This window comes from Halodesulfurarchaeum formicicum (genome assembly GCF_001886955.1).
In the GTDB taxonomy this organism is placed as follows: Archaea; Halobacteriota; Halobacteria; order Halobacteriales; family Halobacteriaceae; genus Halodesulfurarchaeum; species Halodesulfurarchaeum formicicum.
The window spans coordinates 387754-442726 of sequence record NZ_CP016804.1 but is presented as its reverse complement, the minus strand read 5'-3'; the positions used below and the strand labels follow the sequence as shown (position 1 = coordinate 442726).

Annotated in this window: 60 protein-coding genes and 1 tRNA gene (1 of these 61 cut by a window edge); 26 read left to right on the top strand and 35 right to left on the bottom strand. The window is 63.5% G+C overall.

All coding sequences use genetic code 11. The features are described 5' to 3' along the window. Positions 1 to 158: 158 nt before the first annotated feature. The gene (locus tag HSR6_RS02255) at positions 159 to 1892 is read left to right on the top strand and encodes a histidine kinase N-terminal 7TM domain-containing protein (protein ID WP_071932678.1); all 1734 of its coding nucleotides are present in this window, start codon (positions 159 to 161) and stop codon (positions 1890 to 1892) included. On the opposite strand, the gene HSR6_RS02250 is transcribed toward HSR6_RS02255, so the two are convergent. From HSR6_RS02250 to HSR6_RS02240, 3 genes are all read right to left on the bottom strand, one after another. Further along, positions 1889 to 2332: a chemotaxis protein CheW gene (locus HSR6_RS02250; protein ID WP_070364421.1), complete on the bottom strand. Its 444-nt coding sequence runs from the start codon at positions 2330 to 2332 to the stop codon at positions 1889 to 1891. The genes HSR6_RS02255 and HSR6_RS02250 overlap by 4 nt on opposite strands. Next, the gene (locus HSR6_RS02245) at positions 2332 to 3609 is read right to left on the bottom strand and encodes a methyl-accepting chemotaxis protein (RefSeq protein WP_158514130.1); all 1278 of its coding nucleotides are present in this window, start codon (positions 3607 to 3609) and stop codon (positions 2332 to 2334) included. The genes HSR6_RS02250 and HSR6_RS02245 overlap by 1 nt, the downstream gene beginning before the upstream one ends. Positions 3610 to 3792: 183 nt before the next feature. Continuing rightward, positions 3793 to 6360 (bottom strand): bacterio-opsin activator domain-containing protein, encoded by a 2568-nt coding sequence (locus tag HSR6_RS02240; protein WP_070364420.1) that lies wholly within the window; start codon positions 6358 to 6360, stop codon positions 3793 to 3795. A 257-nt stretch (positions 6361 to 6617) separates the two neighbouring features. On the opposite strand from HSR6_RS02240, the gene HSR6_RS02235 reads away from it, so the two are divergent. Then, positions 6618 to 8516, top strand: coding sequence for a PAS domain S-box protein (locus HSR6_RS02235; protein WP_071932677.1), 1899 nt, complete (start codon positions 6618 to 6620; stop codon positions 8514 to 8516). On the opposite strand, the gene HSR6_RS11190 is transcribed toward HSR6_RS02235, so the two are convergent. The 3 genes from HSR6_RS11190 to HSR6_RS02220 all read right to left on the bottom strand — a co-directional run bounded on the left by HSR6_RS11190 (position 8517) and on the right by HSR6_RS02220 (position 9823). After that, complete coding sequence (locus HSR6_RS11190; protein ID WP_233488547.1) at positions 8517 to 8966, bottom strand: hypothetical protein; 450 nt, start codon at positions 8964 to 8966, stop codon at positions 8517 to 8519. Continuing rightward, positions 8953 to 9246 carry an ArsR/SmtB family transcription factor gene (locus tag HSR6_RS02225; RefSeq protein ID WP_070364418.1) on the bottom strand — a complete coding sequence of 98 codons (294 nt, stop codon included), beginning with the start codon at positions 9244 to 9246 and terminating at the stop codon, positions 8953 to 8955. Before HSR6_RS02225 ends, HSR6_RS11190 begins: the two co-directional genes overlap by 14 nt. Before the next feature lie 73 nt (positions 9247 to 9319). Beyond that, positions 9320 to 9823, bottom strand: coding sequence for a hypothetical protein (locus tag HSR6_RS02220; protein ID WP_148661792.1), 504 nt, complete (start codon positions 9821 to 9823; stop codon positions 9320 to 9322). A 234-nt stretch (positions 9824 to 10057) separates the two neighbouring features. On the opposite strand from HSR6_RS02220, the gene HSR6_RS02215 reads away from it, so the two are divergent. Beyond that, entirely contained in the window at positions 10058 to 10336 is a 279-nt protein-coding gene (locus HSR6_RS02215; RefSeq protein WP_148661791.1) for a zinc ribbon domain-containing protein, read from the top strand. A gap of 53 nt (positions 10337 to 10389) precedes the next feature. Here HSR6_RS02215 and HSR6_RS10960 read toward each other — a convergent pair whose 3' ends face one another. Beyond that, entirely contained in the window at positions 10390 to 10554 is a 165-nt protein-coding gene (locus HSR6_RS10960) for a hypothetical protein (protein ID WP_158514129.1), read from the bottom strand. Positions 10555 to 10640: 86 nt separating this feature from the next. Here HSR6_RS10960 and trkA point away from each other — a divergent pair, with 86 nt between their 5' ends. Together trkA and HSR6_RS02205 are read left to right on the top strand one after the other, a co-directional pair. Further along, complete coding sequence (gene trkA / locus HSR6_RS02210) at positions 10641 to 11975, top strand: Trk system potassium transporter TrkA (RefSeq protein WP_071932674.1); 1335 nt, start codon at positions 10641 to 10643, stop codon at positions 11973 to 11975. Between the two features lie 124 nt (positions 11976 to 12099). Next, positions 12100 to 13620 carry a TrkH family potassium uptake protein gene (locus HSR6_RS02205; RefSeq protein WP_394327141.1) on the top strand — a complete coding sequence of 507 codons (1521 nt, stop codon included), beginning with the start codon at positions 12100 to 12102 and terminating at the stop codon, positions 13618 to 13620. Here HSR6_RS02205 and HSR6_RS02200 read toward each other — a convergent pair whose 3' ends face one another. Beyond that, a complete protein-coding gene (locus HSR6_RS02200) occupies positions 13621 to 14016 on the bottom strand; it encodes a hypothetical protein (protein ID WP_070364411.1) in 396 nt (131 codons plus the stop codon). Between the two features lie 89 nt (positions 14017 to 14105). On the opposite strand from HSR6_RS02200, the gene HSR6_RS02195 reads away from it, so the two are divergent. The 6 genes from HSR6_RS02195 (at position 14106) to HSR6_RS02170 (ending at position 18796) form a co-directional block, all read left to right on the top strand. After that, positions 14106 to 14747, top strand: coding sequence for an adenylate kinase (locus HSR6_RS02195; protein ID WP_070364410.1), 642 nt, complete (start codon positions 14106 to 14108; stop codon positions 14745 to 14747). Between the two features lie 35 nt (positions 14748 to 14782). Continuing rightward, entirely contained in the window at positions 14783 to 15673 is an 891-nt protein-coding gene (locus HSR6_RS02190; protein ID WP_070364409.1) for a DUF106 domain-containing protein, read from the top strand. A 52-nt stretch (positions 15674 to 15725) separates the two neighbouring features. Then, positions 15726 to 16304: a (d)CMP kinase gene (cmk, locus tag HSR6_RS02185; protein WP_070364408.1), complete on the top strand. Its 579-nt coding sequence runs from the start codon at positions 15726 to 15728 to the stop codon at positions 16302 to 16304. Continuing rightward, positions 16294 to 17181: an RNA-guided pseudouridylation complex pseudouridine synthase subunit Cbf5 gene (locus tag HSR6_RS02180; protein WP_071932672.1), complete on the top strand. Its 888-nt coding sequence runs from the start codon at positions 16294 to 16296 to the stop codon at positions 17179 to 17181. The genes cmk and HSR6_RS02180 overlap by 11 nt, the downstream gene beginning before the upstream one ends. A 47-nt stretch (positions 17182 to 17228) precedes the next feature. Continuing rightward, positions 17229 to 17301, top strand: a tRNA-Pro gene (locus HSR6_RS02175). Between the two features lie 286 nt (positions 17302 to 17587). Further along, a complete protein-coding gene (locus HSR6_RS02170; protein WP_071932671.1) occupies positions 17588 to 18796 on the top strand; it encodes an inorganic phosphate transporter in 1209 nt (402 codons plus the stop codon). On the opposite strand, the gene HSR6_RS02165 is transcribed toward HSR6_RS02170, so the two are convergent. Continuing rightward, complete coding sequence (locus tag HSR6_RS02165; RefSeq protein WP_070364406.1) at positions 18797 to 19126, bottom strand: hypothetical protein; 330 nt, start codon at positions 19124 to 19126, stop codon at positions 18797 to 18799. A 167-nt stretch (positions 19127 to 19293) separates the two neighbouring features. Here HSR6_RS02165 and HSR6_RS02160 point away from each other — a divergent pair, with 167 nt between their 5' ends. The 5 genes from HSR6_RS02160 to cobT all read left to right on the top strand — a co-directional run bounded on the left by HSR6_RS02160 (position 19294) and on the right by cobT (position 24890). Next, a complete protein-coding gene (locus HSR6_RS02160) occupies positions 19294 to 20733 on the top strand; it encodes a sensor histidine kinase (RefSeq protein ID WP_070364405.1) in 1440 nt (479 codons plus the stop codon). A gap of 114 nt (positions 20734 to 20847) precedes the next feature. Continuing rightward, positions 20848 to 21771 carry a methyl-accepting chemotaxis protein gene (locus HSR6_RS02155; protein ID WP_070364404.1) on the top strand — a complete coding sequence of 308 codons (924 nt, stop codon included), beginning with the start codon at positions 20848 to 20850 and terminating at the stop codon, positions 21769 to 21771. Beyond that, positions 21771 to 22196, top strand: a complete 426-nt coding sequence (locus tag HSR6_RS02150) for a chemotaxis protein CheW (RefSeq protein WP_070364403.1) — start codon at positions 21771 to 21773, stop codon at positions 22194 to 22196. Before HSR6_RS02155 ends, HSR6_RS02150 begins: the two co-directional genes overlap by 1 nt. A gap of 73 nt (positions 22197 to 22269) precedes the next feature. Continuing rightward, positions 22270 to 23802 (top strand): globin-coupled sensor protein, encoded by a 1533-nt coding sequence (locus tag HSR6_RS02145; protein ID WP_071932670.1) that lies wholly within the window; start codon positions 22270 to 22272, stop codon positions 23800 to 23802. A 56-nt stretch (positions 23803 to 23858) separates the two neighbouring features. Continuing rightward, a complete protein-coding gene (gene cobT, locus HSR6_RS02140; RefSeq protein WP_071932669.1) occupies positions 23859 to 24890 on the top strand; it encodes a nicotinate-nucleotide--dimethylbenzimidazole phosphoribosyltransferase in 1032 nt (343 codons plus the stop codon). Between the two features lie 2 nt (positions 24891 to 24892). On the opposite strand, the gene HSR6_RS02135 is transcribed toward cobT, so the two are convergent. From HSR6_RS02135 to HSR6_RS02120, 4 genes are all read right to left on the bottom strand, one after another. Continuing rightward, the gene (locus HSR6_RS02135) at positions 24893 to 25651 is read right to left on the bottom strand and encodes an SDR family NAD(P)-dependent oxidoreductase (RefSeq protein ID WP_071932668.1); all 759 of its coding nucleotides are present in this window, start codon (positions 25649 to 25651) and stop codon (positions 24893 to 24895) included. Between the two features lie 86 nt (positions 25652 to 25737). Beyond that, complete coding sequence (locus HSR6_RS02130) at positions 25738 to 27567, bottom strand: formate/nitrite transporter family protein (protein WP_071932667.1); 1830 nt, start codon at positions 27565 to 27567, stop codon at positions 25738 to 25740. A 50-nt stretch (positions 27568 to 27617) separates the two neighbouring features. Next, positions 27618 to 27908, bottom strand: coding sequence for a helix-turn-helix domain-containing protein (locus HSR6_RS02125; protein WP_070364398.1), 291 nt, complete (start codon positions 27906 to 27908; stop codon positions 27618 to 27620). A 203-nt stretch (positions 27909 to 28111) separates the two neighbouring features. Next, entirely contained in the window at positions 28112 to 28402 is a 291-nt protein-coding gene (locus HSR6_RS02120; protein ID WP_071932666.1) for a GYD domain-containing protein, read from the bottom strand. Between the two features lie 127 nt (positions 28403 to 28529). On the opposite strand from HSR6_RS02120, the gene HSR6_RS02115 reads away from it, so the two are divergent. The 5 genes from HSR6_RS02115 (at position 28530) to HSR6_RS02095 (ending at position 31729) form a co-directional block, all read left to right on the top strand. Beyond that, complete coding sequence (locus HSR6_RS02115; protein WP_071932665.1) at positions 28530 to 29366, top strand: RAD55 family ATPase; 837 nt, start codon at positions 28530 to 28532, stop codon at positions 29364 to 29366. Positions 29367 to 29487: 121 nt separating this feature from the next. Further along, entirely contained in the window at positions 29488 to 30180 is a 693-nt protein-coding gene (locus HSR6_RS02110; RefSeq protein WP_070364395.1) for a hypothetical protein, read from the top strand. Next, positions 30177 to 30665, top strand: a complete 489-nt coding sequence (locus tag HSR6_RS02105; protein ID WP_083426079.1) for a hypothetical protein — start codon at positions 30177 to 30179, stop codon at positions 30663 to 30665. Before HSR6_RS02110 ends, HSR6_RS02105 begins: the two co-directional genes overlap by 4 nt. A 34-nt stretch (positions 30666 to 30699) precedes the next feature. Continuing rightward, on the top strand, positions 30700 to 31020 hold the full coding sequence (locus HSR6_RS02100) for a transcription factor S (protein WP_070364394.1): 321 nt from the start codon (positions 30700 to 30702) through the stop codon (positions 31018 to 31020). A 43-nt stretch (positions 31021 to 31063) separates the two neighbouring features. Then, positions 31064 to 31729, top strand: a complete 666-nt coding sequence (locus HSR6_RS02095) for an HAD family hydrolase (protein WP_070364393.1) — start codon at positions 31064 to 31066, stop codon at positions 31727 to 31729. On the opposite strand, the gene HSR6_RS02090 is transcribed toward HSR6_RS02095, so the two are convergent. Next, on the bottom strand, positions 31730 to 32833 hold the full coding sequence (locus HSR6_RS02090) for an NAD(P)/FAD-dependent oxidoreductase (RefSeq protein WP_071932664.1): 1104 nt from the start codon (positions 32831 to 32833) through the stop codon (positions 31730 to 31732). It abuts the gene before it with no gap. 96 nt (positions 32834 to 32929) lie between these two features. Between HSR6_RS02090 and HSR6_RS02085 the strand changes: the two genes are divergently transcribed. Beyond that, complete coding sequence (locus HSR6_RS02085) at positions 32930 to 33214, top strand: translation initiation factor eIF-1A (RefSeq protein WP_070364391.1); 285 nt, start codon at positions 32930 to 32932, stop codon at positions 33212 to 33214. Between the two features lie 66 nt (positions 33215 to 33280). Next, positions 33281 to 33670: a pyridoxamine 5'-phosphate oxidase family protein gene (locus HSR6_RS02080; RefSeq protein ID WP_071932663.1), complete on the top strand. Its 390-nt coding sequence runs from the start codon at positions 33281 to 33283 to the stop codon at positions 33668 to 33670. On the opposite strand, the gene HSR6_RS02075 is transcribed toward HSR6_RS02080, so the two are convergent. The 4 genes from HSR6_RS02075 to HSR6_RS02060 form a co-directional block, all read right to left on the bottom strand. After that, entirely contained in the window at positions 33667 to 35094 is a 1428-nt protein-coding gene (locus HSR6_RS02075) for an MATE family efflux transporter (RefSeq protein WP_071933611.1), read from the bottom strand. The genes HSR6_RS02080 and HSR6_RS02075 overlap by 4 nt on opposite strands. Positions 35095 to 35181: 87 nt before the next feature. Beyond that, on the bottom strand, positions 35182 to 36522 hold the full coding sequence (locus HSR6_RS02070; RefSeq protein ID WP_071932662.1) for an FAD-dependent oxidoreductase: 1341 nt from the start codon (positions 36520 to 36522) through the stop codon (positions 35182 to 35184). A gap of 52 nt (positions 36523 to 36574) precedes the next feature. Further along, entirely contained in the window at positions 36575 to 37318 is a 744-nt protein-coding gene (locus tag HSR6_RS02065; RefSeq protein ID WP_070364388.1) for a universal stress protein, read from the bottom strand. Then, complete coding sequence (locus HSR6_RS02060; protein ID WP_233488546.1) at positions 37318 to 38727, bottom strand: APC family permease; 1410 nt, start codon at positions 38725 to 38727, stop codon at positions 37318 to 37320. Before HSR6_RS02060 ends, HSR6_RS02065 begins: the two co-directional genes overlap by 1 nt. A gap of 98 nt (positions 38728 to 38825) precedes the next feature. Between HSR6_RS02060 and HSR6_RS10955 the strand changes: the two genes are divergently transcribed. Together HSR6_RS10955 and HSR6_RS02055 are read left to right on the top strand one after the other, a co-directional pair. After that, on the top strand, positions 38826 to 38999 hold the full coding sequence (locus HSR6_RS10955) for a hypothetical protein (protein WP_158514128.1): 174 nt from the start codon (positions 38826 to 38828) through the stop codon (positions 38997 to 38999). 41 nt (positions 39000 to 39040) lie between these two features. Then, a complete protein-coding gene (locus HSR6_RS02055) occupies positions 39041 to 39655 on the top strand; it encodes a class I SAM-dependent methyltransferase (protein WP_071932661.1) in 615 nt (204 codons plus the stop codon). A gap of 4 nt (positions 39656 to 39659) precedes the next feature. On the opposite strand, the gene HSR6_RS02050 is transcribed toward HSR6_RS02055, so the two are convergent. The 10 genes from HSR6_RS02050 to HSR6_RS02005 all read right to left on the bottom strand — a co-directional run bounded on the left by HSR6_RS02050 (position 39660) and on the right by HSR6_RS02005 (position 49312). Beyond that, positions 39660 to 41000, bottom strand: coding sequence for a hemolysin family protein (locus HSR6_RS02050; protein ID WP_071932660.1), 1341 nt, complete (start codon positions 40998 to 41000; stop codon positions 39660 to 39662). An 84-nt stretch (positions 41001 to 41084) separates the two neighbouring features. Then, positions 41085 to 41810 (bottom strand): ZIP family metal transporter, encoded by a 726-nt coding sequence (locus HSR6_RS02045; RefSeq protein ID WP_071932659.1) that lies wholly within the window; start codon positions 41808 to 41810, stop codon positions 41085 to 41087. Between the two features lie 74 nt (positions 41811 to 41884). Then, positions 41885 to 42724 carry an ion transporter gene (locus HSR6_RS02040; protein ID WP_071932658.1) on the bottom strand — a complete coding sequence of 280 codons (840 nt, stop codon included), beginning with the start codon at positions 42722 to 42724 and terminating at the stop codon, positions 41885 to 41887. A gap of 115 nt (positions 42725 to 42839) precedes the next feature. Beyond that, positions 42840 to 43367 (bottom strand): TorD/DmsD family molecular chaperone, encoded by a 528-nt coding sequence (locus HSR6_RS02035; RefSeq protein ID WP_070364382.1) that lies wholly within the window; start codon positions 43365 to 43367, stop codon positions 42840 to 42842. Beyond that, positions 43367 to 44716, bottom strand: coding sequence for an NrfD/PsrC family molybdoenzyme membrane anchor subunit (gene nrfD / locus HSR6_RS02030; RefSeq protein ID WP_070364381.1), 1350 nt, complete (start codon positions 44714 to 44716; stop codon positions 43367 to 43369). The genes HSR6_RS02035 and nrfD overlap by 1 nt, the downstream gene beginning before the upstream one ends. Continuing rightward, positions 44716 to 45471: a sulfate reduction electron transfer complex DsrMKJOP subunit DsrO gene (gene dsrO, locus HSR6_RS02025; protein WP_070364380.1), complete on the bottom strand. Its 756-nt coding sequence runs from the start codon at positions 45469 to 45471 to the stop codon at positions 44716 to 44718. The genes nrfD and dsrO overlap by 1 nt, the downstream gene beginning before the upstream one ends. Next, positions 45471 to 47969: a molybdopterin-dependent oxidoreductase gene (locus HSR6_RS02020; protein ID WP_071932657.1), complete on the bottom strand. Its 2499-nt coding sequence runs from the start codon at positions 47967 to 47969 to the stop codon at positions 45471 to 45473. Before HSR6_RS02020 ends, dsrO begins: the two co-directional genes overlap by 1 nt. Further along, complete coding sequence (locus HSR6_RS02015) at positions 47962 to 48213, bottom strand: 4Fe-4S ferredoxin N-terminal domain-containing protein (protein WP_071932656.1); 252 nt, start codon at positions 48211 to 48213, stop codon at positions 47962 to 47964. Before HSR6_RS02015 ends, HSR6_RS02020 begins: the two co-directional genes overlap by 8 nt. A 139-nt stretch (positions 48214 to 48352) precedes the next feature. After that, a complete protein-coding gene (locus tag HSR6_RS02010) occupies positions 48353 to 48916 on the bottom strand; it encodes a helix-turn-helix domain-containing protein (RefSeq protein WP_070364377.1) in 564 nt (187 codons plus the stop codon). Positions 48917 to 49072: 156 nt separating this feature from the next. Beyond that, on the bottom strand, positions 49073 to 49312 hold the full coding sequence (locus HSR6_RS02005) for a hypothetical protein (protein ID WP_070364376.1): 240 nt from the start codon (positions 49310 to 49312) through the stop codon (positions 49073 to 49075). 350 nt (positions 49313 to 49662) lie between these two features. On the opposite strand from HSR6_RS02005, the gene HSR6_RS02000 reads away from it, so the two are divergent. Beyond that, positions 49663 to 50637 (top strand): deoxyhypusine synthase, encoded by a 975-nt coding sequence (locus HSR6_RS02000; RefSeq protein ID WP_070364375.1) that lies wholly within the window; start codon positions 49663 to 49665, stop codon positions 50635 to 50637. 5 nt (positions 50638 to 50642) lie between these two features. Here the strand turns inward: HSR6_RS02000 and HSR6_RS11340 are convergent, their stop codons facing one another. The 7 genes from HSR6_RS11340 to HSR6_RS01970 all read right to left on the bottom strand — a co-directional run. Continuing rightward, on the bottom strand, positions 50643 to 50768 hold the full coding sequence (locus tag HSR6_RS11340; protein ID WP_335587017.1) for an HVO_2523 family zinc finger protein: 126 nt from the start codon (positions 50766 to 50768) through the stop codon (positions 50643 to 50645). Positions 50769 to 50820: 52 nt separating this feature from the next. Further along, on the bottom strand, positions 50821 to 51147 hold the full coding sequence (locus tag HSR6_RS01995; RefSeq protein WP_070364374.1) for a carboxymuconolactone decarboxylase family protein: 327 nt from the start codon (positions 51145 to 51147) through the stop codon (positions 50821 to 50823). 87 nt (positions 51148 to 51234) lie between these two features. After that, entirely contained in the window at positions 51235 to 52002 is a 768-nt protein-coding gene (locus HSR6_RS01990) for a Nif3-like dinuclear metal center hexameric protein (protein WP_071932655.1), read from the bottom strand. A gap of 60 nt (positions 52003 to 52062) precedes the next feature. Then, positions 52063 to 52863: an agmatinase gene (gene speB / locus HSR6_RS01985; protein WP_070364372.1), complete on the bottom strand. Its 801-nt coding sequence runs from the start codon at positions 52861 to 52863 to the stop codon at positions 52063 to 52065. Continuing rightward, positions 52864 to 53241, bottom strand: a complete 378-nt coding sequence (locus HSR6_RS01980; RefSeq protein ID WP_070364371.1) for a translation initiation factor IF-5A — start codon at positions 53239 to 53241, stop codon at positions 52864 to 52866. Between the two features lie 45 nt (positions 53242 to 53286). Then, complete coding sequence (locus tag HSR6_RS01975; protein WP_070364370.1) at positions 53287 to 54354, bottom strand: aminotransferase class I/II-fold pyridoxal phosphate-dependent enzyme; 1068 nt, start codon at positions 54352 to 54354, stop codon at positions 53287 to 53289. 24 nt (positions 54355 to 54378) lie between these two features. Then, a protein-coding gene (locus HSR6_RS01970; protein WP_199399068.1) for an ABC1 kinase family protein crosses the window boundary here: on the bottom strand, positions 54379 to 54973 show its 3' end. It continues 1091 nt past the right edge of the window; only the last 595 of its 1686 coding nucleotides appear in the window; its start codon lies beyond the right edge, outside the window — the gene reads right to left on this strand; its stop codon occupies positions 54379 to 54381.

Genomic DNA, 54973 nt, shown 5'->3' with positions numbered 1-54973 from the left:
GCCGTGGTTTGGTTCTCAGTTGTCGGCTTCATCCCACCACTAAAGTGGTGGGCTTTCGCCTTGCTACTGCTGTAAGCCACGGAGGTGTCCCGGCCGAGTTGTGAAATAGCGAACCGACAACGATTACTGACCGGTGTTCGATTCGGAAGCATCAAGCGATGCAGGTCACGCCGTGGCTCGTCCTCGACGTGGTGGTCCTGGCGCTCATCGCGCCGCTCTCAGCCTACGCCTTCGAGCGATACCACCGCCGGGACCGTCGACGAGAACTGCTCGCGTTCGGGACGCTGACACTCGGGATCGTGACCTGGGAACTGACTTCCATCGCAATCGAGGCCGCGACGACCGCAGGTGGAAAGCTTCTCTGGTACAACCTCGGAAACACCCTCACCGCGCCGTTCCTGCTCTACGCGTTCCTCTGGTTCGCGGTCGCGTACTCGCAGTTCGAGGTGGTGGACCCCCGATGGATCAGGCTCGTCGGCCTCGGGCACGTGCTCCTCGTCGGCAGCCTGTTGCTCCGCTGGCCGGAGTTCATGTACCAGTCCGCCGGCCTCCTGACACACGGTCCGACCACAGTCCTCGGGATCACCTTCGAGGAGTGGATCGTCCTCGATCGGGTGCTCGGGCTTCCGTTCAAGCTCTACCAGCTGTACATCTACGGACTGACGGTCCTGGGCGGGGCCGTCCTCGCCCGGTACCTGGGCCGCAATCGCTCGCGGCTCTCGACCCGCCAGACAGTCGCGATCGCCGTCGGCGTCGCGTCGCCGATCCTCGTCAACGCCCTGGTATTCTCCGGGCTCGTGCCACCCGAGTACAACCTCACCGACGCGGCCTTCGGCGTGACTGGCATAGCCTTTGCCGTCGCGACGTTCCGGTACCGTCTCTTTCGCCTGGTGCCGATCGGTCGCGAACAACTCGTGGAGACGATGGCCGATCCGGTGATCATGATCGACAGCCAGAACCGGGTCGTCGACAGTAATCCCGCCGCCCGCGAACTCGTTGGCGCGCCGGACAGCTGGCGAGGGATGGACGCCGTCGCGTTCCTGGGGCCGCTCTCGGAGCTCCAAGAGGACGAGAACGAGCCAGGCCCGACCGAGTTCGAGGTCGATGACGGGGGCAGGACCCGGCACTTCGACCTCGACCGGTCGAGGATTGCAGACACACACGGGCAGCGCGGCCAGTTGCTGGTCCTCCGGGAGATCACCGAACGGAAGGCCCGAGAGGAGGTCCTCCAGACCCAGCGGGACGACCTGGAGGTCCTGAACACGATGATGCGCCACGACATTCGAAACGACCTCCAGTTGGCGACTGCCTACGCCGACCTCCTCGAAGACGACGTGGCCGAGGACAATCAGGCCTACCTCGACCAGATCCAGTCCGCGGCGACAGAAGCGATCGACATCACCAAATCCGCACGGGACGTCACGGAAGTCCTCCTGAGCGCCGGTGGGGAGACCAATCCAGTCCGGCTCGACACCGTACTCGAAGCAGAGGTCGCGGAAGTCTCCGAGGCGTACGACAGCGGCACGATCGAGCTGAGAGAAGCGGTCGATCCAGTCCAGATCGAGGCCGACGACATGCTCGAATCGGTCTTCCGGAACCTGCTCACGAACGCCGTCGAGCACAACGACACGGACCGGCCCGAGGTCGAGGTCGCCACCGAAATCGGGGCCGACACCGTTCGGATTTCGGTCGCGGACGACGGCCCCGGAATTCCACCGGAAGAGCGCGAGTCGATCTTCGCCAAAGGGGAGACCGGGCTGGAGAGCGACGGAACTGGGCTGGGGTTGTATCTGGTCCAGACACTCGTTGATCGATACGACGGCAGGGTCTGGATCGAGGATAACGAGCCGCGGGGCGCGGTTTTCGTCGTCGAACTCCCCCGAGTGAGTTAATTCGCTCCGGTCGTGTCCTCGACGACGGTCGGATCGACCAGGATGATGAAGCCGTCGTCCCGTCGAAGGACGCCCTCTACCGCCCCGTTCTCGACCTGTGTCTCGACGTGCTCACTCGCAAACGTGATGACCCGATCCACGCCGTCAACCACCCAGCCCACGTTCGCGTCGGCCTGATCCAGGATCAAGATGCGATCGCCGCCGTCCCCATCACGCTCGACGTCGAAGTAACTCCGGGGGTTGAAGATCGTGGTCGTCTCGCCCCGGAGGTCCATCACGCCCTCGAAGTGCGGCGCGGAGTTCGGGAGCGGGGTCAGTTCGCCGCGCTCGACGATCTCGTCCACGTGGCCGATGTCGATGCAGTACTCGCTGTCCCCCAGCCGGAAGACCACGCCCTCGCGGTCCTCCACGGCAGTCTGCTCGTCGGTCGTGACCGCCATTATTTCCCCTGGTTGAGCCGCTCGACGGCGTTTTTGATGTCCTCGACTTTGGCCGTCTGTTCTTCGTTTGCCGCTGCGATGTTCTGGATCTCGGCGGAGACATCTTCGGCCTGGGCCCGGGACTCGTCGATCATCGCGGCGACCTCTTCGGTGCTTGCAGCCTGGTCGTCAGTCGCATCGGCCACCTCGTCGACCCCCGCTGCGGCCTCCTGAACCGCATCAACGATCTCAGCGAGATTCTGCATCGTCTCGTCGACCATCTCGATCCCGTCCTCGATCTGCTCGTTTGTCTCGTCCAGACTCTCGACCGTGTCCCGAGTGTCCGCCTGAATCGCCTCGATGACGTCCTCGATGGTCTCGGCGTGTTCCTGGGCCTCCTCGGCCAGGTTTTTGACCTCGTTTGCAACGACCGCGAATCCGTCGCCCTCCTCACCAGCCCGTGCGGCCTCGATGTTGGCATTGAGCGCGAGCAGGTTGGTCTGGTCCGCGACATCGTTGATCAAATCCACGATCTCGTCGATCTCGTCCATACGACCCTGCAGGTCATCGACGTCCGCGGAGACATCTGCGGACGCCTCGTCGATGTCCTCCATCGTATCGATGGCTTTCTCGGCCGTATCGTACCCGTGTTCGGCGAGATCTCGAGCCTGGCCCGTGGTCGCGGCGACCTCCTCGGCGCTGGACGCAACCTCCTCGATCGTCGCGCTCACGTTCGAGACCTCCCCGGAGACCTCGTCCATGCTGTCGGCCAGCGTCTCCGCGGTACTGGTGATCGCTTCCGAACTCTCCGCCACGCCCTGTGAGGCCTCCTGCAGTTCGGCAACCGAGGCGTCGACGTCCCGCTGAGCTTCCTTGATATCCGAGACGTCCTTGAAAGACTCGCTGATCCCGACTTTGTTGCCCTGTTCGTCGTAGATCGGCTCGGAAACGAGGAGGGTCTGTTTGGTCTCGCCGTTGGCGAGGTCCTTCTCGATTTCGACCTCGATGTGGTCCTTGCCCTGCTCCAGAAGCTGTTTTTTCGTGCAGTCCTCGGTGCCACAGACCGAACTGTTGGCCTGATTCATGCACTTGACCTGGCCGGCCTCGTCGGGGTCGACGCCAGTCCACTCGGTCATCACCTGGTTCTGCTTGACGACGTTGAAGTCCTCGTCGATAATCCGCTGGGCACTCCCGGAGGTGTCGTACATCTGGTCCGGGTCCTGCTCTACAGCGATCAGCGCGCTGGGCTTCTGTGTTTCCTGTGCGGCGTCGGCCGATTCTGGGGGCTCCTGTCCCACCGTGCCGCCATCGCTGCGGGTCCGCGTTGCAGGCCCGTCTTGCTTGGTCGGTGGACGATTGGTGCCCGACCCGGTGGACCGGTCATTCGGAGACATCAGCAAATACTACCGGTTCCGCGCCAATCAGCCGTGGGGCTGCCTGACCAACCGACCAGCAGTCACGACAGGTTCGGTATGCAACCCCTAATTATCAGACGCTGAAACGAGGAGTTGTTCGAGAAGCGTTCGGAGCGACGAACGAATGTGTTTGTGAACCGCCGAGTCCGAGATATCGAAGCTCTCGCCGAGCTCCTGTCCCGTGATCGTTCGTGGACTGGCGAAATACCCGCCGTAATACGCCGCCGTGAGAATCTCGAGCTGACGGTCGGTAAGGATGTTTTCGAGGTGGTGACCTGCGGGATCGTGGGTCACATCGGTCTCACGACGCGCCAGCAGCTCGATGTCCGGATAGGTCTGTTGGAGCCACTCGATGAGTGGGCGTGCCGGCCGATCACCCGAGAGTGACACGACGATCACGCTCCGATCCGGCTCCGTGATCGCGGAGACGAGCCGGCCACCGTGCTTCCGGACCCCCGTCGCCAGCATCGGCCCTTCGATCTCCAGAACCAGCTGTTCGTGGGCCGGGCCGCCGAACCAGGCTGCATCCGTGATGGCCGTGACTTCGAGAGCCTCCTCGGGCAACCCCTCGTGCCCGGAATCGACGGTGACGAGGATGCGCGCCCCCGTATTGGTCGTCTCGAGCACAGTATCGAACTGGAGCATCACCCCCGTTCGTGCTGCCACGGCCGTCACAGGGTCCGTCGAGTCCCCGATAGAGAACTCGAGTTCGACTCCTCTGGTCCCGACGTCCGAGGAGCGGGCGTTCTGGATCGCGTAGACGGTGGTCAGAAGCGACCCCACGTCCGAGATGAGCTCTCGACAATCCGATCCGAATCCGTCCGGTTCGGTGGCATACACAGTCAGGACCCCATACAGGACCTCGTCGCTCAGGAGCGGTTCGGCCAGTACCGAACCGTAACCCAGCGAGAGCGCCTCTTTGGCCCAGGTGCCGGAGCCAACTTGCTCGGGGATCCGGTCGATGACGGTCTGGGATCGACGCCGGCCAGCCAGCTGGGCGGGACTCGGGTCGGTCCCGTCGGTCGGATCGATCGCGTCCAGATAGCCTGCGCCCATCCCGGCCCAGGCCGTCGGATCGAGTTCACCGTCAGTCCTCACCGGGCGTCCGATCCACGCGAAGTCCACCGTGTCCGTCGTGACGAGTTCGGAGACGACACGGTCCTCCATGTCACCCCGGGTCGACTCCGGGACGTCCTGAAGGATCGATTGTGTCGCATCCAGCAGGCCACGAACCTTCTCGACGTGGGTCTGCTGCCCGTTGAGATCCTCCGCCAGGGCGTCTCGCTCCCCCTCGCGTTGGATGCGTGTTAGCACTGCATCAGCTGTCGAGACACAGAGTTCGATCATCTCGATGTCGACCGGTTCGAGTGTGGTACTTCGCGCGAGAAGCACTCCAAAGTCACCGATCGGCACGCCGACGGCCTTCGTCTCGTCCGTCTCAGCCCACTCGAGGTGTCGTGTTTCGCCGGTTCGGAAGATCTCCCAGATAGGCCCCTCACCCGGCGAGACGGGTCGGCGCTGACCGGCGACGCGACCGGCACTTGCTGTCGCTTCAAGCCGACCCGAAACAGCATCGAACGCGAAGATCGAAACTTCGAGCAGCGAGAGCGAGGCGAGCGTGCTCTTTGCGACGTGATCGAAAACCTCGGTCTCGGAGTTGGCCGACAGACAGCGCTGGGAACTTCGATAAAGATCACGAAAGAGCCGTTCACGTTTCTTGAGGCGCCGTTCCCGGGACTCACGTGCACTGATGTCGATCGTGGACACCCGGACCCGTTCGTAGGCATCGTCCCCCGAAGTGACCGACCAGTGCAGGATGATCGAGACCGGTTCGCCGTCGAGCCGCCGGTCGGTCTTCTCGGTCCGAAAGCTCCGCTCGCCCGCCGCAATTGCCCCGACGACCTCCCGGAACGGCGCCATCGACTCGGGGCCAAAAATCTCACCGAGGCCCTGCTTGAAATCCGTGACTGACTCGGCCCCGTACATCTCCAGAACGGCCTCGTTTACCGAAACGACCTCGACGGATCGGGCCAGGGCAGCCGTTTTTTCGGGGTGGGACTCGAGATATGCCTCGATGTCCTCGACCCCCTCGGCCTGAAGCTGTTCCACCGCTCGCCGAACGGCCGAGAAGTCCTCGATCCAGCGGCCGACCGGGGACCGCTCGAAGCGCTCCCGATTGTCCCGACGGGCCACTTCGAGATCCCGCTCGGCACGGATCCGAGCGACCGCGTTCTGGAGGCGGGTTGCCAGTCGGGCGATGGGTTGTGGCCCCGTTTTGTACAGGTAATCTGTCACCCCAGCCGACAATGCCTCGCTGGCAACTTGCTCGTCGTCTCGGTCAGTGAAGATAATGAACGGAAGGCCGGGCTGTTCGGCCTCGACCTGGCGAAAGAACTCGAGGGGCTCCGTCTCGGGCATCCGGTCGCCCGAAACGACGGCGTCGATCCGGTTGGCTTCGAGAACCGATAGCGCGGCCTGGGCCCCCGTGGCCGTCGTTACCTCGACGGCAGCCGCTTCATCGGTGAGCCCGGCCGCCACGGTAGTCACGAACTCCGTCTCACCATCGACCACGAGAACGTGGACCGGGCCGTCCCGACTTGCACTCCACTGGCCGCGAGAAGGGTCCCCCTCCATTTCAATCTCGTCTGCAATAGAGACCCTGTAGCTATAAACTCCAATCGGACTCCTCGCTTCGGTGCGAGAAATCGGAGAAACGGCCTGCGCTTCATCCCCGGGAGAATATCCGCCAGGTTCGACTCACCAATCGGGTGTCCAGTTGGGGCCGCCCGAAGCCACGGTTTGACTGTGTCGGTGCCCACAATTGGAACCAACGCCTCCCGGGAAACACGGGGATTCTTAACACGGCCCGACATACAGAACATACTGATAGAGTGAGAGACAACTGTGGCGAGGAGGGGGACCGAGCCACGAATCGGAAGCCGAGCGGGAGCGATCTGGCGTCGATCCCGCTCCCGTACCAGATACTTTCAAAAACCGGCACCATCCAGCAGGTGAACCGCGCCTGGCTGGATAGACTGGGGTACGAGCGCGAGGCAGTGATCGGTCGGCCGTTCGTGGAGTTTCTGATGCCGGACTCGGTCGAGACGTTCCGGGACGCCTTCTCGACCCTCGCCGATCGGGACCAGGTGGCAGACGTGGAGTTGACGCTCAGACACGCGGGTGGGAAAGGATTTACCGTCAGATTCGAGGGGCGAGCCAAATACGTTAATGGTGAACACACCGACACGCACTGCCAGTTTCACGAGATCCAAGCCGAACGCGACCGGCGACTCCAAAACCACCAATCGAAAATCGAGGTACTCCACGAGGTGGCAATGGACATGCAGGCCGCAGCTTCCGAGGCGGAGGTTTTTCGGGCGCTGGTCGAGGCGGCCGAGGATATCCTCCAATTCGACATCGCGATCGCCGACGTTGCCGAGGACGGATACCTGCTCACCCAGGCCGTCTCGTCTGACGTGCCGGTCGACGCCTACTTCGACCGGGTCCCGATCGACGACGAGTCGAAACTCGGGACACGGACTTACCGGTCCGGCGAGTCCTCGTTGGTTCGGGACCTCGATCAAAGCGACGCGACAGAGGTCGAAAACGAGTTCCGCTCGGCACTGACCGTCCCGATCGGCGAGTACGGCGTCTTTCAGGCCGTCGACAGGGAGCCCGGCGCCTTCGACGAGACCGACCTGGATCTGGCCGAACTCCTCGTTTCACACGTCCGAAACGCACTCGCACGCCTGGAGCACGTCGAGACGCTCCGCCACCGAACTGCCTCCCTGAGCCGCGAACGAAACCGCCTGGCCGCGGTCTTCGAGGCCATCCCAGAACCGGTCGCACACGTCGAGTACGAAACGGAGAGCCCGACCGTCGTCGCCGTCAACTCGGCGTTCGAGCGGACCTTCGGCTACGAGTCGGCCGGGATCGAGGGGCGCTCGCTCAACGAGTTGATCGTTCCGCCGGATCACCGAGAATCCGCTCGGAAGATCGACGGGACCGCCGCGACGGAGCGAACCGTCGAGCGGGAGGTGGTCCGCCGAACCACGGAGGGAGACCGGACGTTCAGACTCCGTTCGTCGCTGCTGGATGCCGGGGTAAACACGGAGGCGCTGGCCATCTACGTCGACCTCACGGAACAGAAAGAGCGCGAACAGAAACTAAAGCGGGAGAACGAACGACTCGAACGGTTCGCCAGCATCGTCGCCCACGATCTCAGGTCCCCGCTCACGGTGGCCAGCGGCCGACTCGATCTGGCGGCCGAAACGTGTGAGAGCGAGCACCTCGGGGCCGTCGAGGAGGCGATCGAGCGGACGGACGCCATCATCGACGACGTGCTCACGCTCACACGCGAGGGGCGGACAGTTGAACCCGAGGAGCGAGAACCGATCGAGCTAGCCGATCTGGTTCCGATATGCTGGGAGACCGTCGACGCCCCTGCTGCCACCCTCGACGTGAAGACGACCGCCACTCTCGCGGCTGACCGAGGTCGGCTCCGGCGGGCCCTGGAAAACCTCTTCTGGAACGCCGTCGAACACGCCGGCTCGGAAGTGACAGTGACCGTCGGTGACCTCGACGACGGCTTTTACGTCGAGGACGACGGGCCCGGGATTCCCGCGGAAGACCGAGAGACAGTCTTCGAGTCCGGCTATACGACCTCGCGGGACGGGACCGGCCTGGGACTGGATATCGTCGCCGACATCGTTGAAGCCCACGGCTGGACCGTCGAGCTGGAGACCGCAACGAACGGCGGGGCCCGCTTCGAGATTCGAACCGGCGACTGACTACTGAAAACTCTGATAGAGCAGGACCGTCACCGCGAAAGCGGCAAAGAGGTCCGGCAGGAAGGCAAACGGACCCAGTTCGGGCCCGCCGCGGAACCCGAAGAGGACGTGGATCGCCGGGTTGGAGGCCATCGCGTAGAGCAACAGTGCGACTGCAAAGAGGAGCAAACTTCCCGTGAACCGGTTGGGCAGGTCGCGATAGACCACGAGGTACGACCACGTCAGTGCCAGAAGGAGAATGACGTTGTACGTCGAGAGAAACATTCGGAGGTCGGTCTCCCAGCCCGTGTGCTGGGGCGGACGCATCATCCCAGATCCCATCATCATCCCGCCGCCGGACTGCGGTTCGACCAGGAGAGCGACGAGGGCACTGATAATGGCAGCACCGACGACGATGAGGCCCACGCGCCCGAGGACCCCAGCCGGGCCGGCCCGCTCAGACATCGACATCACCCAGGTCGGCCTGTTCGGCGATCGTATCGAGGACATCCATGTTCGATTCCATCCGCTCGGTCAGGAAGTACACGTCACCGTACCCGTCCCCCACCGGTTCGAGAACGTCGTTCTCGGTCAACAGATCGAGGTGGTGGCGGATAGTCTTGTAGTCCAGGTCGAGTTCGGAGGCGAGTTGATTCGCGTTCATCGGTTCACGCTCCAGAGTTCTGATGATTCGAAACCGGTTGCTGCCACCGCGGGCTCCACCGATCAACCACCAGAGTACCTTCCGCATCGAGTCACGTCTCGGATTCGGGTAAGACGGCTAAATAACTGCCCTTCTCTACGGCGCACGTTTAAATTCGATCTCAGGCGAGACAGTGGCCGTTACCGTAGCCACCCTGGTTCCCGAAACTACCGTGGCCACCGAATCCGGATCCGTCCTGCGCGGCGTCAGTCCCGAATCCGTGCCCCTGGCCATACTGGCCGTCACCCTGGAAGCCGTCCGCAGACGGACCAAGAGTAGGGTTCTCGACGCCGTAGTCCGCCAACATCGTCCGCACGGTGTCACGAATCTCGGTGGGCGAGGCGTCGGTCTCGATCATCGACTGCACCTCGCTCTGGATCGTCGCTACCTGCTCGTCAGTCAGATCAAAACGCTCCTGGAACAGTTCCAGACGCTCGTCGCCGGTGACCCAGGGGCTGTTCGAGCCATCCTGGGCCTGCTCAATTGTCACATTCGCGTTCGGCGATTCGACGGGAGTCTGATCGGCGGTGCCTGCAGCGAAGCCACCGGCGCCAGCCGCGGCAAAGCCCGTGAACACCACGAGGGCCACGAGTGCCACGCCCAGCAGTTTGGTTGTCGTCTTCATTGTGTTTCGACCACGAATCATCCAAGGTGCAGGTAGTTCATATACGTATTCCGAACTATCTCCTGAGTCCGACCCACCTCTCACCCAAATTCATCCCCAGACCAGCCCAAAAACACCCAACAATGGCGTTGATTTGGCCGCAACGATTGCGTCGGCGCGGCGAACCATCCGGGGTGTATGACGGCCGCAAGCGTTAAACTATCTGAATAATTAGGTATGAATTGGGTGAGACGTGTGCTCGACCAGCACTGGCAGATCGGGCTCCTGCTCGTCATCGGGGTGCTCCATCTGCTGGTGTATCTCCAGTTCCGTCGGCTGTCCCGGGAGGACTCCAGAGATACAACAGAGTCATCGAATGGGCGACCGGACGATGCCCGGGAAACCGTGGTCTGTCCTGAGTGCGGGGCCGCGAACGAGCCGGGCTTCCGGTACTGCCGTGTTTGCGCCACCGAATTGCCAAAAATGGGCGAGAACGGACGTGAAAAGGGCCATCCGTTCGGCATGGAGCGGTAACCGGGACCGAGATCCCGATCGAATCCTAACACAACCGAATTTTTTCGCGTCGGCTATTCGGATTCGTCGTCCAGACGGTCGGTGACTTCAGATTCGACCTGGTCCTTGACTTCGTCGCTGACCTGCTGTTCGACTGCCGATTCGAGGTGGATCTCGACCTCGTCAGCCACCCGATCCTCGACGGCCTCGACACGATCTTCCACCCCGGATGCGGTCATTCCGTCGGTTCGCTGCGTTCGTGTGCGTGGATTTTTATAGGGCGGCCGGCCAATCCCGCAACTATGATCGCAGGGAGGGGTCGCTCATGCGCATTTTGATCGTCGGGGCCGGGGAGGTCGGCTCCTCGATCGCGGCCAACCTCGCGGCCACACACGAGGTCGTGGTCATCGAGCAGGACCCCGTGCTCGTCGAGAAGTTGAACTACTCGCTGGACGTGCTGGCCGTCCAGGGGGACGGGACGGATCTCGAAGTCCTCCGGGACGCGGACATCGATCGCGCCGACATGGTGATCGCGGCGACGGACAGCGACGAAACGAACATCGTCATCAGCGGGACGGCCAAGACGGTGACGGACACGTTTACGATTGCCAGGGTCAAGCGCCGGCAACTGCTCACGACCTGGGAGCAATCACACGGGGCTTTCGGGGTCGACTTCATGGTGTGTTCGGACCTCGTAACCGCGGAGGCCATCTACCGAATCTCGGCGGTGCCACATGCCCACGACGTTGATGAGTTCTCGAACGGGCTGGTCCAGATGGTCGAGCTCAAGGTCGATGCAGGGAGCCCGGTCGTGGGCAAATCAGTCCGTGAGGCCGACCAGTACGATTCGATGACCTTCGCGGCGATCTTCCGCGACGGGGAGTTGATCGTGGTGACCGGCGAGACGACGATTCAGGCGGGGGACAGCATCGTGGTCATCGGCAGTCCGTCGTCGGTTCGATCGTTCGCCAACGAGAGTGCGACCGAGGTCGACGAGGAGATCGAGGACGTGGTGGTCATCGGCGGCAGCAAAACCGGCCATCAAACGGCCCGGGTCTTCGAAGAGCACGGCTATCGGCCACGTCTGATCGAGAAGGACCGGGATCGGGCCCGCTACCTCGCCGAGGAGTTGCAGCAGACGACGGTCCTGGAGAGTGACGCCACGGACGTCGAGTTCCTCGCCAGAGAGCACGTCGGGGAGGCCGACGTGGTGGTCGTCTGTCTGGAGAGCGACGAGAAGAACCTCCTCGTTTCCTTGCTCGCCCGGAAGCTGGGCGCCAAGCGGACGGTCGCCATCGTCGAGACCGCGGACTACTCGGATCTCTTCGAAGCGGTGGGGGTCAATATCGCCGTCGACCCGCGCATGGAGACCGCCGAGGAGATCGTCCGGTTCACGAGAGAGGGCCACACCGAGAAGGTCGCGATGCTCCAGCACGACCGGGCCGAAGTCCTGGAAGTCGAACTCGACGAGACGAGCCCAGTCGCCGGGCGAAAGCTGGTCGATGTCGTCAGCGACCTTCCGGACGGTGTCGTGATCGGCGCGATTTCCCGTGACGGGACGCTTCTCGCACCACGGGGCGAGACGGTCTTCCAGACCGGCGACCACGTCATCATCTTCGTCGACGCCGAGGTCCTGAACGACGTCGTGCCACAGTTCTGATGGCAGCGGACCGATTCGGGCCTTTCTTTAGCGACCGGGGACCACACCCGTTCATGACCGGGCCGAGGGGATCGCCGTGAGCTTCACCATCCAGTGGCGGGCGAGTCTCGCCAGCCTCGGCACCATGGTGAAGTTCCTCTCGATCTCGATGCTGGTGCCGATCTTCGTCGGTGTGGTCTACGGGGAGGACATCTGGGTATTTCTCGTCTCGATGGCGCTGACCGCCGCTGCCGGCTTCGCCCTCGAACGGCTCGATCCCGAACCGGACCTCGGGCCACGAGAGGCCCTGTTGCTGGTCTCGCTGGCCTGGACCACCGCGTCGATCTTCGGCGCGATTCCGTTTCTTCTCGCGGGAATCGGCACCGAGTCGACCATCGGACTCTCACTCGCCTCACCGGGTGCGGCCTTCAGTTCGATCGTCAACGCGCTGTTCGAATCGACAAGCGGGTTCACAACGACTGGCGCGACCGTGCTCGGAGAGATCAGTCTGGAGCGTCACTCCCATGCGATCCTGATCTGGCGACAGCTCATCCAGTGGCTGGGCGGGATGGGGATCATCGTGTTGATGATCGCCATCCTGCCGGAACTCGCGGTCAACGGGGCGCAGTTGATGCAGTCGGAAGCACCGGGCCCGGACCTCCAGAAGCTCACCCCACGGATCGCCGAGACGGCCCGCGCACTCTGGATCCTCTACTTCGGGTTCACCGTCGTCCTCGTCGCCCTACTCTTCGGTCTCCATCTGGCCGGGTACGCGCCGAAGATGAACCTCTACAACGCCGTCGCCCACGGGTTCACCACGCTCCCAACCGGCGGCTTCTCCCCGCAGGCCGACAGCATCGCCGCGTTCTCCGCGGCCGTCCAGTGGGCCATCATCCCCTTCATGGTCGTGGCCGGAACGAACTTCGCCCTGTTCTGGCACGTGCTGAAAGGGGAGGCCGAACAGCTGTACCGAAACTCGGAGTTCCGGGCCTACACGGGAATGATCGCGGTAATCACTGCGATCCTGGCCGTCGTGTTGTTCCGGGGGGCCGCTCCCGTGCTCGAAATCGGCGGGGCGACCGAGGGCCTCACGGAGCCCTCACTTCGACACGCCGCGTTCCAGATCGGCTCGCTTTTGAACTCGACTGGCTACGCGAACGCGAACTTCGCCGAGTGGAGTTCGGCCGGCCAGATGATCCTCTTCTTCGCGATGTTCATCGGGGGCTCGGCCGGCTCGACCGGCGGTGGGGTCAAGGTGGTTCGCTGGCTCGTCGTACTCAAGACCATCCGCCGGGAGCTTTACACGACGGGCCACCCGGAAGTCATCGAACCGGTTCGACTGGCCGGCAACGTCGTCGACGAGGACGCGATCCGCGGCATTATGACCTTCACGATCCTCTATCTGGTGCTGTTTGCTTCCGCGGCGGTCTTTTTCAGTCTGGACACCGCGCGAATCGGCATCGACCTGACGGTCCTCGAAGCGCTCAGCGCCTCGCTCGCGACACTCGGGAACATCGGGCCGGGATTCGGCCGCCTCGGGCCATTCGGGAGTTACCTCTTCTTCCCGGATACCTCGAAGCTGCTCATGACCGGGCTGATGTGGCTGGGCCGACTCGAAATCGTCCCGGTGCTCGCGATCTTCGTGACCGGGCTGCGCGACCGGTGATCAGACCGCCGCGGCCCAGAGGCGAACGTCCTCGGGACACCCGAAGCCGTCGACGAGAAGGGACTCGATCACCTGGGCGACCCGCTCGTCGTCGCCCGGAACTTCGATTCGCAGGTTCGTTCCCGCCTCCGTCTCGTGCTGGTCGGTGATTCGCACGCCGCCGAACTCATCGATTGCGGCTCGAATCGAGTCCAGTTCCACGTCGGTGCAGTCGAGATTGAGCGTCTGCTCCTGGTCGCGGTACTGGACCCAGGGGGGCGGGCCGCTACTCGAATCCTCGATTTCCGGGTCGGTCTCCAGCGTGAGAAAGGCACTGTCCCGGGCCCGGTGGGCACGGATCGCCGCGACGACCAGGTCGATTCGCTCGGCCGGCGAGGTGGCGTCAAATCTGCTCATGACAGTACTGAACGGGGCGGGCGGAAAAGCGCCGGGTTCGGGCTCAACCGGTTCGACAAGCCCTTAAACCGAACGCAGGAAGGGCAGTTATGTCCGATCCACGCGTGCTAATTCTGGGTGCACCGGGTGCCGGCAAAGGGACACAGGCCGATCGACTCACGGCGGCCTTCGACCTCGAGCACATCACGACCGGTGACGCCCTCCGGGCGAACAAGGACATGGAGACCGAGTATGGGACCCCGCGGGAATTCATGGACGCCGGGGAACTCGTTCCGGATCCAGTCGTCAACGAAATCGTCGAGGCGGCGATCGACGACGCCGACGGCTTTGTCCTCGACGGCTACCCCCGGAACGAGTCACAGGTCGAGTACCTGGAGGACATTACCGAACTGGACGTGGTCCTCTACCTCGATGTCGCCGAGTCCGAACTCATCGATCGGCTGACGGGCCGACGAGTGTGTTCGGAGTGTGGCCGGTCCTACCACGTCAAGTACGACCCGCCCGCAAAGGAGGGGGTCTGTGACGAGTGTGGCGGCGAACTCTACCAGCGGGACGATGACACCGAGGAGACGGCCCGCGAGCGGATCCGGGTCTACGAGGAGAACACTGCGGCCGTCGTCGAGCACTTCCGGGAGACCGGAGCCCTGGTCGAAATCGACGGCGAGCAGGACCCCGAGAGCGTCTTCGAGGACATCGAGGCGGCCGTCGAGGCCCACACGGACGCGGAGTAAAAGGTTCATTACGCCCCCTCTCGTTGGCTGGGATAATGAACCGAACCGCGGAGAAGGTAGCGGACCTCGTCCGCGAAAATCCGGAGTTCGAGGCCGTTCTCTCCGAGTTGCTGGACCGGGAGGACGAACTCCGCTGGCGGGACGTGAAAGACGACATGACGAGCGGCCAGTGGGGCCGCCTGCTCCAGAAGGACATCCTCGTCGAGGGCGAGGACGGATTCCAGTTCGCGGACCGGGAGGCCGTCGAGGAAGCCCTGGGCCGGACCGACGAGATGGAGTTCGAAACCGACGTGGATGTCGACGATTCGGAATCCTCCTGGAGTACCTACGACAAGGCCGCGGCGGTCGGTGCACTTGGGATGTTCGCCGGCTACTCGGTCGGCTCCGTCCGGTCGGCCGTCGGCAACGTGCTCGACCTGTTCCTCGGCCCGCTCGACAGTGCACTGCCGTTTTTCGCGGTCATCATGGTCCTGGCAGTCGTCACCGGACTGTACTCCTCGATCCTCCAGAACGCCCTGATGGACACCGAGAAGATGGGGGCCTACCAGGAGAAGATGAAGGAGATCCAGGAGCGCCAGAAGGCTGCCAAGGAGCGTGGTGACGACGAGGCCGTCGAGCGCATCCGCGAGGAGCAGATGGATGCGATGGGCGATCAGCTGGGAATGTTCAAGGAACAGCTGCGGCCCATGGTGTGGATCATGGTCATCACCATCCCCGTGTTCCTCTGGATGTACTGGAAGATCCGCCCGCCGGCCCACATCAATCCCGCCGAGGCGTCGATGGTCATGCCCATGGTCGGGGAGGTAGAACTGGCCGCCGGCGTGGTGGGCCCGCTCCAGGCCTGGATCCTCTGGTATATCCTCAACTCGATTGGCTTCTCCCAGATCATCCGGAAAGCCCTGAACATCCAGACCTCCCCGACGTAGGTGGCCCACGGCGGTTCACAAGGGATATGAGCGCCCCGTTCGGACTGCTTGTATGTTGATCACCATCTCCGGCCCGATCGGGAGCGGCAAGTCGACCGTGGCGACTGCCCTCGCCGAAGCACGGGAGTTCGATCACGTCTCCGGTGGTGACATCTTTCGCGATTTGGCCGCCGAGCGTGGGTACACGCCCCTGGAGTTCAACAAACTCGCCGAGGAGGACGACCAGATCGACCGCGATCTGGACCGTCGGCTCCGCGAGATCGCCGCCGAGCGGGACGACCTGGTGCTCGAATCGCGGCTGGCCGGCTGGATGGCTGGCGAGCACGCCGACCTGAAGTTCTGGTTCGACGCTCCCGAGAAGATCCGGGCCGCCCGGGTCGCCGACCGTGAGGACCGGGACTTCGAGACCGCCCTCTCGGAGTTGCGGGCCAGAGGCGAGAGCGAGGCCAAACGCTACCAGGCCTATTACGGAATCGACTTTACCGACCACTCGATCTACGACCTGTCGATGAACACCGCCCGCTGGGACCCCGAGGCCGTCCTCAGGATCCTCGATACGGCCATCGACGCCTACGACGAGGCCACGGACGAGGGGGCGGTCCCGGTCACGGATGTCGACTATGAGTTCTGACCGGCCCGGCCTTCGTGGGCCGCCCGCGGAGCGGGACCCAGAGTCACTCCTGGAGTTCGGCGTCATCAACCTCGACAAGCCACCCGGCCCCTCGGCCCATCAGGTCTCGGCCTGGATCAAGGACCTCACCGGCCTGGACCGGGCCGCCCACGCCGGAACCCTCGATCCCAAGGTCACGGGTGTCCTGCCAGTCCTCCTGGGGAACGCGACTCGCCTGGTGCCAGCGCTCCTCGAAGGAACGAAGGAGTACGTCGCGGTTCTGGAACTCCACGCGAGTCCACCCGCGGATCTCGAAGCGACGATCGCCAAATTCGAGGGGGAGATCTACCAGAAGCCGCCCCGGAAGAGCGCCGTCGCCCGACGGCTCCGGACCCGCCGGGTCCACGACCTCGACGTTCTGGAAGTCGAGGACCGCCAGGCCCTCATTCGCATGGACGTCGAGAGTGGGACCTACGTCCGAAAGCTCTGTCACGACATCGGGTTGGCGCTGGGGACCGGTGCGCACATGGGCGATCTGCGTCGGACGGCGACCACGCCCTTCGACGACACCACGCTCGTCACCCTGCACGATCTGGCCGATGCCCTGGCCCGGTACGAGGAGTCGGGCCAGGAGGACTGGCTCCGGGAGGTAGTTCACCCGGCCGAGCGGGCGTTGACCCACATTCCGGAGGTCGTCATCGCCCCGAGTGCGGCCGCAGAAGTGGCCAACGGCGCGCCGGTGTACGCGCCGGGGGTTATCGAAGGGCCGGCCGAACCGCCCTCGGGACTGGTCGTCTGTAAAACCCCGAACGGCGCGGCCGTCTGTCTGGGCCGGCAGGTGGGTGATCCCGAGGCGGAGTCGGGGGTCGTCGTCGAACTCGAAGCGGTCCTGGTCTGAGCGACAAGCGAAGGCCTTAATGCTCGCTCACTCATCTCCCCGAGTGCGGGACCGTGGGGTAGCTTGGTATCCTCGGCGCCTGGGGGGCGTCGGACTTGAGTTCGAATCTCAACGGTCCCACTTTTGGCGGAACGAAGTGACGGCAAAAGTGGGAGCCAGAGAGACGACGGAGTCGTCTCTCGTTGGTCCCATGGACATTTTTCATCGTCGGGTGCGCTTCGCGCACCGCTCTCCACTCACGGCGGCGAAGCCGCCGTTCGTGTGGTTCGAGGCTCGGTTTTGACTTGCGACGTTGTCGATCCTTGATACAAAAGAACGCTATCGACAGTGTCATACGTTTCTGTTCGGGAAAGTGGCCTATCGGGACCCGACTCCGAATTACAAGACAGCCGTAAACCGGTTATCCATGTCCTCAGTAATCGGGATCGTCTCTGTCGCGCTCGTTGCATCGCTTTTTATGTCCTTCACCGTCGGGGCAAACAGCAACTCTGCTCCAATTGCGCCGGCCGTCGGGGCAAATGCGTTGTCGACGCTTCGAGGGGCACTATTGGTCGGCCTCGTCGCCGGTCTCGGTGCCATTGCACAGGGTGGCAGTATCTCTGAGACGATCGGCCACGGGTTGGTGACCGGCGTGACGATTACCCCACTGGCCGCCACGGCGACGCTGCTTACCGCAGCCACACTCATCACCATCGGGAACTCACGGGGCTACCCCATCCCCTCCGCGTTCACGGTGACGGGAGCGGCAATTGGTGCGGGTGTCGCGCTGGGCGGGGGTTTTGCAGCTGGGACGTACGCCAAAATTCTGGGATTCTGGTTTGCGATTCCGGTCGTCGAGGGCATCCTCGCGTACGGTCTCGCGTGGCTGTTGCTAGACGAGCGAGTCTCAGATGAGGTGAGTATTCCGCTGCTCGCCGGCGGTGTCGGCTACGCACTTGCCAACATCCAATTGTCGTTTCTCCCGGCGCCCCAGAGCGAGCAAGGGTCGATCGCGGGCGTCATCACCCGCCAGTTCGACGTCACGTTGACGGCAGTTGGCGAAGCCGGGGTCGTCATTGTCGGGAGCGTGATCGGTCTTCTGACGGTCGCAGTAGTCTACTGGCAACTCCGGCGTGATGTCACGACCGGAATCAACCGGATGCTGGTCGGACTTGCCCTCGTCGTTGTATTCACCAGCGGCGGATCGCAGGTTGGTCTCGCCACCGGGCCACTGGAATCCGTCTTCGAGTCCTCGCTCGGTCTCCCCTCAGTATACTTGCTCGGACTTGGGGGCCTTGGAATTCTCCTCGGTGGCTGGTTCCGGTCACCACGTCTTATTCAGGCCGTGGCCCGGGAGTACGCCGCACTCGGTCCAAAACGCTCGATCGCCGCGTTCATTCCCGCGTTTCTCATCGCTCAGGCTGCAATCGCTCTCGGCTACCCCATCTCGTTCAACAAGGTGATGATTTCCAGTATCGTCGGGGCTGGACTGGTCAGTGGGTCGTCGAAATCTAGGGGGGTATCAGCCGCGAAAACAGGGTACACGGTCGGGGCCTGGATCGCCTCGATGATCGGCGGTGGCGCGCTCAGTTACGCGCTCTATCACACACTCGCTGCACTGCCAGGACTGGGATAGTCAGACGTTCTGGAGCACGACGAGGTCCTGGATGGCCGCACTTTGCTTCATCTCCGCCCACGTCTCAAAATCAGTCGTTCGCGCCACGAACGCGTCCCGTTTGTCGGTCGAGAGCCGTTGGACGCCCGAAATCGTATCCTCGTCACACGGACAGGCCGCACAGAATTCTGCCACCGAGTCGAACTGCGTGTGCCGACGGATGAACGCATCCGAGGCGACCCGCACGCGGGAATTTGAAACCCAGATCTCCAGCGAGAGTGCCCGTTTGATTGCAGTCGTAAGGCTTGGAAGCAGTGAATTGGGGTTCTTGACTCCAGTGTCAAGGACCATAGGAGGAAGTGCATCTCAAGCCACCTAAATCCGATGAAGAGAGCTCCAGTTAAGTCGGGCGGATACTGAACGTCGTAATTTCGGAGAGCAAGCGAAATCCTCCGGAATTCTGAGCATCCACCTTCACGTGCCTTTATTTGGCCGCCACTCGAATTGTAACAAAGCTAATGCAAACTTTCTCGGTCGCCAGAGAACTGCTCGGCGCAGCACTGGACACGCTGCCGTCGAACGTCGCAATTCTCGACGCCGAGGGGGAGATTCTGTGGACGAACGCCTCGTGGCAGGAGTTCGGCGTCGCAAACGACATCGAACTCGCACCCGACACCGTCGGGGTCAACTACCTCGATGCGACGGCGGCGGGCGAGGACGAGTACGCGCTCGCGGCCCACGCCGGGCTCGACGAACTGCTCCAGGGCCAGCGAACCGAATTCGAACTGGAGTACCCGTGTCACTCGCCGGACGAGAAGCGGTGGTTCCTGCTCCGGGCCTCGGCGTTCACCATCGGCGGGGATCGCTATGCCATCGTAGCCCACGTCGACATCACGGACCGGGTGCTCGAAGAGCAAACCACGGCCCAGTACAAACTCGCCATCGAGGGGGCTGGTGAGGCCATCGCCGCCGTCGACGAGGACTACAAATTGCTCTTTGCCAACGAGGCCTACCGGAACGCCCACTACCTCGGCCCGTCGGTGACCGGGATGCACCTTTCGGACGTCCTCGGCCCGCAGGACTTCGAGACCATCGAACCCTACGCCGAACTCGCCATGGCGGGCCAGGAGGTGGCCTACCGGATGACCAGAACTCGCTCGGGTAAGCCGGATCGGGTCTTCGACATCAGGTACTACCCGCTCGGGGGAGCGGGATTCGCTCCCGAGGGGGTCGTCGCCATAATGCGGGACGTCTCGAAGCAAATCGAGCGCGAACAACACCTCCTCTCCCTCGATCGGCTCCTCAGGCACAACCTTCGGAACGATCTCACCGTCATCCGGGGATACGCGGCGATGATCGCCGACCGTGGCGACGCCGAAATCGCCTCGCTGACCGGGCCGATCACCGACGCTGCCGACCGATTGCTTTCCGAAGCCGAGAAGGAACGGCAGATTCTCGCGTTGCTCTCCGGGCCACCCGAACAGACGACGGTGGACCTCCGGGAGATGGTCGAGCGCGTGGTCGAAGACTGCAGCGAGGACTACCCGAACGTAACGATCACCGTCTCGATTCCCGAGGACTTCGAAGTCACGACGATCCGGTCGGTCGAACAGGCGATCCGGGAGTTGATCGAGAACGCCATCGTCCACAACCCGGCCGACGAGCCGATGGTCCGGATCACCGCGGAACGAGCGGACGACCGGGCAACGGTCATGATCGGCGACGATGGGCCCGGCATCCCGACAGAGGAGCGGATCGTCGTCACCGAATGCCGAGAGATCGACCCGCTCGTTCACAGCAGCGGGATGGGACTCTGGATGGTCAAGCGAATCGTCACGCGGGCTGGCGGAACCCTGCAATTCGGCGATTCGGACCTGGGCGGGAGTTGTGTAACGATGACGATCGAGCCGAAAGAGGTGGGAGAGAGCCGTTCCGATGAGTCGGGAGGGGGGTTCTGAGGGACCCCGAAGCGCGGTTTAAACTCGGTATTCGCAGAGTTATTTCAATATGTGTAAATTGATAACCGGCACCCAATTTTTTATGTGACATTCTAACAGACATTTTCGTCGCCGATGTCAACCGACTCCGAAACGACGGTTGCCGAAGTATCAGACGACATCGATGACGAGTCAGCATACGACACTGAGGCAGCGAACGAGATCCAGACAGCCATCGCCGAGCTCCAGTCGGCCACCGAGGAGATCGCGGATCGGTCGGGCGACGTGATCGAACTCGCGCGCGAACAGCGTTCGGGCATGGGCGAGGTCGTCGACGAGATCTCGGACCTCTCCGCATCAGTTCAGGAGATAGCCTCCTCGGCCGAGGAAGTCGCAAACGAAAGCGAGGGACTGAGCCAGGCGGCGACGGACTCCCGACGATCCGCGGAGTCCGCTATGGACGCCATGGAGGCCATCGACACTGCCTCCGATGACCTGACCGCGAAGTTCGACGAGATCCAGACTCGGGTCTCACAGATCGACGAGGTCGTCGAGGTCATCAACGACATCGCCGATCAGACGAACCTCCTGGCACTCAACGCCTCGATCGAGGCGGCTCGTGCCGGGGAGGCCGGACAGGGCTTCTCGGTCGTCGCCGAGGAGATCAAGGACCTCGCTGAGCAGTCTATCGATCAGGCCGCCGAGATCGAAGGGATGGTCACGGACATCCACGAGAGCATGGACCTCGCAGCCGAAAGCCTGGAGACGAACAACGAGAAAGTCACTGAAGGCGTCGAGGAGGTCGAGACAGCGATCTCCAACATGGGCGACATTACGAACTCCGTGCAAGAAGTCTCGGCGGCGATCGAAGAAGTCGCTAGTGCGACCGATCAACAGGCTGCCTCCACCGAAGAGGTGGCCAGCATGGTCGAGCAGACTCGCGAAAACGCCGACCAGATCACCGACGAGATCGACGGCATCGGCTCGGCCATCGAACAGCAAACCGCGATGGTCACGGATGTCAATCAGGCCGTCGACGAACTCGCCGGAGGGGACTGATGGCCGCCGTCGCCGCCTACCAGGTTCTGGAGTTCGAACTCGGCGGAAAACGGTACTGTGTGGCCCTCGAGGCCGTCGACGAAATCGTCACGAACGAAAACGAAATCACCGAGATCCCACAGGCCCCAGCCGAGGTGGTCGGTGTCACGGATCTCCGCGGCGAGACCACGACCATCATCGACCCCAGACGCGCCCTGGGACTCTCCACCGGAGCCGAGGCGAAGTACGTCGTCGTCTTCGCCACCGACGAGGAGCCAATCGGGTGGCTTATCGAGGACGTCTCGCAGGTGGCGGCCCACGAGGAGAGAGCCCTGGACGAATCAGTCGCCACCGACGCCGTGAACGGCGTGTTCAAGCGGGAGGAGACGTTCTCGATCTGGGTCGACCCGACGTCGATTCACGATACCGCACTCGAGGCGACGTGATCCGGGATCCAAAATATCATAACTGAGATTTACCCGGTACTTTCACAACCCCCCTTCCCCTTTCCTGGCGATAATGGTCGATCATTCGGCGCAGTTCGGGCAGGGTGGATTGAACGCCCACGTCGACCCGGACGCGTTGCTCGAGGATATCGGACTGGATCGCGAGGAGATCGCCTGGCGCAAGGACTTCGTGGACTTCGACGAGGGCGACGTCGAGCGGCTAAAGCGCTATCAGTCGGTCTTCGAGGAACACAAAGAAGACATCGCGGAGATGTTCTACGAGAACATCACCGCCCACGAGGAGACCACCGAGGTCATCGGTCGCTCGCCGAAGGGGATCGAACAGCTCAAGCAGACCCAGGAGGCCTACCTGGTGTCCCTCGCGAGCGGCGAGTACGGCGAGGACTACTTCCGGAACCGGGCCCGGATCGGGAAGCTCCATGACCTCCTGGAGATGCCGATGAAACAGTACATCGGCCAGTACGGGGTCTACTACAACCTCCTGGTACCACTCGTCACAGATCGCATCCAGGATCAGGTCGAAACGACAGTGCAGGAGGAACTCCCGGACGAGGTCGACGACGAGGCCGTCAACGCGGCCATCGAGGCCGCAAACGGGGCCGTCGAGGAGGGCGTAAACGAACTCCACTCGATCCTGAAGCTCATCGATCTGGACATGCAGGTCGTCGCGGACACCTACATTCACTCCTACACCGAAACGCTCGACGAGACGATCGAGCGCCAGCGATCCGTCGCCACCGAGGTCCAGAGTGCCATCGACGAACTCGCGGCGGCCGCGGACACCGTCGCGGGCAGCACCAACGAGATCAGCGGGCTGGCCGACGATCAGCGGGATAGCATGGACCAGATCGCCGGCGAGGTGTCGAACCTCTCGGCCACGATCGAGGAGGTCGCCTCCAGCGCGAACACCGTCGCCTCCCAGAGCCAGGACGCAAAGGAGATGGCCGAGACGGGCCAGGAGACCGGCGAACACGCCCGGGAGGTCATGGAGGCGGTCAACGAGGCCAGCGAGCAGGTCCAGCGGGACGTCAGCGAACTCCAGCGGACCGTCGAGGAGATCGACGAGATCGTCACGGTCATCAACGACATCGCGGACCAGACGAACCTGCTTGCACTCAACGCAAACATCGAGGCGGCCCGGGCCGGCGAGGCAGGGTCGGGCTTTGCGGTCGTGGCTGACGAGGTCAAGTCCCTGGCCGAGGAATCCCAGCAACAGGCCGGCGAGATCGAATCGATGATCGAGGACATCCGGGCGAACACGAACGAAACCGTCGACAGCCTCGAATCGACCCGGGAACAGATCCAGCAGGGGGTCGCGGAAGTGGACGAGTCCATCGACATGCTCGATGAGATCGCGACGCTGGTTTCCGATACCGTCGCGGGCATCGAGGAGGTCTCGGCGGCGACCGACGAGCAGGCCGCAAGCGCCGAGGAGATCGCCGCGATGGTCGATCAGGCCCGGGAGAAAGCCGACGACGTGGCGACCGAAACTGAGGACGTGGCCGCCAGCACCGAGGAACAGGCCGCAAGCGTCCAGGAGATCCAGGACTCGGTCTCGCGACTCGAAGCCGAAAAAGAGCACTAATACAGTTCTGATAGACAAAGAGCAAATTTGATTGTGTTCGGGCCCGGTTTTCGGGCATGGAGATCGGCATCCCACCGCTTTCAGAGACCGCGATGGATCAGGCCCGAAAGCGACAGCAGAACCTGACGAAGCCCCCCGGAAGCCTCGGTCGACTGGAGACCTTCTCCGTCGAAATTGCCGGTATCACGGACGAGCCGACCCCCGAACTGGAGGAGGCAGTGATCGCCACAGTCGCCGGCGATCACGGTGTCGTGGCGGAGGGCGTCAGCGCCTTCCCGCAGGACGTGACCGCCCAGATGGTCGCGAACTTCGCTCACGGCGGCGCTGGCGTGAACGCGCTTGCGAACACCGTCGACGCGAGAAACCTCATCGTCGACGCGGGCGTGGCCGCGGCGGAGTACCCGGGAATGGACTCCGTCGTCGTCGACAAAGTCGGGAACGGCACTGACAACATCGCGACGGGAGCGGCGATGTCACGGGCGGACGCCGAGGCCGCGATCGAGGTCGGCCGCTCGGTCGTCGCCGAACACGCCCCTGAGGCCGACATCATCGGCCTGGGCGACATGGGTATCGGGAACACAACTCCCAGCGCGGCGGTCACGGCCGCCATCACCGGCTACCCCCCGGAAGCGGTGACCGATCACGGCTCCGGGATCGACGAGGAGACCTTCGAGCGGAAGGTGGCAGTGGTCGAGCGAGCCCTGGAGAACGATGCCCCGGACCCGGAGGACGGCATCGACGTGCTTCGCTCCGTCGGCGGCTTCGAGATCGGCGCGCTGGCCGGAATCGCCCTCGAAGGGGCGAGCCGCCGGACCCCGATCGTGGTCGACGGCTTCATCACGGGGGCTGGCGCGCTCGTGGCCGCCCAGATCGAACCCGCGGTAACCGACTATCTCCTGCCCTCCCACAGTTCAGTCGAGTCCGGGCACTCGATTCAACACGAGGCCCTGAGGCTCGACCCGCTTTTCGACCTTGACCTGCGGCTGGGGGAGGGAACGGGCGCCGCCCTCGGAATTGCGGTCTACAAGGGCGCGTGTGCCACGCTTCGAGAGATGGCGACCTTCGAAGAGGCCGGCGTCTCGAACTGAGCCTACTGCACGGAGAAGCCGCCGTCGACGACGAGCGATTCGCCGGTGACAAACGAGGCGTCCTCGGAAGCCAGCCAGACGGCCGCGGCCGCGATCTCTTCGGGTTGGCCCAGTCGATCGATCGGGGTGGCGGCGATCGTTCCCTCGATCTGTTCCGGGTCCTCCTCTTTGGTACGGGCGACCATCGGCGTCTCGATGACACCCGGCAGTACCGCGTTTATCCGGACCCCGTCGGCACTGAACTCGACGGCGGCGGTCTTTGTCAGGCCGACCACGCCGTGCTTGCTCGCGACGTACGGTGCGAGGTTGGGGAAGCCCAGGATGCCGGCGATCGACGCGGTGTTGACGATAGCCCCACCACCGCTTTCCATCATCGCGGGGATCTCGGCACGCATGCCGAGGAAGACTCCCCGGAGGTTGATGTCGACGACCCGGTCCCAGCCTTCCAGGGTCTGGTCAGTCGTTGCCTCGTTCGGCCCCTCGATGCCGGCGTTGTTGTATGCGATGTCGAGGCCACCGTAGGTGTCGACGGCGGTGTCTACCACCGCCTGGATGTCCCCCTCGTTGGTGACATCAGCCTGGACGAACACGGCCTCCCCGCCCGCCTCGGTGATCTGTTCGACTGTCTCGTTCCCCCCATCCACGTCCACGTCGGCCGCGACGACCGAGGCGCCCTCTTCGGCGAACCGCTTGGCTGCGGCCCGGCCGATTCCTGAACTCGCTCCGGTGACGATCGCGACGCTGTCTTGAATTCCCCTCATAGTGGTACCCGACAGTTGTGACTGTCGTATGTGTAATTCGGTACCATACCAAATACATCTACCGGCAGGGGGGCTTCCCGCCCGGACTAAAACCAGTCCCGAAGTCGGTCGAGGGCCGACCGTTCGGTGGGCCGTTCGGCCAGCACGACGGATCGCTCGGTCTCGGTGATATTGTCGACGTAAAGCGAGTCGGAGACGAGACGGGAGAGGAGCCCACTCTCGGTCGCGCCGACCAGAATCATCGTGTGCTCTCTGGCCCCGTGCTCGATCGCCGTCTCGATGTCGCCGGTCTCGATTACCTGTGGCTGGTCTTCGAGGTCGTGGTCGATGGCCCAGTTGCGGAGGAACTCCTCGGCCCGTTCACGCTCCTCCTCAGTGTCGACGACAGAGAGCAACGTGATCGACGCGTCGTAGACATCGCGGAGTGACCGGGCCACCTGGGCGTTGAGATCCGCGTGGGGGTTATCGAGAACCCGGAGGAGGATCTTCTCGGGGTCAAAGCCGCGATCCTCGAGGATGAGGAGGTCACAGGGCAAGTGGCTGCCGAGTTCCTGGATCACGTCCTCAGGCCGGCCCGCCCCCCAGGGCGAGTCCTCGTCCCGTTCCATGAGCAGCAAGTCGACATCCTGGCGCTCGGCGATGTCGAAGATCTCCGCGAATGAGCGATGGGAGATGACCGTCGAGGTCCGGCAGTCCAGTTCCTCGGACTCGATCGAGTCACAGAGACGCTCCAGGTCGGCAGTCGATTCTGCGACCAGTCGTTGCCGGTTGCTGGTCGAGGAGTACCGCGAGTGAGCCTCGTACTCGGGTAGAATGTGGACGAAACTCACGATCGCCTCGTCCTTTGCCGACGCGACGGCCTCGGCGAGCGAGACGAGTGTCGCAGACTCGGTCGGGTTTGCGACCGGAACGAGGACGTGATATGGACCCTTCGTCCCCGCCTCACTGCCCGTCGTGTCGACGAGTGGGACATACGAGCGACCGGCAAAGCCGAACGGACGACCGGGAATCCCACCGAAGAGCATTTCGCGGCGTGACAGCTGGCGACGGGCGCCCTCGAATCGGGCCCCGACCAGTCGCTCTTCGCTGGTCTGGAACCAGTTAACAAGCGTCACGAGCACCACGCCGCCGACGGTGTTCCCCAGGAGTACAGGGATGACAAAGTCGGTGAGACCCACGAGGAGACTCACATCGCCCATGAATGCGAGGTACATCGTTTCGGTGAACGAGACGACCACGTGGAACAGGCCCCCGAGGGGAATCGCGAGAAAGGCCAGATAGATGACGACCAGCCGCGAGATCGTATCCCGGGCGGCATACTCGACCCAGACGACCCCGGCGACGATCAGCCCCGCGAAGACCGCCTTGAAGAACAGCGGCCAGACTGGGGTTTCGATGCCCTTGTGAGCCACGTCGATCGCGACGGCTGCCGCCTCGGGGGAGAGGACACCGCCCCAGGCGAGGGCGGCCGCGCCAGCCATTCCACCCAGGAAGTTCCCGGCGAGTACCACAACCCAGTTGCGGAGCAAGGCCGGGATGCTTGCCAGTCGTTCGAGTGTCAACGCCACCGGGGGGAGCGTATTCTCGGTGTACAGTTGATAGCCCCCGAGAATGATGTAGATGAATCCGAGCGGATAGAGAAGTACACTCAAAACGGGGTGGCCATCCGTCGAGGCGGTCAGCGAGACGTAAAGCAGGACGGTAATCGTAATCGAGAAGCCCGCAGCGAGGCCACTGAAGAAGAGTTCGCGATTGCTCGCCGTGATCTCCTCGTCCGCCGCGGCGACGATGCGCTGGAAGACCTCGTCCGTCGAAAACCGGTCTCTGACGACCCGACCGACCGCTGGTGCACCACTTCGGGACCGCTCGACCGCTTCCCGTACGGAGTCCTCGGCGTCTGATCCCTCATCGGCCATTGGAGACTCCTTTTCGGCCCGCCCCGATATGAATTGCCCTCTTCGACTGCTCAGGCACCGAGCCGTTCTTCGAGGCGAGCGTCGAAGTCGATGTCCGCCCCTTCGGTGGCCGACTCACGGATGTCGATCACGGCGATGCCGCGCTCGGTGATCTCGTACAGGCCGCTGTTTGGAGCAGGGCCAACGCGATCAACCAGCCCGTAGTCAGCCAGAATTGGCAGCCGGGTGTTGATGTACGATCGATCCTTGTCGAGGATGTATGAGAGATTCGCCGCCGTGTTTCGTTTCCCGTCGGACAGGGCCTCCAGAATTTCGAAGTCAGTGGGTTCGGCAAGCCTCATTGAATATCAAATATTGAAATTGGATGGCCATTTATTACATTCCCATGCCGGTGGTATATGCAAACAGTGTTACGGGTGTTTCGAGGCATCTGAAAGGATCCTTTGGTTACCTCCGAGTAAGGCCTAACCCGGCATAAGTACCGCGATCCAGGAGATATCACCGTGTTCTACCGACCGATGGCCAAAAAAAAACCAGGGCCGTCCTAGAGATCCTGGACGAGATCCAGGTACTCCGGTTCGTCGATCGCCTTGAGCGTCTCGGTATCTGCAACTCCTTTCTCGGCGAAGCGCAGCGCGAACTGCGTGTACATCTGGTCGTTGGGGAACTCCGCGATGGTGACGAAGTCGAAATCCCCCATGGTCAAGAAGACGTCCCTGATCTCCCCGCCCATCTCTTCGGCCATCGCCTTCATCTGCTCGGTGCGGGAGGCGCTTTGTTCGATCTCTGCGAAGCCGTCGGCGGTCAGGTTGGTGAGGCGGATGTAGGTTGGCATGGGTGAGTGTGACAGTTGTTATCTTGGAACTCTGTACCATGGTAAACATGGTCACTATACTTATGGCTTTCCCCAAATCAGGGCAACTGGCCGAAACGCGTAAGCAGCCAGCGCGAGACGGGCCGGCATGGCCCGGATCCCCTTCGGAATCGCAGGCCTCGACTCGCGGATCGGCGGCGGCCCGCCGGCCGGGAGTGTCGTCCTCCTGGCAGGCGAGAGTGGCGCAGGGGCCCGGGAGTTCCTCTATACGAGTGCCGTGATGAACGGCCTCGCGGAGGCCGACCCGGAGCTTTTCTCCCTGCACTACGGTGATCGGCCCGGAACCACCGACGCCCCGGACTCGATTCACTACCTCTCATTTACCGCCGACGCCGAGACGCTCTCGACCGAGATTACTTACACCATGGACGATCAGCTCGTCGAGGCGGGGCTGGACCCGATCGCCTTCGAGGACCTCTCCGCGGAGTACTTCCAGCTCAGCCCCGTGCCCCGGGAGTGGTACGGCCCGGCCCACCGGGACATCACCGATCTGGGCCAGGATGCCGACCGCCAGGGTGTACTCACGGCCACGGCCAACTACCTTGATGCCCACGCAAGCGGAAGCCTGGTCCTGATCGACTCGCTTTCCGATCTTATCGCGGCCCGGGGTCGCCATCACACCATCCGGGATCTCGTCTTGACTCTCAAGGGGCTCAGACGGATCGCCAGGGAGTGGAACAGCCTGATCCTCCTGCTTTTGACCAAAGACGCCGTGACCGACGAGGAACTCGGGAGCCTGATGACGGCCGTCGATGGCACGCTGCAGTTCGAGTGGGAGACCGGCGGCAACGAGCGGGTTCGCACGATGTACGTCCCCGAATTCCGGGGCGTACTCTCCCAACTCGAAGCCGAGGACATCATTCGCTTCGAGACGGAGATCCACGACGCCGGCTTCGACGTCTCGAATGTCAGGAAAATCAGATAATGCCGCGTGGGGCATCTTTATGCCCCCAAGCCACAAATCCAGTGACGAGAATGAGTCAGCGCCGTCTCCTGGAACGACCGCGGCGGGTAGACGGGCAATCATTTGTCTGCTGGAGTGACCTATGACCGCGGAGCAAGATCTCGAAGCGCTCCACGAGCGGGTCGAGACCCTGGAATCAGACACGGCGCAGAAGATAGAGGACGTTCGCGACCGGATCGTCCAGGTCAAACGCGAGACGGACCGGAAGGCCGCGGCCGAGCACGATCACGAGGAGCTCGCGGCCCGGCTCACCGCCCTGGAGTCGGATCTGGAGGCAGTTCGATCGGCCGTAGAGCAAACCGAGTCGAAACTCGACGGCGGGTTCGAGAACTTCGAGGAGATCCTGGAGACGTTATTCGACCGGACTGCGGACCTGGAGGCGGACGTTCAAACCCTGGGACAGGCGGTTCGTTCCATGAAGCGGACCCTCGAAACCGTCGCCGAGCGGGAGCAGCGCCGGGCCAGGGCCGACCACCTCAAGCAGACCGCGGCGGCACGGGGGGTTCGAACCGCCAAGTGCCAGGACTGCAACACGAAAGTGGACATCGCGCTCCTGAGCGACGGGACCTGCCCGAGTTGCGGGGCGAACTTCCACACGCTCGATGCGAACCCGGGCTTTTTCGGCACCTCCGTCCTCGAAACGGGCGACCGGCCGGCCCTGGAAGGCGGCACCGAAGCCGCGGCGCCCGACCTGGACACGTTGACCGCGGATGCGGAGGACTCCGAGGAACCCCGCTCGGCACTGGACTGGACCGAAGACGGTGAGGACCGATGACGGACACTGAAGAGAAGACAGAACGGGACGCCAAAGCGGAGGCCGAGCCGGACTCGATTCCACTCTCGGAGTTGCGATCCGAACTCGACGGGGAACCGACGGAATCGAGCACCAGGGACGACGACACCCCCCTGTCGGGACTCCGGGACACGGTTCGTCAGCAGAACGAGGACACCGAGACGGACGTGTCGGGCGCGTTCATCGAGGAGGACGTCGAACCCATCGACTCGGCGGGTGTCTGGGCCGACCTGTTGATGGACGCCGACGCCGGCGAAGGGCAGTTCACGGCCGAATCGGGCGCGGACTCGACGCTGGTCATCTCGAAGCGGATCTGCGAGCGCTGTGAGTTCCTCGCCGACCCGCCGGCCCTCCAGTGTACACACGAGGGGACGACCATCCACGAACTCGTCGACGTGGGACACGTCCGGGTTTCGGCCTGTCCGATGGTCGGGCCGGAGGGCGAAACGAAGCGAAGCGAGGAGTAATCGGACTTTTGGGACCCGGGGCCCTAGGGCGAGTATGCAGTTCTGTCCCGAGTGCGGGTCAATGATGCACGCCGAGGACGGCGTGATGGTCTGTTCGAGTTGCGGGCACGAGGAGCCCCGGGACGAAACAATGGCCGAACAGTACGTCTCGACCGAGGAACAGGACGAGAGTGACGTCATCGAGACCGAGGCGGGCATGAACTTCGAGGGCAAGCCCACCGCGGAAATCGAGTGTCCCGAATGTGGTCACGAGGAGGCCTGGTACACCATCAAGCAGACCGGTTCCGCGGACGAACCACCGACGCGATTCTTCAAGTGCAAGGAGTGTGGGCACCGCTGGCGCGAGTACGCCTGACACCGCGAAACCGTTTTCCGCGGGCACGCTGTACCAACGGCAAATGACCTACGACGCGGTCGTCCTCGACAACGACGGCGTGCTCACCACCATGACCGACCGATCGGTCATGGTCCGGGCCGTCCGCGGGGCGTTCCAGGACATGGGCGTCGCCGATCCCGACCCCGAGGACGTGGAGCAGCTGATCTACGGGGTCACCCCCGAGATCCTCCAGTCCGTCTCCGATCGATACGGCCTGGCCCCACGTCCGCTCTGGTACCGCCGGGACATGCGCTCCTCGCTGGTGCAGGAACGGGAAGTTAGAGCGGGCCGAAAGGCCCTCTACCGGGACTTCGAGGCTCTCGACGCCATCGATCGCCCGCTTGGCATCGTCAGTTCGAACCAGCACCGCACCGTCGCGGCGATCCTGGAGCAACACGACATCGGCCACTACTTCGAGACCGTCTACGGGCGGGAGATGGAACCGGAGAGTCTCGCACGGAAGAAACCCGACCCGCACTACCTCGACCTGGCGATCGGCGATTTGGGAGCCGAAAACCCGCTTTTCGTCGGTGACAGCGAGTCGGACGTACAGGCCGCCCGGGCGGCCGGGGTCGATTCGGTGTTCATCCGGCGGGATCACCGGGCCGAGACCGAACTCGCTGTCCCACCCACCTACGAGATCGAGTCACTCGCCGAACTCCCCGATATCGTCCACCGATCGGCCTGATTACACTCGATCGGGAGCGACCCAGTCGGCGAGTTCCGAGTCGACGGGCTCGCCGGCGATCTGATCGGCGAGCAACTCGCCCACGAACGGGGCGCGCGTGACGCCGTATCCTGACATCCCGACTGCCGTGTAGAAGCCCTCGACGGCTGTCTCGCCCACGAAGGGCCGGCCGTCCGGGGTGATCGTTCGGAACCCGACCCAGTCGTTCACGATCTCGGCGTCCGCCAGCCGGGGAACGGACTGTTCGATCTCGCCCGCGATGTCGAGGTAGAACGTCTGATCGACCGTGTGGTTCGCGTCCGGGTCGAACTGCTCGGCCGTCTCGTAGCTCGTATCGAACCGGCCACCGAAGGCCTGGTTCCGGCCGTCCTCGCGGAAGTAGTGCTCGTTCCGGAGAATCATGAAGGGCAGGGAGAACTCCGCCTCGCGGGAGAGAACGACGATCGGTCCGCGAGTGTGTCGGAGTGGCAGGTCCACGCCCACGAGGTCGTTGATCTGGGGGGCCCACGGCCCCGCCGCGTTCACCACGCCGCTGACGGACTCGGTCCCGTCGGAGGTTTCGATGGCTGTCACGCGCCCGTCCTCGGTGTGGATGTCGGTGATTTCGACACCCGTCTCGATGGTCGCCGGGCCCTCGGTGGCGCGGTCGGTGAAGTGCTGGATGATCTCGGAGGGATCGAGAAAGCCGTCCGCCGGGACGAAAAGCGCCCCTTCGAAGGCCTCGGGATCGAGTCCCTTCGCCGCCAGGGCTTCGGGTTCGAGCCACTCGGTCTCGACCCCAAGCTCCTGCATTCCTTTCCAGACCGCACGGACCGCGGGCACGTCTGTCAGTTCCGGAGCCGTCTCCAGGGTCCCGACCTGCGTGAACTCCAGGGTGCCAGCCTCGATCAGCGGACCGTAGGTCTCCCAGGCCCGTTCCCGAAACCGGTGTTCGGTCCCGTTCGGGTCGTCCTGGTGCCAGAAGAAGATGGCCATGGACTTCGAGGTCGTCCCCGCACCCAGGGAGTCTTTCTCGTACAGTCGAACCGGCAGATCCTGCTCGGCGAGGGCCGCCGCGATGCTCGTCCCGACGACGCCGCCACCAACCACGGCAATGGGGTCCATATCTCCCGATTTTTCTGCGGGCGTAAAAATCACTCTGGGCGATGGTAGCACGCCCCCTCAGATGGCTTTATCCCGCTCGGGCCCCGAAATACTGACGTGACTGAACAACGAGAGGAAAAGGACCTCCGAATGCCCTCGGGGTCCGAGCAGTTCGGCGTCGTAACACAACACCTCGGTGGAAACCACGTCCGGGTCCGCTGTGCGGACGGTGAGACCCGTCTCGGCCGGATTCCCGGCCGAATGAAGTATCGGACCTGGATCGAAAAGGACGACGTGGTTCTCATCGATCCGTGGGACTGGCAGGACGAGAAGGGCGACATCGAGTGGCGGTACAGCGATGCCGACGCCGAGCAGCTTCAGCGCGAAGGGCACATCGACTGAGCACGGACCGGCGGCCGGGATTGCCAGGGGCGGAGTGATTTTGAGGCTGTGTGACAAAGCCACAGTATGAGCGACCAGGTTCCCGACGAAGCCGAACGCTTGCTCGAATCCGAGCCACTGGCTGGGTTTCTGGCGACCAGTGTCGAGGACAAGCCCCACGTCGCCCCGCTCTGGTACCAATATGCCGACGGCGTGATCGAGTTGACGACCACCGGCCGAAAACTCGCGAACATCCGAGAGAATCCCAGGGTCTCACTCGCCGTCCAGAAGGCCGACGCCGGCACCCCGGAGTGGATGGTGACTCTCCTCGGGACGGCCGAAATAATCGATGATACGGCCGAAGAGCGACGGGTTCGCAGAGAGATCAACGCCAAGTACGGGGCCGAACCCGACGCTTACAGCGAGAACACGCTGGTCAAAATCGACGTGGGCACCGCCAGTTACACCGTCTATTAATCGTCGACGGTACCAGCCGTTTCGGGCCGATACCCCCGACTGATCGCCTTCCACTTGCCCGTCTTGAACCGGTAGTAGTTGATGACCCCCGAGACGGTCGTCTCGCCGAAGAAGGAGAGGTAAATGCCCCAGATACCGAGTGGGGTCGTCGCGCCCAGATAGACCAGCGGAATCGAGAACCCGAACATACCAAGGGCCCGGCTATAGAAGGGCCAGCGGGTGTCCCCGGTCGCGTCGAGGGCTCCAGCGATGGTGCTCGTCACGCCCTGGGGGACGATCGCGAGGGCGGCCACGTAGACCATCGGCACCGCGATGGCGATCGACGGGTCGGATCCCGAACCCATGAAGAGCATGACGATCGGTTCGGCAAAGAGGGCGATCGCCCCACCCGCCACGGCGTAGGTCGCGACCGAGAACCGGGTGATCTCGAACCCGAAAGATTCGGCCGTCGATTCGTTGCCCTGACCGAGTTCCTGGCCGACGAGACTGCTCGCGGCGAGGCCAAAGCCCCACCCCGGCGTGTTCATCACGCCCCAGATCCGGCGGGTGATGATGTAGGCCGCCGTGACCTGGGTGCCGAACATGCTGACGAAGGCCAGGGTCGGGAACCGAGCGACCGTCCAGACCGAATTGCGGCCGATCACCGGTAACCCGATCGAGATCAGGTCCCGGAAGGTGTCCAGATGGACGTACCGGCCGACGGGATTGACCTGGACGGGGAAGGCCCCGACGCCGGGTAACCCACCTCTGGCGAGTCCGATCGCCAGGGAGGCCGCGACGAACACGTTCGCGAGCACACTCCCCCAGGCCGCCCCTTCGACGCCCATCCCGAGTCCGAAGATGAACACGGCGTTGAGCAGGACGTTCGCGATGGCCCCGGATCCGCGCAACAGCATCGGGATCCAGGCGTCGTCGGCCCCGATGAGCGCCCGGCTCCCGATGAGGTTCAGCGAGGCGAAGGGCACGCCGAGGGCGAGAATACGGAGGTAGCGGGCGCCGTAATCGATTTCGGCGGGTGAGTCCGTGAGTACGGAGACCAGGGCTTCGGGAACGAGCGCGAAGGTGACCGCCACCGGAATGGTGATCGCGATCAGCAGGGCCGCACTCGATCTGATCGCCTGGCCGAGCTGGTCGAAGCGTTCAGCGCCGTAGCGCTGGGAGACGAGCGCGATCGTCCCCGCGGCCAGCCCGCCGCCCAGGCTGAACGCGATCCCCCAGTAGGGCGTCGCGAACCCCACGCCGTTGATCGCGGCCGCGTCGAGGGCGATCCCCACCATCGCCACGTCGGCGGCGTTTTTCGACATCCGGGCGATGCCGGTGAGAATGCGCGGCCAGGCCAACTCGACGGTCTTTTCGGCCCGCTCTTTCGTGATGAGGCCGAGCCTGGCCAGAACCGACCCGATGAGTACGAGCAGGGCTCGCATCGGGTTACGGAGGGCTCCCCGGATGGTGTTTCTGAACGATCCCACAGCCGGGATTTACTCGGGTACTGCCAAAGGAATTCTGTTTGCCTACGTCCCGCGGGGGAAGTTCTCGATGGTCGCCTGATCGAAGGCCTCGGCGTCGAAGGTGTAGTCCCCATCGAGGAACGACACGACCGACTGGGCGTCCCGACGGGCGTTCTTCAGGCAGGTCGAGGCCCCGGGCGAGGGCGTGATGTTGAAGATGATGTCCTCGCCCTCGATCGTCGCCTCACCCATGTCCAGACTGCGAGCCGACGTGTCGACGATCTGTGGCCGGATGCCACCATAGCCACGGGCGGGCTCGATGTCATCGAGGGTGGCACCTGGAACGACCTTCTGGACGTGTGGCAGGAAGGCCCGCTCGCCGATCTCCGGGAGGTCATAGACCAGGTTTCGGAGCACGTAGGGCAGCAGGACCTTGTCGGCGAGGATGTTGGCGTAGCTCAGGAAGGAATCCAGGTCGAGGCCGAACACGTCGAAGAAGTCCCCGACCGTGGAGAGTTCCCCACGTTCGAGGGCCGGGACCGGCTTCGCGGTCGGGCCGAATCTGGTGACCGAGGCGTCGTGCACGTCAGCGTCGCCGTGGACCGCCGCGAAGGGCAACTTCGCCATCTGGAGCGTGTAGACCTTCCCGTTGAGGAAGTCCTCGGCCAGGAAGAAACTCCCCGCGATGGGCAACAGCGCCATGTCCTCGCCGTACCCGAGTTGCTTGGCGAACTGGAGGCTGTGTGAGCCCGCACTCACCACGATGCCCTCCGCCATTGCCGTACCGGCACTCGTCCGGACCGCATAGCCATCCGCGGTCTCGACGATCCCCTCGACCGGCGTGTCGGTGTACACGTCGACGCCGGTCGACTCCGTGGCCTCGGCGACGAGCGATTGGGCTGTCTCCCCGTAATCGACGACGTAGCCGTCCGGGGTGTAAAGCGCCCGAATTTCGACCGACGGATCGCGGCCCTCGACCACGGCCGGTTCGAGTTCCGCAATGCGCTCTCGCCCGATCAGTTCGAGTTTCGGGTAGAGGTCGCCAAATCCCTTCTCGTGATAGCGGCGTTCCAGCCGATCGACTTCTTCCTCGCCGACCGCGATGACCATCTTGGAGCGGCGGTCGTACATGGTCCGCTCGGGGTCGGTCGCCTCGAGATAACCCGCCAGGGTTTCGGCCCCCTCCTTGACGGACTCGGCCTTCTCCAGGGTGTAGTTCGTCTCGATGTCCCCGAAGTGGAGGGTCTGTGAGTTGTTCGTGTGATAGGTGTTGATCGCGCCGATCTCGGCTTCCTTCTCGAACAGCGCCACGTGCTCGATATCGGAGAACTTCGAGACGGCGTACAGTAGCGATGCCCCGCTGATGCCCCCGCCGACGATGATAAGGTCGTATTCCTCCGCCATGTTCGAATCGACACCAGTGGTGTCTTATCGAAGACTCCTCCGGCAGGTCGTATTAACGCTGTGTCTTGTCGCTGTCGGGCTCGGGCGGCGGGCGCTGGACGACCAGCACCGGGCCGAGAAACTGCGAAGCGACCTGATCGTGGGGCATCCCGAAGACGAACGTCGCGACCGAGGGATCGGTCTCGCCCATGACCACCACGTCGTAGTCTTCCGCCGCCGACTCGATCGCGGCGAGTGGCCGATCGCGCTGTTCGACGAGCGTCTGGATCTGATGGGAGCCGACACCAGCCTCGAGGAGTTGATCTTCGAGCGCATCCAGGAGTTCGGAGACCGACCGATTCGACTCCTCGCCCCCGGTCGCGTGATAGAGCGTGATCCGGGCCGAGCCGCCCCCGAAAAGCCCGCCCACGACCTCGGCGATTCGATCGAGACTGACGGTGCCGCCAACCGCGACCAGGACATCCTCGACAGCCGAGACGGAACCCGGCACCAGTACAGCCCGACTGTCCGTCTCCAGGATCACCCGGTTGATCGTCTGCTGGCGCTCGTGGGTGAACACGAGTCGTGTCTCGACGGTCGCACCCGCGTCCTCGAACATCTTCGCGAACTCGTTCAGGCGCTCGGTCGCCCGACCTTCGTACTGTTCGCTCGCCTGTTCGGTGGCGGTCTGTTCCGGCACCTCGTGATAGCCAAGCACCAGAACGTGAGCCGCCGCCAGCAGGGCCGGCACTCCTTCGGGAATCGATTCGCCTTCGAGTACTTCGATTGGCACCAGGACGGTGGGTCTGTCTGTCATCAGTTGAACGCTCCTTTCAGGTCGACCGTGTTCGCGTAGTAGCGATACCAGCCATACGAGACGGCCATGACCACTACCCCAATAACGATCGCACCGGGCTGCATCGCCAGCGCCAGGCCGAAGCTCGCGACCGCAGCGATCCCCGGGAGGACCGGGACGCCGGGCATCTCGTAAGTCGGATCGTACCAGGACGGCTGGTCCCGTCGCAAAACGATCACCGCGATGGCGATGAGCCCGTACATGATCAGGTGAAGGAAGGAGGCGACCTCCGCGAGGATTGCCACCTGGCCGGTCGCCGCGAGCAGCAGAATCGGGCCCCCAGCGGCAAGCAACGCGATGTGGGGCGTGCCATAGCGCAGGTTGATCCTACTCGCCCGATCCGGGAGCAGGGCGTCCCGGCTCAGGGCATAGACGGTCCGGGAGGCGCTCAGAATCGAGGCGTTCGCACTGGAGATCGTCGCGAAGATCCCGGCGACGAGGATGGCGATCGCCCCCGGCGTCCCGAGGAACTCACGGGCAACCTCCACGATGGCGGTCTCGCCCAGCGTCCCCAGGTGATCGGCCCCGAACGCGCTGGTCGCGACGAAGATCGTCACCACGTAGAGGATCGTCACGACGATTACCGACCCCACCATCGCGATGGGGAGCGACCGCGAGGGGTTCTTGATGTCCCCCGCCACCGTGGCGACCTGCGCGAAGCCCAGATAGGAGGTGAAAACGAGCCCGGCCGTCGAAATGACCGGGAGGTAGCCCCGGGAGAAGAAAACGCCGGGGACCGACTCCCGGCCGAAGACACCCAGCGCGTCGAGGCCACCGTAGGAGAGGAAGACAACGAGGATGACGAGCAGCCCGGCGACGATGTAGTTCTGGAGTTTCGCGGTGTTCTCGGTCCCGAACAGGCTCGCCACAGTCAGCCCGGCCGCGAAGACCACCGCCAGGGGAATCACTGGGTTCAGCGGCAGCTCCAGCCCCAGTTCGGCGAGGGCCGCACTCGCGTAGTGGCCCAGGCCGACGAGGTAAAACGCCGAGGCAAAGACCAGGCCGAGCCAGAGACCGAGTCCGACAATCGCCCCCGCGGCGGTTCCCAGACTGCGTGAAACGAAGAAATATCCACCCCCGCTCCGGGGCATAGCCGTCGCCAGTTCAGAGGCCGGCAACGCCACGAGCAGCGCGATGACACCCCCGATGACAAAGGAGAGTGCGGCGGCCGGCCCGGCCCGGTTGGCCGCGAGGCCGGGGAAGACGAAGATGCCGGCCCCGATCATCGTCCCGATGCCGATTGTCAATCCACCCGCCAGGCCGATGGTTCGCTCCAGTTCGGCGTTTTCCGACGTGTCATCGAACAGTCCCGAGGCTGCATCCGGCTCGGGCTCACCGGTCTCGGGTGCAGTGTTCTCCGTGGGAGCCACGCGTGTCAGGGCAATTCGCCCGCCGGCCGCATAAACCCACACCCTGCGGCGGAGACTGAGTACCAGATTCATATAGCCAGGGGTCCAAGCGATGGCTGATGACAGACACGGACGAGACGCCCGAGGACGCGGTACCAGTGGCCGAGCTCGAGACGCTCGTCGACCAGTTCCGGGAGCGGGCCGACGACCGGATGAGCCTGGGCCTGATCGAGGCCTCTGACGGGATCAACCGGTGTGCCGACGAACTCGAAGCGCTCATCGAGGAGGAGTGATCCGTCGACGGGCCTTTAGGGCGTCAGCCCGGTGACTGCATGTGGATTCTCAAGAGGTCCGTCGCGAGTGGCGAGCCCGCTCCGGCGAGTACTCGCCCGCGTATTACGCCTACTACGGACCGGACGACAAGACCGACGCGGTGCGCGCGGCCCTCGATGAGCACCTCGCGCGCCCCGATCCGGCAATCCTGGAGGTCGGGAGTAGCGCTGGGCGACACCTCGCCGGCCTCCTCGAAGCCGGGTACACGGACCTGGCCGGGGTCGAACTCAACCCCGAGGCGAAGCCGGTGATGGAGGAGAATTACCCAGAACTCGCATCGCAGGGGACCTTTCACTTCGACGCCATCGAATCGGTCGTCTCCGAGTTCGCGGACGACGCCTTCGACGTGGTCTACTCGGTCGAGACCCTCCAGCACGTCCATCCGGACGACGACTGGGTCTTCGAGGCCCTGGCGCGGATCGCCGGTGAGCTCATCGTCACCGTCGAGAACGAGGGATCGGCCGAGGAAGAGGAGTCAGTGAACTACATCAACGACGAGTTCCCGCTCTACTACCGGGACTGGGGGGCTATCTTCACGGCGTTTGGTTTCGAGCAGGTGGCAGTCGAGGAGCGAGATCGGGACACGATCCGGGTCTTTCGGGCTCGGTCGGACTGACCGGTCAGGCTTCTTCCGTCTCGTCGGTTGGGGCTGTCTCGACCTCCCTAACCTGGAGTGTCGAGATGCGATTCCCGTCGACGGATTGTACCTCGAAGCGGTATCCATCCATCTCGACCTGATCGCCGGGTTCGGGAGCCTGTCCCAATCGGCCGAGGACGACCCCACCGATCGTCTCGAAGCTCCCGCTCTCGAAGGCCACCCCAAGTGTCTCGTTCACCACATCGAGCACGACACTCCCGTCGATCTCGTACCCGCCGCCCTCCAGCCGTCGGATCGAGGGCTCGTGAGCGCTGTCGAACTCGTCGCGGAGATCGCCCACGACGGCCTCGACCACGTCCTCGACGGTCGCCAGGCCCTCGAAGGCCCCCCATTCGTCGATGACCGCGGCCATCTGCTGGTTCTCGTCCCGGAACTGGAGCAATAGCTCGTTGATCGGGGTCGTCTCCGGAACGATCAAAATGTCCCGGGCCAGATCCGCAACCCTGCGATCGTCCGTGCCGTCGTCACTGGCCGCCCGGAGCAGGTCCTTGCTGTCCAGCAGTCCGACGATCTGATCCTCGTCCTCGGATGCCACCACCGGATACCGGGTGTGTCCCGACCCGACCGCGATCGAGCGGGCGGTCTCGACCGAGGCCCCTTTCGGAATGGTCGTCACGTCCGGCCGTGGGACCATCACCTCGCGCACGATGGTGTCGTTGAGGTCAAAGACCCGCTCGATCATCTCCACCTCCGCCATGTCGACGTGCCCGGCCTCCCCTGATCGGGAGAGGACCCGCAAGATCTCCCGTTCCTCCAAGGTCTCCTCGGTCTCGGAAGCCGGGGGAACGCCCAGGAGTGTAGTGAAGGCGTTGGCCGTACCGTTGAAGACGACGATCCCGGGGTAAAACAGGTAGTAGAAGGCCCGCATCGGCGGCGCGACGAAGAGTGAGAGCCGTTCGGCCTGGGCGATCGCGATCGTCTTCGGCGCGAGTTCCCCGAAGACGACGTGGAGGAACGTAATGATGGAAAAGCCGAGGGCAAACGCCACGAGATGGACCAGATTCCCCGGCAGCCACGGGCCGATCACGGGCTGGATGAGCGACGCGATGGCCGGTTCGCCGACCCATCCCAGTCCCAGTGAGGCGATCGTGATACCCAGTTGGGTGACCGCCAGATAGTCATCGAGCTTTTCGACGACTCCCTGGAGTGACTTCGAGCCGGTTCGGCCCTCCGCCGCCAGCTGTTCGACCGAGGTCGCCCGGACACGGACGAAGGCAAACTCCGCCGCGACGAAAAACCCATTCAGTATCACGAGTCCCAGCGCGAGCACTAGCTGGCCGACCGACAGGGCGACGTTTACCATTCACGCCCTCCGAGCAGGCGACCGGTGCCGAATGAACTGGACATACGGGCCTTTCGCCGGCCTGCAGTAAAGACCTTGACCCACTCACGCCGTCCGGGCAAAAACGATGAAAAGCGCCAGGAGGATACCGGCCCCAAAGGCGAGCATCGAGTGTTCGGACTCGTGTTCACGGGCCTCCGGCAACAGGTGTGCGGCTGAGACGTAGAGCAACACGCCGGCGACAAAGCCCAACAGGAGGCCGAGATCCTGCCCGCCGAGGCGGCTAACAAGCGGATACGCCACGAACGCTCCGATCGGGGTCGTCAACGCGGCGACGAAGAAGGCGGACACGGCAGCGGTGCGCTCCGCCACGTCGCCTTTCAGGAGCACCAGGTAGGTGATGACCCCCTCGGCGAACTCGTGGACGACCAGGCCGGTCCCCGCCAGGATGCCCGTGAGCACCGAAATGCTGAACGTGACGGTGTAGACCACGCCGTCGACCAGGGAGTGAATGCCGATGCCCTCCGCGGCCGTCACCCCGAAGGCCAGCGTCTCCTCGTGGGTCCGATATTTGATGAGCTGATTCGAGCCATACATGAAGAGAAACCCACCCAGCGCGCTGAGCCCCGCGTTCGGGGTTCGGCCCAGGGCGTTCGGGAGAGCCAGCACCAGCGGCGTGGTGAGCAACACCCCGGCGGCAAAACACATGAAGTAGGTAATCGATCGCTCGGCCCACTCCCGGTGAGCGAACACCGCGAAGATCCCGGCCCCGTTCACCACCGCCGCCACGATAGCGAAGGCCGCAATCCAGTACAGCTCAGGGCCTGGCACTACGGATCACACCCCCACCCCAGGTTCATGGTTTGAGCTACCGCTTGGCGTACGGTAAATCCTTCGTCGGATTCTCACTCCCGGGAGTCGTACTCCTGATAGATCACGTGCCCGCAGGCCTTGCAGTGTGAGGCGTCCTGATCGTGATACTGCAGGCCGCAGTTCGGGCAGGTCACTTCGACCTTGCCCTTGTGTGTCCAGGTTCGGATGATGGCCCCGGCCTGGCGGGGCACCAGAATAATCGCGGTGAGCACGGCCCCCACCGTCACCCAGCGACCCGCCACGGTAGTTGGCACGATGTCTCCGAATCCGACCGTGGCGAGCGCGATGACGATATAGTAGAATGCGTCACCGAAGTGGGCGATGCCCGGATTGGCCTGGACCTCGACGCTGTAGAACAACCCCGCGCTCGTGAAGAAGATGACAAACACCGTCAACCCGAGTTTGAGAACGCGCAGCGCCGAGATGCTGATCGTGCCGAAGAAAAACTCCGCGTCATGCGTGAACCGATAGAATCGGAGGACCCGGATCACCCGGAGCGCCCGGAGGAAGCCGAGTTGCACGAACACCGATCCCGGCACCAGGAGCAGCGCGAAGGTCGGGAGAATCGACAAGAGGTCGACGACGGTGTAGGAGTCGGTCGCTTCCCCAAAGCGGCTCTTTGCGCCATAGAGCCGAAGGATATACTCCACCCCGAAGATCACGGCGAGCAGGACTTCGAACCCCCAGAGCGCCGAACGCACCTGGGTCGAGACCGGGTAGGTCTGGGCGACGAAGACGGCGATGAAGGCGACGTTGAGGACCAGTAGCGCGATATCGATGGCCTTCCCGATCGGGGTCTCGTGGTCCAGCAGGTAGAAGCGGACCCGTTCCCGGCGGCCCGTGGGTACCGGCGTCGACTGCTGGGCAGTCATGTATCGAGATGACGCGTGAGAGCCTAATCAATGGTCGCCTATAGCGGGCCGATCAGTCTCAGCCGCCGTGGGTGAAGGAATCGCCCCTCCCTGTCACCCGGACAGACGGCCGAGGTCAGAAGAGCGCGTCTTCGGTGGCGTCTGCAAGCCCGGCGTAGAACGATTCGTGGGTCTCGGCACGCACTCCGTCGAGAAACGGTCGCATCCACTGGCGCGGGTGTTCATCGAGGAATTGCTCTCGAAGATCCTCGGACCCGTCGGCAGCGAGGTGGGAAACGAACTCGAGTTCGGTGGCGACATGGTCAGGGAGGTCCGACCAGTCCCGATCCAGCCCCAGGCCGTGGGCCTGATACCACGTTACGACGGCTCCAGTCGACGGCCCAAGCACGTTTCCGCGGGCGTCGCCTTCCCCATCACGGTAGACACTTTCGTATGGTGGACACGGCGGTCCGCCCGGCCCGACAAACAGGCGGGTGTGCTCGATGCGCAGGTCCTTGACCGTCACTGACTCCACGTCCGGAACGACTGTCGAGAGGGTCCCGGAGTTGATCGCTTCAACCAGCGCCTCGTCCGGCTGGCGCCAGCAGCGCCCGAGCACTGCATACCCCTGGGCCAGTCGTTCGGTGTCCTCGGCGACTGGCATCACGGCTCCCCACGCTCGTCGTCGAGGCGTTCAGAGCCGCCGTCGGCGACTGCCGTATCCGTCACGGGCGTTTCGCGTTCGTGGAATTCGACGCCGTTGCCGGGCTGCATCGGGATGAACCGCAGTCCGACGGTCACGATCAACGCGCCAAGCGCGATGATACCCACCGAGATGAGGAGCTCGACGGCCGTCGGCGTGTAGACACCGATGGTCGTCCAGACGTCCGCTCCAAGCCCGGTGTAGCCACGACCCGTGGTCACACCCGGAGCGGCCGTGATGTTCAAATCGGTATATCCGGTGAACACGAGGTAGATCCCCTCGAAGAGGATGCCGACGATTGCCAGGACGCTCGCGGTGACGACCGCCCAGACCTGTTGGCGTATCGACGGCACAATGAGCAGCGCGAGTGGAATCGCGCCACCGACGACCGTCCAGATCCAGAAGTAGGTCGAGTCCCCGACCAGAAACGAACTCGTGATGGCCCAGAACTCGAAGTTCGAGGCCCACGCGTGGGGGAGCCGCTCGGCTGCCACGAGATAGACGATGTGCACCGCGATGAACACGCCGAGTATCTTTCCGAGGTCCGGCACCAACTTCTGGGGCAACTCATAGCGGGTGAATTTATCCACCAGCACGGCAGTCACCAACAGGAGACCGAGACCGGAGACGAGTGCCTTCATGATGAACATCGGCGCGACAAGCGGGCTGAACCAGTCGCCGCGGCCGACCTGGAGACCGAAGATCCACCCCGTCACGGAGTGAAGCATGATCGCAAGCGGGATGGCGACCGCCGCCGCCCAGAAGGCCTTTTTGCGGTCGGCCTTTCGACCATCTTCGGTGTCCGTGACACCGAAGGCGAGCGGTGAACCCATCTGCGCGAGGTCACGGCGGGTCAAAAGCCAGAGGTACCCGGCGCTGAAGAGGCCATAGACCACGACGATCCCGAAGTCCCAGACCATCGGCGAGCGGAAGTCCGGGGAAGTGATGAAGCCGGTAATCTGGCTTGGACGGCCCAGGTCCGGGATGATCATCAGGCCGGCGACGACGATACAGGCGAAGCTGAGCAACACGCCCAGTTGCGCGAGACTGTCGTACCGTTTCGAATGGAAGAACTTGGGCACACTCGAAATGATGAGACCCCCCGCTGAGAGCCCCACGAAGAAGACAAAGAGCATGATATAAAGCGCCCACGAGAAGACGTTGTCCATACCGGTCGCGACCAGGCCCTGGCTGAGTTGATACAGCCAGGCAACGAACCCAGCCGCGACCAGAACGCCAAGTGCGAGGAGCCAGATGCGACCTTTGGTGCCAAACTGCGGAATGGCGAGCCCGGAGTGTTCAGTGCTCATCAGTCCTCACCTCCGTTGGTCGAGGCAAATCCCAGTGGGGGCGTGTCGTCCCCGTCAGCCAGCGACTCCTTTTTTGGAGTTCCCTCCAGTTCGTTGCCGGTTTGCGGACGGCCGGGGGACATGTCCCCACGAACGTAGTAGGTGTTGGGCTCGGTGTCCAGGTCTTCGAGCAGTCGGTCGGTTTCGTACTTTTTTACGTAGCGTGAGACCGTGCTGTCCGGATCGTCGAGGTCGCCGAAGATCCGAGCATCCGACGGGCAGCCGACCACACACGCGGGGTCGATACCCTTCTCCAGGCGGTGAGTGCAGAAGGTGCACTTTTCGACGACACCCTGGGGCCGCTCCTCGACGTGGCCAGTCCCGGCTGCAGGGATGGTCTTCGATTCGCCGAAGTTGAACACGCGAGCGTTGTACGGACAGGCGGCCATGCAGTAGCGACAGCCCATACACTTGTCGTAGTCGATTTCGACGATACCGTCCTCACGGGTGTAGGTCGCATTGACCGGACAGACCTTGACACACGGGGCGTTCTGACAGTGTTGACAGGCTGTCGGCTGGTGGTTCATCTCCAGGGTGCCATCGCGGCCGGACTCCGGGTACGTCCCTGCAGGCGTGTCCATATTGGTTCCCCCCTCGGTCAGGACCCGGTTCCACTGCTGGTCCAGGGAGACGTTGTTCTCCTGGCTGCAGGATATCGCACAGGCCTGACAGCCGATACACCGCTCGAGGTCGATTACCATTCCATAACTTGTCATCAGTCCTCACCACCCATTGTCCCCGTTTCGAGCCAGTCAGCTGGCTCTGCGTCCTCGTACATACTCGTATCAATGTCTTCGGGAGCGGGCTCGACTTCCACGCGCACGTCGTAGTAGACGAACGTCGGTGCCAGCTTGTTCACCTCGTCGTGGGTGAGATCCTGCAAGTCCCCCCGAATGAAGTCCTCGTGCCACCATCCCTGATCGATGTTTACCAACCCGGGCTGCTGTCCCTCGTTGTAATTGGCTTTGACGACCGCCTCACCCCGGTCGTTAAACACTCGAACGTACTCGCCATCACCGAAACCCCGGCTCGCTGCATCCGACGGATGGATGTCGAGTGACGGCTCAGGTTCGAACTTGCGGACCACGGCATTGTCCGCCCACTGAGAGTGGATCCGCCACTTCGGGTGTTTCTGCATGAACATGAGCGGATACTGGTCAGCCAGTTCGTGATCGTCGGCGCTTCGGTCCTCGATCGGACGCGGGAGATCGAGGACGGTCCCTTCGTCTTCGACCGGTTTGCTCTCGTCGTAGATCTCGATCCGTCCAGTCTCCGTCGGGAACGGGTCGGTGTATTTGATGACCTCGTCTTCGACCCGGATGTTGCCCTTCCTGCGCAGTTCATCGAAGGAAAAGCGGTCATCGTTCGATGCGATCTTTCGCAGTTCGGCCCGCTTGTCACCGAGAAAGAGGTCCTCGTAGCCGAGTTTTTCGGCTAACTCCGCGAGGATGTAGTAGTCGTCGCGGGCCTCCCAGAGCGGTTCGTGAGCCTTCTCCCGGTATGAGATGTGCGGGTGAGAGCCCCAGGCGTCGGTGATGTCCTCTTTTTCGAACCAGTGGGCCGCTGGCAAGATGATGTCCGCCCACTCGACCGTCGAGGATTTGACGAAATCGGCCCAGACGACCATGTCGAGGCCCTTCAGCATCTCTATGCGGCTTTGCCTGTCAGGAACCTGGTTGATAAGGCGGTTCGACTGCATCCCGTAGACGGCTTTGATCGGATGGGGGTCGCCGGTCCTGATGACCTCCTGAATGTCTTCCATCTTCACCGTCGCGGCGCCCTCGACGCCCTCGATACCCTCGACGCCCTCCGGCGTCCCGTAATCGCCGGTATTGAGCGATGCGCCACTCGGATGGTGGGAGTGGATGGTTCCCGACTTCCCGTAATCGCCAGTGAGCGCCATGATGATGGCGTAGGTCTGCCCAAAGATGTGGCCATACTTGTACCGTCCCACCGCGTAGCTCGGAGCAATCCCACCGGGGCCCCGGGTTGCCAGCCACCTCGTCGCCGTCCGAATGTCCTCGACGTTCAATCCGGTCACCTCCGCGATGGCCTCCGGTCGGTACTCCTCGACGTGTGCTTCAAGCAGCGTGAGGCCCGTCGTGGCCGCGATGCCATCGACGGTGTACGACCCGAACAATTCGACGTTGGCATACGTATCTGCTTCGAGCGGAACTGGCGCTCCCGATTCGGCGTCGATACCAACGACGCGGTCGTCATCGTCGGAATTACCGTCGAGATCAGCCATTCGCACCAGCTCTTGGGTGTCATCCCGGACCAGTGCCCCAGCGGTCGTCCGCTCGCGGAGGAATCGAGTGTCGTACAGTTCCTCCGCGAGGATCTCCTGGATCATGGCAAGTCCGAGGTAGACGTCCTTGCCCGGCCGGATTGGAAGCCACAGATCCGCTTTGGCGGCGGTCGTCGTGTAAACCGGGTCGACGACGACTAGTTTCGCCCCGTTTTCGATCGCCTTGTGAAGCTTTGAGGCATCGTTTTGGAACTGGCTCTCGAAAATATCAGATCCCCAGACGATGATGGTCTGGGCGTTCTCCCAGTCTTCGGAGAGATTCGTCGGCGGGAGGTAGAAGCCATAGCCGGTGATCCTGTTGAATCCCCGACCGACGTTCGTGTCGATCGCCGTCCGCCACTGGGTCGCACCCCACACCTGCGCGAATCGCCCGATGAGGTTTCCGCCGACCCCATTGTCTCCCGATGCTGTATGCATCCACATACTTTCGGGACCATACTCATCCCTGAGGCGTGTCATCTCCTCCGCGACGTACGTGAGTGCGGTGTCCCAGGAGACACGCTCGTACTCAGCGTCAGGGCCACGGCCCTCCGGATTGGGGTTGCCGGGCTCCCAATCGGAACGGACCATCGGATACTTCAGCCGCTTCGGGCTGTAGACCCGTTGAATCTGGGACTGCCCCAGAAGACACGCCCGACGATACTGCTCGTCGTCGGTCATCTGGGGTTCGACGAACTTGATCTCGCCATCGCGCACGTAGACGTTCAGTGGGCATTTGCCCCGACAGTTCGGCGCACACGCGGTCCTGACGACCTTGGATTTGTCGAGGAGGCCGCCAGTCTGTGCCGGATTCGTCGCCGAGAGCGAAAAATTGTAATCCGTGCCACCGAGCCCGAGAACCCCCGCTGCGGCCCCTGCACCCAGCAGTACGGACCGTCGACTGACGCCGTTGTCCTCGTCACTCATCGTGGTTCTCCGGCGTTATCGGCCTGTCATCGACGCCGAACTCTTCGACGACGTCCTCGTGATACTTCTCGTGGAATTCGTCCTCGGACAGCTCGCCGATGCTGAGCCGGATCGCGTCCCGACCCATGCGCTTTCCCAGTTCCGTGTCGTTGGCACTCGCTTCGAGTGCGTCATCGACTGTCTGTTGCCAGTCCTCGTCGTTCAACAGATCCGCCACCGTTCGCGGACCTCGATCGGTATGCATTGTGATTTCCCCTAGAAAGGCATAGGAGTCTCGCCACCATCCGTCCGCACGGCCATAGTTTCCTCCTTTAAGTACTACTACATATAGAGTAAACGCGTGAGACGGTGACTCTACACCGATAAGAACTGGCTGCGTGAGGCTATTCGTTACGGTACAAATTCCGCATTATCTTTGCTTCCGCCGAACTCAGCCGTTTGGATAGTGCGGATTTCGTGATCGCTAAGTCGCGAGCGAGGTCACCGAATCCTGCGCCGCCGGACCGGTCGTAGTAGCCTGCCAGTATCGCCGCCTCGACTGTTTCACGTTCCAGGACCGTTAGTTCCTGCAGGTTCACGAGTGCCGAATCCGAGTCCGATTGGGCGCCATTGACGACGAGACTGCGGAGCCCAACGCTGTCGGCGATGTCGTCGAGATCCGCCATCAGTTCGCGAAGCACCCGCCTGTTCTCTGGGTTCGTGCGCACTACCATCCGCTCGCTGTCGATCGATTCTAACGACGGGATACAGCCGTGACTGGCCAGCACACGGCACGCACACACCATATCGACCGGTACCGTGTCGTGAATGAGTTCCGAGTCGGAGTCCGGGCTCCGACAGGTGACATAGCACGTGTCGTCGATGAGGTGGTGCTCGATCGGCGTCCCCAGCCCCCTCGCTGCACAGCACTTCGTGCCGGTACCGAATTCGAGGGCGATTTCGACCACCAGGGTTCCCCTTGCATTCCGCGAGGGGACACTCCGTGACTCTTCATGCATGATGGATGCGGATAGCTCACTCGCGTGTGCGTCCTCACGTTAGTACGCCAATGGGTTATTGCTTTACGCCTCTATTCACTTCGTGAGAAACCTGCTTCGACTGGTTCAGATGGTGATTCGGACGGTCGTGTCGGTGATGTCCGAAACGTACTGGTCGGGTAAGCGGTGAACTTCCTTGTTCACCGTTCCGTCCCAGTGCAGTTCCGAGAGTGTCTCCGAATCGGCGTCCGGGCCGACTTTTACATAGAGGTCGCCGTTCCGGACGTCATCCACGGTCCCGACCTCGACGCCGTTGTGGTCGACCACCCGCTTTCCCAGGTGTCTGTCGGTGAACTGCGCAACCATGCCTAGACCTATTCGCGCGACCGTCGAATAGGTTTGGGAGAGACTTACTAACAGTATTTTGCTTTCAGCGGGCTTCTCGTCCCACACGAATACAATGATTCAGGACGGCCGTAACCTCCAGCGATTGGGTGGTGGCTGCTGCAGATCAGCAACAGACTCAGATGGTGCTGTGTTGTCGTCGAAAGCTGGCCTCGGTACTCATAGGGCTCGTCATCGCCGGGTGCCTACGCCGGCTCGGCCCGGTGCATCGTCATCGGCCAACCCACGCTACACGCGGCGGGCAAAAACCACCTGCGGTCCGCGAGGTCGAAAGTGATGGACTCTTACCCGCTCGTCACGGCCCATAGAATATGACCGAGGACACGAAAGAGAACGTTATCCCGGGCTCCGAGACGGAACTTGACAGCCCGGACGTCCGCGGCTATGACTTCCGCGGGGAGTTCGATGTCGGGGAACTCCTGGAGAGCTACGCGACCACCGGCTTCCAGGCCACCGCGGTGGCGGAGGCCATCGACCTGATCGAGCAGATGCGCGAGGCGGATGCCACGATCTACCTCACCCTCACTTCGAACATCGTCTCCTCCGGCCTGCGGGAGGTCGTCGCGGCGATGGTTCGGGAAGGGCTGGTCGACGTGCTGATCACCACCTCCGGCTCGATCACCGAGGACATCATCAAATCGGAGAAACCCTTCAAGATGGGCGAGTGGGAGGTCGACGAGGCCGAGATGCGCGAGTCGGGGATCAACCGACTGGGCAACATCTTCGTCCCCTCGGACCGCTATGTCTGGCTCGAATCCTATCTCAACGACTTCTTCCCGGACTTCTTCGCCGAACAGAAGGTCCGCACCCCCACCGCCTTCTCCCGTGAGATCGGCGAGCGGCTGGACGATCCGGACTCGGTGCTGTCCCAGGCCGCGGCAAACGACGTGCCGGTGTACTGCCCCGCGCTGGTCGACGCCGAGGTCGGGAACTTCCTCTTCTACTACCGGCAGAACGAAGAGCCCGAGGTCGGCATCGAGATCCTGGAGGATTATGACTCGCTGATCGACGAAGGCCTGCTCGCCGAGGAGACCGGACTGATCGTCCTCGGCGGGGGCGTCCCGAAACACCAGGCGATCATGACGAACCTCTTCCGCGGCGGCGCGGACTACGCGGTGTACGTCTCGACCGGGATGGAGGGGGATGGCTCGCTCTCCGGCGCGCCGCCCAAGGAGGCCGTCTCCTGGGGCAAGATCAAGGACGGCGACCGAAATCACACCCTCGTCGAGGCCGAGGCGACCCTGGTCCTCCCGCTGATCGTCGCCGGCGTCCTCGAAGACCTCTAATTCGGTCACCAGAACGGGTCCGAACAGTCGAAAACCACACCGTGGCTCGGGCAGACGTACTTGCAGTGCCGGCTGTACAGGGGGCGGTCACAGGCCGGACAAGTCGGTTGCTCCGTGGGGGCCGTTGACACAGTATACGATCTCCGGCGCGAGCCAAAAATCGTTCGGGAAGCGGTACTCAGCTCAGGCCAGGTCGTTGATCCAACTCAGGCCCGCCATCGCCTCAGGGAAGCCGAGCGTCGGAATCGAGAGGATGGCGACCTGTCGCATCGCAGCGGGATCCAGCCCCTCGTCGAGACCCCGCCTGACGTGGGAGTGGACCGCACCCTCCGACTGGGCGCCGATGGCGAGCGCGAGTTTCACGAGCCGTTTTTCCTCGCCCTCTAGCGGGCCAGCTTCGGCCGTGGCCGCCCCCAGGTCTGCGTAGGCGTCCCAAACTGCGGGATGGTCGCGGGCGAACTGGCTCGGGGTCGAGGGCATCTCTTCGGGCGGATCGTCGTCGTGTGACATGACAGTAAGTGACTTGGTGCCTCGCCTACATATAATCGATCCTCCTGACACGACGAACTGCGCGCCGAATCGGGGCGTCGGACTGTCTTAGAGCCCGGTCGGTTCGTCGAGGAAGGCCGTCTCCGGGCCCCACTCGGCAATCAGGTCCGCGAGGGCGCGGACCCCGAAGGTCTCGGTCCCGTAGTGCCCGCCGAGGAAGACGTTCACGCCGGCCTCCCTGGCCATGTGGTAGAGTTTGCCCTCCGGTTCGCCGGTGACGTAGGCGTCGACGTCGGCCGCGACGGCTTCGTCGAGCCAGTCAGTCCCGCTCCCGGTGAGGATCGCGACCGACTCGATCTCCTCGGGACCGAAATCAAGCAGGCGGACCCCCTGGCCGCCGTGATCCAGCAGGTCTTCGAGGGTCTCGTGCAGCGCCGCCGGGGACGCGGGCTGCTGGAGCCAGCCCTGCTGGCCGACGGTGACTGGCCCCAGGCGGCCGAAGGGCGCGCGATTCCCCAGGTTCAGCCGGTCGGCCAGGCCGGCGGCGTTGCCGTACTGGGGATGGCCGTCGAGGGGCAGGTGAACCGCGTAGAGGTCGATGTCGTTCTCGACGAGCGCGGCGACACGATCGTAGGTGCGACCCGTGATCCGGTCGATGCCGCCCCAGGAGAGCCCGTGGTGGACGACCATCGCGTCGGCGTCCCAGTCGGCCGCGGCCTCGAAGGTTGCCTGCACGCCGTCGACGGCCACGGCCACGCGGTCGACCGCTCCCGCGCCTGACCCGACCTGCAGTCCGTTGGCGCTGGCGTCCACGTCGGCGTAGTCCTCGACGGCAAGTTCCTCGTCCAGACGGTCGTAGAGCACTGACGCTTCCATGGGCTGCGATTCGGGCCCGGTCACAAAGAGTCATGGGCTCGGCCGGCACCCAGTCCCAGATTAGCGATCGGCGTGATCGAAGACCGCCCGCCGCAGGAGTTTGGCCGCGAGCGTGGCCGCCTGCCCGTCGTCCTGGTCGTTGACCTCGACCACGTCGAAGCCGTCCATCGCGGGCGCGACCCGCGTCAGGACCGTTCGCATCGTCCGCGAGTCGAGGCCGAAGGGCTCTTTCGTGCCCGTGCCGGGGGCAAACGCCGGATCGGCAGCGTCGATGTCCACGCTGAGATAGACCGATTCCTCGCCGAAGTCGGGCTCCCAGTCCCCGACCGCCGGCGGCGGGACGACGGTGACGTCCCCAGCCGTGGCCCGCTCCCATTCGGCCTCGCTCCCGGCTCTGGCACCCAGGATGACCGCCCGATCAGCCACGTCGAGTGCGTGCCGGGTAACCGTAGCGTGGCTCCACTCGTTGCCCGCATAGGACTCCCGAAGATCGAGATGCGCATCCACTGTGACGAACACGTCCGGTTCGACGGCCTCGACGCCGGCGACGGTCACGGTGTGCTCGCCGCCGAGAAGGATCGGAACGGCGTCCTCGCGGTGAACGTCGGCGAGCACCCCCGAGAGGTAATCCAGGTAGTCACGGGCGTCATCCCAGGCCCCGATATCGCCGTGGTCGTGGACCGCGAGGTCAGTAAATCGACTGTCGGTGTGGTGATCGTAGTCCTCGAAGCTCCGGGCGAAGCGGCGGATCCGGTCGGGGCCGAAACGGGTCCCCGGCTGGAAGCTAGTCGAGACGTCCAGCGGCGCGCCAACGATCACGAAGTCGGCGTCCTCACGAGCCGCGTTCGCCCCCGGAAACATTTACTCGAGGATCTTGCGCTGGCCCTCGTACTCGAGGTACTCGATCTCGTCGTCGGGGGACAGGGACTCGTCCTCGGGGACCCGCATCGTGAACGTTTCGTAGGTCTCCAGGTCCATGATCTGGGCGTCGTCACCCTCGACGGAGACGACCTGGCCCTGTTTGCGGTCGATGATTGGGACCCATACCTTCTGGTCGACCGGCTGGGACAGCGAGCGCTTTCGCTCGTCGAAGACCCCGCGACCCTCGATTCGGGCCTTGGCGCTGCCGTGTTTGCCCGGCTTGGCCGTACTGTAGGCCGTGATCTTGCACGGGGTCTCCTCCATCATCACGTAGTTACCCTCCTGAAGGTCTCGCACTTCCTTCTGTTGTCTGGGCATATCGCGGGTTTTTCGCCTGCGGTGTATAAACAGTTTGGAACCGCCTTAGCGTCCGCCGAGGAACGACTCCAGCCGAGCGAGCCCCTCGCGAAGTTCGTCGGTCGGCAGCCCAAAGCCGATCCGGAAATAGCCGTCGAAGCCAAACGCGGCCCCTGGGGCGAGCACGACTGACTCCTGCTCGACGAATTCGCGGCAGAACGCCTCGCTGCTCTCGAACTCTGGCGGCACCTCGACGAACCCGTTGACGCCGACCGGATCGAACCAGTCGAGGTCCTGTGCGTCGAGGAAGTCCCGGACGATCTCGCGATTCCGAGTGGCGAGTTCGCGGTTTTCCGCGAGAATGTCGGCCTCCTGCTCGCCCAGCGCCTGCCTGGCGACGTGCTGACCGATCTTCGAGGGCGATATCGTCGTGTAATCCTTCCAGCGCCAGGCCGCGTCGATCACGGCCTCGTCAGCGACCAGCCAGCCGAATCGCAGCCCGGCCAGGCCGTAGGCCTTCGTGAGCCCGGCCGTGCTGATACCGTGTGGGCCCAGCGAGGCGACCGGCGGGTCCGGATCCGGGTCGAGCAGCCGATACACCTCGTCTGCGTGCAGGTAGGCGTCGTTGTCGACTGCGAGGTCGTACAGGGCGTGGATCGTCTCGGGATCGTGATACCGGCCGGTCGGGTTGTTCGGGTTGTTGATGACGATCAACTCGGTTTCGGGCCGGATCGCCCCAGCCACCTCGTCCATGTCGAGTGTCCATTCCGGGGGCTCCAGATCGACCCGGGTCACGTCCGCGATGGTCTCGGGCAGGGAGTGCAAGGCCTGATAGGTCGGGGTCACCACGACGGCGTGGTCCCCGCGGGAGAGAAGCGACTGGAAGAGGACGAAGTTCGCCTCCTGGGTGCCGACCGTGAGTAACACCTCCTCGGGGTTGCGCCCGTATCGCCCGCCGATCTCGGCTCGAAGCGCCGGGTCGCCGTTCGTCGGGATCACATATCCCAGGGGCCCGGGGTCGAGGTCGAAGCGATCCGCGGGGAGGCTTCGAATACCCGACTCGGCGAGCATGATGTCGGCCTCGTGCTCGTACTCGGCGAAGAAGCGTTCGAGTTCGAACGGTGGCACGTCCATGCTCACCCCCTCGGGGCCAGGGGTTTAGTCGTCTCCGGATTCCTGGCTCTCCCGGTGGCGCTGGCGCTCGTCGAAGTACTGATCGGCCACGCCGGGGGCGGTTCGAATCCCCTTCCGGCGGGTGAAACTCCGGATTAGCCAGAGCCCGGCGACGGCCGTGAGGCCCACAGCCCCCCAGACCGCCGGGAAAGCCGATTCCACGTAAAGCAGGGCCGTCGTCGGAATCCCGGCCGCCACGAGGAGGCCGAGGACGATCCGGCCGGCCAGCTGATCGATCACGCCCTCGTCGTCCCGCACCTCGGCCTGGACGACCAGGGACTCCCGCTCGACGCGATTGAGCGCCCGGTCGAGTTTCGGCGGGATCTTGAGCGAGGAGCGGGTGGCGGCCACGAGATCGTCCCCCGTCTCGGAGAGGATCTTCTGGATCGACTCCTCCCGGTAGCCCCGCTCGGTGAGGAAGTCCGAGGCCACCTCGATGAAGTCGAAATCCGGGTCCAGGGTCACACAGACCCCCTCGACGACGGTCGCGACCCGCATCACGAGCGCCAGGTTCTCCGGGAGTCGGAACGGGAACTCGTAAATCGTCCCCTCGACCCGGTTGAGGATCTCCTGAACCCGC

Excerpts from the sequence above, each read along its gene's own strand:
- HSR6_RS02205 (WP_394327141.1), top strand. The coding sequence starts at position 12,100 with ATGGTGAAGTTCCTCTCGATCTCGATGCTGGTGCCGATCTTCGTCGGT.
- HSR6_RS02225 (WP_070364418.1), bottom strand. The coding sequence starts at position 9,246 with ATGCGGAAGGTACTCTGGTGGTTGATCGGTGGAGCCCGCGGTGGCAGC.
- HSR6_RS02070 (WP_071932662.1), bottom strand. The coding sequence starts at position 36,522 with ATGGCGGAGGAATACGACCTTATCATCGTCGGCGGGGGCATCAGCGGG.
- HSR6_RS02095 (WP_070364393.1), top strand. The coding sequence starts at position 31,064 with ATGACCTACGACGCGGTCGTCCTCGACAACGACGGCGTGCTCACCACC.
- HSR6_RS10960 (WP_158514129.1), bottom strand. The coding sequence starts at position 10,554 with ATGACCGCATCCGGGGTGGAAGATCGTGTCGAGGCCGTCGAGGATCGG.
- HSR6_RS02005 (WP_070364376.1), bottom strand. The coding sequence starts at position 49,312 with ATGGTTGCGCAGTTCACCGACAGACACCTGGGAAAGCGGGTGGTCGAC.
- HSR6_RS02145 (WP_071932670.1), top strand. The coding sequence starts at position 22,270 with ATGGTCGATCATTCGGCGCAGTTCGGGCAGGGTGGATTGAACGCCCAC.
- HSR6_RS01990 (WP_071932655.1), bottom strand. The coding sequence starts at position 52,002 with ATGGAAGCGTCAGTGCTCTACGACCGTCTGGACGAGGAACTTGCCGTC.
- HSR6_RS10955 (WP_158514128.1), top strand. The coding sequence starts at position 38,826 with ATGACAGACACGGACGAGACGCCCGAGGACGCGGTACCAGTGGCCGAG.
- HSR6_RS02035 (WP_070364382.1), bottom strand. The coding sequence starts at position 43,367 with ATGCCAGTCGCCGAGGACACCGAACGACTGGCCCAGGGGTATGCAGTG.
- HSR6_RS02110 (WP_070364395.1), top strand. The coding sequence starts at position 29,488 with ATGACCGCGGAGCAAGATCTCGAAGCGCTCCACGAGCGGGTCGAGACC.
- HSR6_RS02250 (WP_070364421.1), bottom strand. The coding sequence starts at position 2,332 with ATGGCGGTCACGACCGACGAGCAGACTGCCGTGGAGGACCGCGAGGGC.
- HSR6_RS02080 (WP_071932663.1), top strand. The coding sequence starts at position 33,281 with ATGAGCGACCAGGTTCCCGACGAAGCCGAACGCTTGCTCGAATCCGAG.
- HSR6_RS01980 (WP_070364371.1), bottom strand. The coding sequence starts at position 53,241 with ATGCCCAGACAACAGAAGGAAGTGCGAGACCTTCAGGAGGGTAACTAC.
- HSR6_RS02040 (WP_071932658.1), bottom strand. The coding sequence starts at position 42,724 with ATGACTGCCCAGCAGTCGACGCCGGTACCCACGGGCCGCCGGGAACGG.
- HSR6_RS02135 (WP_071932668.1), bottom strand. The coding sequence starts at position 25,651 with ATGAGGGGAATTCAAGACAGCGTCGCGATCGTCACCGGAGCGAGTTCA.
- nrfD (WP_070364381.1), bottom strand. The coding sequence starts at position 44,716 with ATGAGCACTGAACACTCCGGGCTCGCCATTCCGCAGTTTGGCACCAAA.
- HSR6_RS02195 (WP_070364410.1), top strand. The coding sequence starts at position 14,106 with ATGTCCGATCCACGCGTGCTAATTCTGGGTGCACCGGGTGCCGGCAAA.
- HSR6_RS02190 (WP_070364409.1), top strand. The coding sequence starts at position 14,783 with ATGAACCGAACCGCGGAGAAGGTAGCGGACCTCGTCCGCGAAAATCCG.
- HSR6_RS02115 (WP_071932665.1), top strand. The coding sequence starts at position 28,530 with ATGGCCCGGATCCCCTTCGGAATCGCAGGCCTCGACTCGCGGATCGGC.
- HSR6_RS02165 (WP_070364406.1), bottom strand. The coding sequence starts at position 19,126 with ATGGTCCTTGACACTGGAGTCAAGAACCCCAATTCACTGCTTCCAAGC.
- HSR6_RS11190 (WP_233488547.1), bottom strand. The coding sequence starts at position 8,966 with ATGTCGATGTCTGAGCGGGCCGGCCCGGCTGGGGTCCTCGGGCGCGTG.
- HSR6_RS02075 (WP_071933611.1), bottom strand. The coding sequence starts at position 35,094 with ATGCGAGCCCTGCTCGTACTCATCGGGTCGGTTCTGGCCAGGCTCGGC.
- HSR6_RS02240 (WP_070364420.1), bottom strand. The coding sequence starts at position 6,360 with ATGGAGGGGGACCCTTCTCGCGGCCAGTGGAGTGCAAGTCGGGACGGC.
- HSR6_RS02015 (WP_071932656.1), bottom strand. The coding sequence starts at position 48,213 with ATGCATACCGATCGAGGTCCGCGAACGGTGGCGGATCTGTTGAACGAC.
- dsrO (WP_070364380.1), bottom strand. The coding sequence starts at position 45,471 with ATGACAAGTTATGGAATGGTAATCGACCTCGAGCGGTGTATCGGCTGT.
- HSR6_RS02020 (WP_071932657.1), bottom strand. The coding sequence starts at position 47,969 with ATGAGTGACGAGGACAACGGCGTCAGTCGACGGTCCGTACTGCTGGGT.
- trkA (WP_071932674.1), top strand. The coding sequence starts at position 10,641 with ATGCGCATTTTGATCGTCGGGGCCGGGGAGGTCGGCTCCTCGATCGCG.
- HSR6_RS02200 (WP_070364411.1), bottom strand. The coding sequence starts at position 14,016 with ATGAGCAGATTTGACGCCACCTCGCCGGCCGAGCGAATCGACCTGGTC.
- HSR6_RS02125 (WP_070364398.1), bottom strand. The coding sequence starts at position 27,908 with ATGAGGCTTGCCGAACCCACTGACTTCGAAATTCTGGAGGCCCTGTCC.
- HSR6_RS02065 (WP_070364388.1), bottom strand. The coding sequence starts at position 37,318 with ATGACAGACAGACCCACCGTCCTGGTGCCAATCGAAGTACTCGAAGGC.
- HSR6_RS02255 (WP_071932678.1), top strand. The coding sequence starts at position 159 with ATGCAGGTCACGCCGTGGCTCGTCCTCGACGTGGTGGTCCTGGCGCTC.
- HSR6_RS02160 (WP_070364405.1), top strand. The coding sequence starts at position 19,294 with ATGCAAACTTTCTCGGTCGCCAGAGAACTGCTCGGCGCAGCACTGGAC.
- HSR6_RS02000 (WP_070364375.1), top strand. The coding sequence starts at position 49,663 with ATGACCGAGGACACGAAAGAGAACGTTATCCCGGGCTCCGAGACGGAA.
- cmk (WP_070364408.1), top strand. The coding sequence starts at position 15,726 with ATGTTGATCACCATCTCCGGCCCGATCGGGAGCGGCAAGTCGACCGTG.
- speB (WP_070364372.1), bottom strand. The coding sequence starts at position 52,863 with ATGTTTCCGGGGGCGAACGCGGCTCGTGAGGACGCCGACTTCGTGATC.
- HSR6_RS02150 (WP_070364403.1), top strand. The coding sequence starts at position 21,771 with ATGGCCGCCGTCGCCGCCTACCAGGTTCTGGAGTTCGAACTCGGCGGA.
- HSR6_RS01995 (WP_070364374.1), bottom strand. The coding sequence starts at position 51,147 with ATGTCACACGACGACGATCCGCCCGAAGAGATGCCCTCGACCCCGAGC.
- HSR6_RS02090 (WP_071932664.1), bottom strand. The coding sequence starts at position 32,833 with ATGGACCCCATTGCCGTGGTTGGTGGCGGCGTCGTCGGGACGAGCATC.
- HSR6_RS02105 (WP_083426079.1), top strand. The coding sequence starts at position 30,177 with ATGACGGACACTGAAGAGAAGACAGAACGGGACGCCAAAGCGGAGGCC.
- HSR6_RS02100 (WP_070364394.1), top strand. The coding sequence starts at position 30,700 with ATGCAGTTCTGTCCCGAGTGCGGGTCAATGATGCACGCCGAGGACGGC.
- HSR6_RS02130 (WP_071932667.1), bottom strand. The coding sequence starts at position 27,567 with ATGGCCGATGAGGGATCAGACGCCGAGGACTCCGTACGGGAAGCGGTC.
- HSR6_RS02050 (WP_071932660.1), bottom strand. The coding sequence starts at position 41,000 with ATGGTAAACGTCGCCCTGTCGGTCGGCCAGCTAGTGCTCGCGCTGGGA.
- HSR6_RS01975 (WP_070364370.1), bottom strand. The coding sequence starts at position 54,354 with ATGGACGTGCCACCGTTCGAACTCGAACGCTTCTTCGCCGAGTACGAG.
- cobT (WP_071932669.1), top strand. The coding sequence starts at position 23,859 with ATGGAGATCGGCATCCCACCGCTTTCAGAGACCGCGATGGATCAGGCC.
- HSR6_RS02120 (WP_071932666.1), bottom strand. The coding sequence starts at position 28,402 with ATGCCAACCTACATCCGCCTCACCAACCTGACCGCCGACGGCTTCGCA.
- HSR6_RS02220 (WP_148661792.1), bottom strand. The coding sequence starts at position 9,823 with ATGAAGACGACAACCAAACTGCTGGGCGTGGCACTCGTGGCCCTCGTG.
- HSR6_RS02155 (WP_070364404.1), top strand. The coding sequence starts at position 20,848 with ATGTCAACCGACTCCGAAACGACGGTTGCCGAAGTATCAGACGACATC.
- HSR6_RS02180 (WP_071932672.1), top strand. The coding sequence starts at position 16,294 with ATGAGTTCTGACCGGCCCGGCCTTCGTGGGCCGCCCGCGGAGCGGGAC.
- HSR6_RS02170 (WP_071932671.1), top strand. The coding sequence starts at position 17,588 with ATGTCCTCAGTAATCGGGATCGTCTCTGTCGCGCTCGTTGCATCGCTT.